Source organism: Nocardia sp. NPDC004711, from assembly GCF_053601595.1.
On record NZ_JBSGCB010000018.1, the window covers coordinates 56301 to 112091 of the forward strand.

The following is a 55791-nucleotide window of genomic DNA, read 5'->3' on the forward strand; positions in this document are numbered from 1 at the left end:
GCCGACTGTGGTCGGGCGCGGCCTCGGCCGGGGCCGCGCCGGACCGGTCGCCCACCAGGGCGCCGATGCCGAGCGCGGCTCCGAACAAGACGACCAGTCCGCCGCCGAAGGCGGCGAACCTCAGTCGATCGTTCACACCGCCACCTCGTAACCCGCTTCATCGACGGCGGCGACCACATCGGCGTCGGCGAGCGCGGCGCCGGACTCGACGGTGACCAGGCCGGTGGCGAGATCCACATCCACGCTGGTGACACCGTCGATCTTGCCGATCTCCTGCTGCACCGAACCGACGCAGTGGCCGCAGGTCATGCCGGTGACGGTGTAGATGCTGGTGGCCATGGTGGTCTCCTTCGCTCGCTATTCATACGGTGAGGGGGTATCCCCGACATCCAGAAACATACCCCCCATGGGTACCCTGCGCAAGTATTCGAACGGGAAATCTGTCGACTAGGCTGTGCGCGTGCTCTCAGTTGTGCCCAGCCCCCTCGTCGTGCGCGCGCCCGCGAAGGTGAATCTGCACCTCGGGGTGGGCGACCTGCGCGAGGACGGCTACCACGACCTCACCACGGTGTTCCAGGCGTTATCGCTCAGCGACGACGTGCAGATCTCGCCGTCCTCGGCGCTACGCGTCAAGGTTGTCGGTGAGGGGGCCGACGAGGTTCCCACCGATCGCGGCAATCTGGTCTGGCAGGCCGCCGTCAAGCTGGCCGATATGGCCGGACGCGCCCCGCTGGTGGAATTCGCCATCACCAAGGGCATTCCGGTGGCGGGCGGCATGGCCGGCGGTAGCGCCGACGCCGCGGCGGCCCTGGTCGGTCTGAACGACCTGTGGGAACTCGGCCTCGCGCGCACCGAATTGTCCGATATCGCAGCCGAACTCGGCAGCGACGTCCCCTTCTCCCTGCACGGCGGCACCGCCCTCGGCCGCGGCCGCGGCGAGGAACTACTGCCGGTGTTGTCCCGCAACACCTTTCACTGGGTGCTGGCCCTGGCCAAGGACGGCTTGTCCACCCCGGCCGTCTTCCGCGAACTCGACCGTCTGCGCGAAGCCGGTGACCCGCCGCGACTCGGCAGCCCGGAGGAGCTGTTGCAGGCGCTGGCCTCCGGCGAGGCCAAACAGCTCGCGCCGCTGCTCGGCAACGACCTCCAGGCCGCGGCGCTCTCGCTGAAACCCGAACTGCGCCGCACCCTGCGCGCGGGCGTCACCGCCGGAGCCCTCGCGGGCATCGTCTCCGGCTCCGGCCCGACCTGCGCCTTCCTGTGCGAGGGCGAGGAGGCCGCGGTCACCGTCGCCGCCGAACTCGCGGGCGCCGGAGTCAGCCGCAGCGTCCGTACCGCCCACGGCCCGGTCCCGGGCGCCCGCCGCATCACCGATTCCCCGGACGCCGCCAAGCGCTGACATCGGGGTGGTCCCGGTCGCTCGGTAGGCTTGCCCAGGGCAAGCATCGACGACACAGAGGATTCATGGCCAATCTGATCAACCTGGAAGCGGTCTCCAAGAGCTTCGGTATCAAGCCGCTGCTCGACAAAATCTCTCTCGGGGTTCAGGAGGGGGAGCGGATCGGTGTCGTCGGTCTCAACGGCGGTGGCAAGACCACGCTGCTGGAAGTGCTGACCGGAATCGAGGAGCCCGACTCGGGGCGCGTCAGCCGTCGCGGTGATCTGCGCATGGCCGTCGTCACCCAGCGCGGCATGCTGCCCGAGGGCGCGACCGTCGGCGAGGTCGTGCTCGCGGGCCTGGCCGAGGATCAGCGCACCGACGGTGTCGCCGAACACGAATGGGCCGCCAATCCGCGCATCCGGTCCGTGGTCGAGGGCATCGGCATCGCCGACCTCGGCATGGACACCCCCGTGGCCAACCTCTCCGGCGGCGAGCGCCGCCGCACCGCCCTGGCCGCCGCCCTGGTCCGCGACCTCGACCTGCTGGTCCTCGACGAGCCCACCAACCACCTCGATGTCGAGGGCGTGCAGTGGCTGGCCGAGCACCTGCTGAACCGCCGCAGCGCGCTGGTGGTCGTCACCCACGACCGCTGGTTCCTCGACACCGTCGCCACCCGCACCTGGGAGGTGCAGGGCGGCCGGGTCGAGACCTACGAGGGCGGCTACAACGACTGGATCTTCGCCCGTGCCGAACGTGTCCGCCAGGCCGACGCCAGCGAGGCCCGCCGCCAGAACCTGGCCCGCAAGGAACTCGCGTGGCTGCGCCGCGGCGCGCCCGCCCGGACCTCCAAGCCGCGCTACCGCATCGAGGCCGCCGAGGCCCTGATCGCGAATGTGCCGCCGCCGCGCGACACCGTCGAGCTGGCCTCCTTCGCGCGAAAGCGCCTGGGCCGCGTGGTGATCGAGCTCGAGGACGCCACCCTCGCCACCCCGGACGGCCGGGAACTGGTGACCGATCTGACCTGGCGGCTCGCCCCGGGCGAACGCGTCGGCCTGGTCGGCGTGAACGGGTCGGGCAAGACCACGCTGCTGCGCGCGCTCGCCGGCGACGCGGACCCGAAGTCCGGCAAGCGGATCCAGGGCCAGACCGTCAAGATCGGCTGGCTGCGTCAGGAACTCGACGACCTGCCGCTGAACATGCGCTTGCTGGAGGCGGTCCAGGACGTGGCGCAGCGCATGATGCTGGGTGACAAGGAGATCAGCGCCGGCCAGCTGGCCGAGCGGCTCGGCTTCACCCCGGCCAAGCAGCGCACCCCGGTCGGCGACCTGTCCGGTGGCGAACGCCGCCGCCTGCAGCTGACCCGCATCCTCATGGCCGAGCCCAATGTGCTGCTGCTCGACGAGCCCACCAACGACCTCGACATCGACACCCTCCAGCAGCTCGAGGACATGCTCGACGGCTGGGCGGGCACCCTGGTGGTGATCTCCCACGACCGCTACCTGATCGAGCGCATCTGCGACTCCACCTGGGCGCTGTTCGGCGACGGCAAGCTCACCAACCTGCCCGGCGGCATCGAGGAGTATCTGCGCAAGCGCGCCGGCCTCACCGCGGGCAAGACGGCCGCTCCGGTCAGGGCCGCGTCCCCGGCCGGCGCGAATTCCGCCGCCCCGGCGACGGATTCGGCCGCCTACCGCGCGGCCCGCAAGGAGCTGGCCAAGCTGGAACGCGCCCTGGAAAAACTCACCGACCGCGAGGACAAGCTGCACGCGGCCCTGGCCGAGGCGGCCACCGAGCCGGACAAGCTGGTCACGCTCGGCGCGGAACTCAAGCAGGTACAAGCGGAAAAGGAAGCCACAGAAGAGCGCTGGCTCGAGTTGGCCGACAATGGCTAGCCCGCCTCCCCGAGCCTTCAGCGGGCTGCGGTAGTCGTTATCCGCCACGCATCCGTGCCGGCGGTTGGGGGGGAAACCGATTTTGGACGTACCCGGTGAGTTACCCCAACCGTCACGAAATCAGTTGTCGCCCTGGCATACGCGTTGCGCGGGGCGCAACCGGAGCTTTACCCGTGCTGTTCGAGCACCTGCGGGTCCAGGGACGGGACTGGGAGGCAGGTGCGGGTGAATCCAGCGCCGAACGAGGTCAATTCGATCGTCCGGTACATCACCTTGGTGCCGAAGCTGGCTCGCTTGAGCAGCCGGCGTACCTCCGGCATGGCCTCGAGCAACTGGTAGCGGTTCGGATTGCCCAGTGCCTCGCGGGTGATGTCGATCAGGCCCAGCCGGTCCAGATTCGTCAGGTATTCATCGATCCGGTTCGGATACCGCAGCGCCGCATCCTCGCCCAGCAGGTTGAAAACGCCACGGTAGGCGGTTCGCCCGGTCTTCACCTCCACCGCGGGCTGCGGCCCGTCCAGGTACAGGTGCCGCACCACGCGCGCCTCGTCGGGCGCGAGCTCGCCCAGGATGCGGGCGTAGGCGGTGTGATGGTGGTTGTCGTCCTCGGTGTGGAAATCGGCGGAGCGGCGCAGCAATTCGGCGCCGCGGGCGCGCAGCACGCTGGCGGGACTGGACTCGGGGGCGATCTCGGCGGCCTCGGGCGCGGTCACGCCCAGCGCCTGCCGGACCGAATGCCGCACCTGCGCACCGGCATCGGAGAGGATCTCGCGCGGCGGCTGCCCGGCCATGCTGCCGCGCAGCACCACCGAGGTCACGCCCAGCGCGGTCTGCAGGCTCCAGAAGCTCGCCTCGACCGCGGCCGACATCGCCACTCGCACCACCCCGGTGGCGGCGCGCACCGGCCCGGCCGCGCCCCGGCGCTCGATCGTGTCGATCGGCACCGGCAGCGGCGCGGCCTGGCGAACAGCGATGTCGGTGCCGGTATCGGCGGGATCGTCCTCGCCCGAACCTGATTCGGCGCGCCCACCGGTGGACGGGTCGGTCATATCCATGAGGTGGCCACTCCTGTTCCGAAGATCAGGAGGTGAGCGTAACCGGCGAACAGGCCCAGCGCGCCGCCATGGACGAACAAAAGCCATTCGTCCTGTTTGATGGCCGAACGCAGCATGTCCACGAACTCCGGCGGGGGCAGCGCCGACATTTGTTTGGCGATGTACTCCTGTACCTGCTTGCCCTGCTGCACATTGAAGGCCGGGTCGGCGAAGGCGATCGGCGCGATGGTCATCGCCTCGGAGGTGAAGGTGTCCTGCAGCGAGTCGTACTCGCGGCTGCCCAGCGCGAACTTGACCACCGATCGGGCCGGTCCGAGCGCCCGGTCGGCCGCCGGCTTGAGGGTGTCCTGGAGCATCTGCATGGTGCGGTCGGCACGCGGACCGTTGAGCAGCTCGTCACCGATATTGGCGACCGTCATGATCTCGCTGGCCACCAGGGCCGCGTACCCCTCGGTGATCTCCGGCTGCCGCTTGATGAGCAGGCCCTGCTGCCACGGGCACCACCACTTCGGGTAGGCCGGTTCGAAGATCAGGTTGATGCCGATCCAGTTCACCACCCAGCCGATGATCACCCCGCCGACCGGCAGCACCACCAGCGACGACCAGCCGGTGAAGTGCAGGATGGCGACCAGCACCAGACCCATGGGCGCACCGAAGTAGAAGCCGAAGTTCTGCATGAATCGCAGTTCCTTGGCGCCCAGCACCTGGAACACGGAGTTCAGCATCTGCGGCCGCGCCTGGAAGTAGCGAATGGTCATCGACTTGACGTCCAGCAGCTGATCGATGTTCTTGCCGAGTTCATCGGTGAGTTCCCGGAGAATATCGGGCAACTGTTCGCGCACGCGGCTGTGCACCATCTCACGCAGACCGGTCGGCAGGTTGTACCAGAGCTGCGGGTGTTCGCGCTTCAGGATGTCCTCGACAATGTCGCGAATCTGAAGGTCCGCAATTTCAACAAAATGTTCAGCGAGCTTGTCGGGTTCCAGTTCCCGATAGAAATCCGCGACGCTGCCGAGTTTCGCCAGCCCTTTGTCCACCGCGATGCTGGCCATCTTGTCCGCCCGCGACGGCACGATCCCCTGCCAGCCGATCCGGCCGTCGTACTGCAGCAACGGCAGCACCTGAATGCGCTTGGGCAGCAATGGAAACAACGCCGCCAGCCCCGGCAGCCGGAATCCGTGGAACCGGATCGGCTTGAACAGCATGAGCACACCGGTCCAGTTGGTGATATAGCCGATCACACCCGTGAACAACGGGATGGTGATCAATTCCAAGAGGATGGTCGGACGCACCCCAAAAACACTTTCCAGCACGACACCCTCCTGCCGACCCGCAACGCACCGCCGTTGGCGTTGACAACCCCTCGGCGGTTCGGACCTTACTGGTTCTTTAGGAATCGAGTCCAGCGGGGAGTGTCTGAGTCGGAGATCTCAGTCACACTGGCCGGGCTCGATGTTCCTCTCTCTCGATAGGAACACGAGAATGGCACGGACCACATCCATATCGCGCGCTGTGCGGTCGTGTTGGGGGTCATGTGCGTCGTTCTGCGGCGGACGTGGACTGGGGTAACCTTCGTCTGGCTCGCGGGTTCAACGTGCCCGAAGGTCCGTCGGGGGCAATAATCTGTGGACGATTGTGTTCACCTGGCGATATTCGGAGATGGACGTGGCGGAAGACAGGATCCCGGGGCAGGACGTGGCCCGTCCGGGACCCCGTGCCGTGGAACGCAGTTCGGATGTGGAGAAGCGGCAGATCAGCAATGAGGCCCGGCTGATCCGCGGCGCCTTCCGGGCCGCCGGCCTGGCGGTCGGCACCGCGGTGCGGGGGACCGAGTGGGCGGTCGGCACCAGCTTCGAGATCACCAAACAGCTGACCCAGGCCGCGCTGGACGGCGAGTCGTCGGCCGATATCGCCGAGCGCACGGGGGCGGCGCTGCGGTCCATCGCGCGTAGCGCGCTCGGTGTCACCGAGGGTTCGGTGCGCGAGATCGTCAGTTACGTACCGACTCCCATGGGCGCGCCGCAGCAGGCCATCACCAACGGCCTGGTGCGCTCGGTCACCAACGAGGACCTGCGCCGGCGCGGCGACGCGCTGCTGGCCCGGTCTGCCGACGTCTATTTCACCGAGGACGTGCACCCGGCCTACGACCGGATCCTCGATCAGCTCGCCCCCGACGAGGCCCGGATTCTGCGCTTCATGGCGCTGCAGGGTCCGCAGCCGTCGGTGGACGTCCGTACCAACCGGCCGCTGGGCATCGGTTCCGAACTGGTCGCAGGGGACCTGACCTCGGTTCCGGAGCAGTCCGGCGTCCGCTACGCGGACCGGGCCCGGCACTACCTGATCAATCTGAACCGCCTCGGCCTCACCATGACCTCGGAAGATCCGGTCGTTTTGTCGCGATACATGGTGCTCGAGGTGCAGCCCGTCGTGGAGCAGGCGCTGAAGAAGGCCGGTCGCGTGCCCAAGATCGTGCGAAAGAGTCTGCGACTGACCGAGTTCGGCGAGGATTTCTGCAACACCTGCTTCAGCATCAACGGCTGAGTCGGTATCCGGCTGATAGCGATCTGGTACAAATCCGTGCCGATCCCTGAAGGTTTCCTACACCTGATGGGATGGTTGAAGGTATGGATTCCGATGCCGTCGCGGCGATCAGCCGGCTGAAGTTCCGTTACCTGCGCGCGCTCGACACGAAGGCGTGGGAGGAGTTCGCCGACACGATGATTCCGGAGGCCACCGCCACCTACAGCGAGTACCTCCAGTTCGAATCGCGCGACGCCTTCCTGGCCTTCATGCGCAACACCCTGGGCCCGCACGTCATCACCGAACACCGCTGCGACCACCCGGAAATCGACGTTCACGGCGACGAGGCGACCGGCACCTGGTACCTGGCCGACACCGTCCTCATCCCGGGGCACAACATGCTGCTCCGCGGCGCGGCGTTCTATACGGACCGCTACGTCCGCTGCGACGACGGGCAGTGGCGCATCGCGCACACCGGATACGAGCGCACCTATGAGGTGGTGCTGTCGCTGTCGGATCTGCCCAGCCTGCGCCTGACCTCGAGCCGCTGGGGGCTGATCGCCCGCGAACCCGCGGAATCGCCGCGCACCGAACCCAGCTCGGACGGGACGGCCACGATGGGCTGACGGCATCGGGTCGCTGCTCACCACAGCGAACGTGTCACTTCCCGGCGCCGAATGCGTTGTGCGTCAGTGCAGCTGGTTCTGCGCGGTTTCCAAGCCCACGCGCAGCAGCAGTTCGACCGCGTCGGCGGTCTGCTCGACGATCACCGGAACCTCTTTGCGTTCCGGCGCGGAGAAGGGCTTGAGGACGTAGTCCGCGGGATCCTGGCGGCCCGGCGGGCGGCCGATGCCGAAGCGGACGCGCAGATAGTCCTTGGTGGTGAGGGCCTGCGAGATGGAGCGCAGCCCATTGTGCCCGCCCTCGCCGCCACCGCGCTTGAGACGGATGGCGCCGAAGGGGAGGTCGAGCTCGTCGTGGACGACGATCACCTCGGTGGCGGGCACGGAGAAGAATTTGGCCAGCGCCGCGACGGGCCGCCCGGACAGGTTCATGTAGGTGCGCGGCTTGGCCAGCAGCACCTTGCGCCCGTCCAGGCGGGCCTCGAGCAGATCCGCGCCGGACTTCTTGTGCACGGTGAAACGGCCGCCGACGCGCTCCGCGAGCACATCGGCGACCAGGAAACCGACATTGTGCCGGGTGCGCTCGTATTCGGATCCGGGATTACCCAGACCGACCACCAGCGCGGGCCCGGCCGTTGCCTCGGTCATCGAGAACCGTTGTGGGAGTAGGGAGTTACTCCGCGGCTTCCTCGGAAGCGGCGGCCTCTTCCTCGGCGGCGGCGGCCGGGGCGGCGATGATGTTGACGATCAGGGCCTCGGCGTCACCGGCCAGGGTGACACCCTTCGGCAGCTCGATCTGGCCGGCGGTGATCTGGGTGCCGGCCTCGGCGCCCTCGATCGAGACCTCGATGGACTCGGGGATGTTCAGCGCCTCGGCCTCGATGGACAGGGTGGTGGCGTCCTGGGTGACCAGGGTGCCGGAGGCGGCATCGCCGACCAGGGCGACGAGCACGTCGGCGGTGACCTTCTCGCCGCGGCGCACGATCAGCAGGTCGGCGTGCTCGATGTAGCGGCGGATCGGGTGGACGACGACCGACTTGGTCAGCGCCAGCTGCTTCTTGCCGTTGATGTCGAGGTTCAGGACGGCGTTGGTGCCGTGCTCACGCAGGATGGCAGCGAACGCCTGGGCGTTCACCGACAGGTGCTGCGGCTCCTCGTTGTGGCCGTAGAGCACGGCCGGGACATTGCCGTCGCGGCGGGTACGGCGGGCAGCGCCCTTACCGAACTCGGTGCGTACGGTGGCTTCGAGAAGGTTGGCGTCGGACATGACTGTCTACTCCCTACGGCTCGTCCGGCTGTAATGTCAGCGTGTCGCCAGGCGACGGGGGCCGCCCTGGCTGAGGTTGGTCTGCTCGTCGGCGAAGACCAACATGGACGGCCGTATAGGCCGAGCCGCGTCGATCACGGTGGGCAATTGGGTGCCGCACCCTCGCCGAGACAACCTGACGACTCTAACACGCGGCCGGAACGGCTCTGCGCCACCCCCTCGATGGCCGGGTGCGGGGCGTGCGTTCCCAGGAATTGCACAGGAATATTTCCACTCTTGTTTCCCGCAATCTGACACACTACCATTTCGCATCACTCCGCCTCGCGGGGAATGCTTTGCGCCGTAGGGAAATGCGCCCCCATTTCCGGTGCCGGGCAATTCGAACGACACGCTGAGTAGCGTGTCTTCCGAGTAAGGATCAGTTTGATGAAGAACATCCGCCGGTTCGGTCTGAGTGCCGTGGGCATCGCCGCCGTCTCCGCCACCGTCGCCCTCACCGCCCCGGTCGCCGCGGCCGATTCGAATGCCAACTGCCCCCCGTCCACCCCGGGCGGAACCAGCACCGGCAGCAGCTCGGCCACCCTGGGCCCGCTCGTCAACAACATTCTGAGCAGCCTGGGCGCCCACGGCACTTCGACGGCCAGCGGCACCGCTACCTCGGTCGGCTGACGAAAACCGGACTGAACCGGCGGTCGGTTATCTGTTTGCCTCGCTGTCGTGACCGGTTCGGGTGGTCGTCATCGCTTTCCGCGGTAATACCGGTTCCGGTAGCGGAGACGCCACTCCGGTGCTAGGCAATTTGATCGGCACGCTGAGTAGCTTGTCTTCGAAGTAAGGAAACAGATACATGAAGAACATCCGCCGGTTCGGTCTGAGTGCCGCGGGCATCGCCGCCGTCTCCGCCACCGTCGCCCTCGCCGCCCCGTTCGCCGCCGCGGACACCTCCAGCAACGGTATGACCGTGGTCGGCAGCAACTTCCAGACCGGCACGGCGTACACCATCAACATCATCACCGGCGTTCCCGGCGTCACCGCCAACGTGTACGACACCAACGCCTCCAACACCACGGTGTCGGTCGGCTCGGCGACCTCCTCGGGCTCCACCCAGGCGTCCGTGCAGTGGACCCCGGCCACCTCGGGCTCGCATCACCTGTGGGTGGTACTGAGCGGCGGCTCCCAGTCGGTGCCGACCTCCGGCCCGGTGGATGTCACCGTCTCCGACCCCTCGACGACCACCACCACCACGACGGGAACTGGTAGCGCGGGCTCGCTGATCCCGCTGATCAGCAACCTCCTGAGCAGCCTCGGCGCCTCCTCCCCGGTGAGCTGACGTTCTGGCTGGCGGCCGGTTGCCCGGAACCCGCGCGGGGGTCCGAGCAACCGGCCGTTCTGTTTTCCCGGGCCGTCTCGATATCCGCGGCCCTATCGATTACGCGGCGTCGGCGACCTGCTACGCGGCCTTGAACGTGGCCGCGTAGCAATCGACGTACGGGCGGCCGGAGCGGCGCACGATATCCGCCATCAGCTCGTCGGTGGCCCGGCGCACGGCCGGCGGATCGGCGGGCGGGATATAGCGCGGGTGGCCGAAGGAGATGCCTACCTTGGCCGGGCGCAGCAAACGCCGATTGCGCGGATTGACCCGATCGGTGCCGGACAGTACGACCGGTATGACGGGAGCGCCGGTCTCCATGGCGACGCGGACCGCGCCGGTGCGTCCCCGGTAGACGCGGCCATCGGGTGAGCGGGTCCCTTCCGGGTGAATGCCCCAGATACCGCCCGACCTGAGAATGCGGACCGCGGCGGCCAGTGAATCCGATCCCGCGGTGCCGCCGCTGCGATCCACCGGCACCTGGCCGGTGGCATTCATGACGAAGCGTTTGATGCGGCCGCGGAAGCCGCTCCCGGTGAAGTACTCCTGCTTGGCGATGAAGGTGACCCTGCGGCGCAGTACCAGGCACAGGTAGAACGAGTCCACCACGGCCAGATGGTTCGCCGCGATGATCACCGGTCCGTCCTTCGGGACATGGTGCAGCCCTTCGATCTTCGGTCGCCCGAGGAGTCGCAGCACCGGCCCCACCAATACCTGCTTCAGTAGCCAGTACCACATGGAATGCCTCCCGAATCGCGGCCGTAGACAATGTCTACTCACTGTTCCTACCGGACCGGAGTAGACACTGTCTACCCCTATCGGGAGAATGTGACGCATGACTTCGCTGGAGCCGCTGCGGGAACGCCTGGTGACCGCGGGTGTCGCCTTGCTCGAGGAGGTCGGCTCCGCCGAGCTCGGCCTCCGTGCCATCGCCCGTGAGGCGGGGGTCTCGCACGGCGCCCCCCGGCGGTATTTCCCCACCCACAGTGCCCTGCTGGCCGCCATCGCCGCGCGTGGCTACGCCGACCTGCGGACCGAAATCGATGCGGTGCAGGGTGATACGGCGCCGGCGCGGGTGCGGCGCACCTGCCTGGCCTACATCGGTTTCGCGGCCGCGCGGCCGGAGATGTTCACCCTCATGTTCCGCCACGACCTGCTGGAGGGCGCGGGCGAGAACCTGCGGGCGAACACGACCCTGCCCATGTTCGCGAGCTGGCGGGCACTGGTCGCCGAGTGCGTGCGCGACGGCGCGGACGAGCGGGCCCTGAGCCTGTGGACCCAGCTGCACGGCATCGCGGTGGTGGTCGCGAATCGCAGTATCGAGGCGATCGCGCCGGGGGCCGATATCGATGCGCTGGTCGCGCAGGCTGTCGCCCGGCACCTCGCAGGGCAAACCGGCGAATAGCGCGCCGGACCCGGACGGCGCTGGACCGGCCGGTCGGGCAGAGGGGCCGGTCACGTACCCTGGGGCGGTTGCCTCGTCTGCACAAAAAGGAGTCCCCCGTGAGTTCCCCGACTGCCCCCTCAGCTACCGCCGGTCGGCTGGCCGACGAGGCGGCGCGGCGGCGCACCTTCGCGGTGATCTCCCACCCTGACGCGGGTAAGTCGACGCTCACCGAGGCGCTGGCGCTGCACGCCAAGATGATCTCCGAGGCGGGCGCGATCCACGGCAAGGCCGGCCGCCGGTCCACCGTCTCCGACTGGATGGAGATGGAGAAGGCGCGCGGTATCTCCGTCAGCTCAACGGCCCTGCAGTTCGAGTACGGCGACTGCGTCATCAACCTGGTGGACACCCCCGGCCACTCCGACTTCTCGGAGGACACCTACCGCGTGCTCACCGCGGTGGACGCGGCGGTCATGCTCATCGATGCCGCCAAGGGCCTGGAACCGCAGACGCTCAAGCTCTTTCAGGTCGCGCGCGATCGCGGCATCCCGGTCATCACCGTCATCAACAAGTGGGACCGCCCGGGCCAGGCGCCGCTGGAACTGCTGGACGAGATCGTCGAGCGCATCGGTCTGACCCCCACCCCGCTGTTCCTCCCGGTCGGCATCGCCGGCGACTTCCGCGGCCTGCTGCGCCGCGGCGAGGAGGGCACGCCCACCGAGTACATCCACTTCACCCGCACCGCGGGCGGCGCGACCATCGCCCCCGAGGAGCACTTCACGCCCGAGCAGGCCGCCGCGCGCGAGGGCGATGTGTGGACCACGGCCGCCGAGGAGAGCGAACTGCTCTCGGCCGCGGGGCAGGACCACGATCAGGAACTGTTCCTGGCCGGGCACACCTCGCCGGTCATCTATGCCTCCGCCATGCTGAATTTCGGTGTGCGCCAGCTGCTCGACACCCTGGTCGAGCTCGCGCCGCCGCCGCGCGGCCGCAAGGACATCAAGGGCAATCCGCGCGATACCACCGCGCCGTTCAGCGCTGTCATCTTCAAGGTGCAGGCGGGCATGGACACCGCGCACCGCGACCGGCTGGCGTTCATGCGCATCGTCTCCGGTGAGTTCGAGCGCGGCATGGTGGTGACCCACGCGCAGACCGGGCGGCCCTTCGCCACCAAGTACGCGCTGACGGTGTTCGGCCGCGAACGCACCACCGTCGACACTGCCTACCCGGGTGACGTGGTCGGTCTGGTCAACGCCACCGCGCTGGCTCCCGGGCACACCCTGTTCGTGGACAAGAAGGTCGAGTTCCCGCCGATCCCGTCCTTCGCGCCGGAGCACTTCGCGACGCTGCGGGCCCAGACCGCGGGCAAATACAAGCAGTTCCGCAAGGCCATCGACCAGCTCGACTCCGAGGGCGTGGTGCAGGTGCTGCGCAATGACGCGCGCGGTGACCAGTCGCCGGTGCTGGCCGCGGTCGGTCCCATGCAGTTCGAAGTCGTCACGGCCCGAATGCAATCCGAGTTCAATGTCGAGACCCAGCTCGATCACCTGCCGTACCAGCTGGCCCGGCGCACCGACGCGGAATCGGCGGAGGAACTGAACCGTCAGCGCGGTGTCGAGGTCTTCACCCGCACCGACGGCGCGCTGCTCGCGCTGTTCAGCGACAAGTGGCGGTTGCAGTACATCACCAAGGAGATGCCGAAGCTGACCCTCGAACTGCTGGTCGCCGGGACGGAATAGCCGGTGCCGCGACCCACCCCCGGACCGGCTCAGCCGAGGTGGGTGGCGGTGGCCGAGCGCCGGAGCTTGCCGGAGGAGGTCTTGGGCAGCGCGCCCGGGCCGAGAACGGTCACGCTGCGGGGCCGGACCCCGACCTCGGAGAAGACCGCGTGCACGATGTCGTGCTCGATGCGGTGGACCTCCTCGGGATTCTGGTGATCGTTGGATTCGACCACGACGGCGAAGCTTTCGCGTTTCTGCCCGGCGTCGAGGCGCACGGCCACCGCATTGCCGGGGCGAACCCCCGTGACGCGCAGGGCCGCTCGCTCGACGTCGGTGGGGAAGATATTGCGGCCCGCCATGATGATGACGTCCTTGATGCGGCCGCACACCACCACCAGCCCGTCGTCGGTGAAGTAGCCGAGGTCGCCGGTGTCGAGCCAGCCCTGCGGGTCCTGCGCGGCGCGGAAGCCGTCCACCGTCAGGTAGCCGGATGTGACTGCGGGGCCGCGTAATTCGATGATGCCGACGCTGCGCACCGGGAGGGGCCGGCGCTCGGCGTCCACGATCCGGCCCTCGAGGTTGTCGACCAGGTAGCCGAGGGTCGGCAGGCGGCGCACGCCGCCGTGATGGTGTTCCGGATCGCGGATGGGGACGGCTTTGCCGAGGGCTTCCAGCAGGTCGGCGTCGACGACGTCGAGGACCTGGCCGAGGCCCGGATCGGGGATGGAGACCGCGAGGGTGGTCTCGGCCATGCCGTAGACGGGGGTGAGGGCCATGGGGTTGAGGCCGAAGCGTTTTCCGGCCTCGGCGAGGGCGTCCATGGTGTCGGCCTCGACGGGTTCCGCGCCGTTCCACATGTAGCGGACGCTGCTCAGATCGACCGATCCGTCGGCCGCGTTGCGTAGTCGGCGGGCCAGCAGCGAATACGCGAAATTCGGTGCGGCGGTGACTGTTCCGCGATACTTCGAGATCAACTCGGCCCACAGGATGGGGCGGGTCAGGAAGTCCAGCGGGGTCACGCACACCACTTCGGCGCCGAATTGCATGGGCACGCTGAGGAATCCGACCATGCCCATGTCGTGGAAGAGCGGCAGCCAGCTGATCATCACGTCGTCGTCGAGCTGGAATTTCACCCGATCGAACATGGCGTGGGCGTTGACGAAGAAGTTGCCGTGCGTGATCTGCACCGCCTTGGGCGACCCGGTGGATCCGGATGTCAACTGCTGCAGGGCGATATCGTCCTCGCCGGTCGGCACCGGCTCGATCGGCTCACCCGTGCGCATGGCCGCGATGGTCACCACCGCGATACCGCGTTCGCGCAGTAGCGGTTCCGCGATCTCGAACGGCGCGCCCAGAATGACGACCCGCGCCTGGATCATGCCCAGCACGGTCTCGGTGTCGTGCGCCCACACCTGCAGATCGGTGCGCGGGGTCGGCTGGTGCAGCATGGTGATCGAGGCGCCGCGCATCCACACCGCCTGGCAGGCGGGCGCGATGTCCACCGGCATGCCGGCCAGCACGCCCACCGCGTCGCCCGGCCCGATCCCGGCGGCGGCCAGGCCGCCGGCCATCCGGCGGGCGATGTCATGGATCCGGCCCCAGTCGTGCCGTACCGGCGCATCCGGTTCACCGGTCACCAGCCCTCTCCGGGAAACGCGGGCGGTGGCATACATTTCGTCGGTGAATCGGCTCACGATCGACTCCTCAAACGCCGAACCAGCACCTCAAATAATCCCGCGCCCGGTGCGGGCTGTGAACCGTTTCGGAGTTTTGGGCGGCGGTCAGACGAAGGTCCTGACCGCCCCGACGAAGCGATCCAGGTCCTGATAGTCGACGAAGCAGTGCGGGGAGGCACGGACCACCGAGTTCAGTTCTCTGGCGGTCATATCGAGCAGTGTGGAGCCGCGGTGGCTGACCGTCACCGTGATGGCCTCGGCGGCCAGCCGATCGCGCACCTGGACCGGTTCCAGGCCGTCGACGGTGAAGGACACGATGCCCGCGTGCTGGATGCCCCGGTCGCGCACCTCGACGCCGGGAATCTCCTGCAGGGCCTTGCGCAGGTACTCGGCGCGTTCGGCGATCGCCGCGTACACCTGCGCCGGACCCAGGTCGAGCAGGTAGCGCACGGCCGCGCCCAGCGCGAGGCGGCTCGCGACCGAGCATTCCCAGAATTCGAAGCGACCGGCGTCCGGGGAGAGCACGTAGTCGTCGGGGGCGATCCACTCGGCGCTGTGCAGGTCGAGCCGGCCGGGCTCGAGACTCAGCGCCAGGTCGGGCCGCACATACAGAAATCCGGTGCCACGCGGGCCGCGCAGCCACTTGCGGCCGGTGGCGGACAGCGCGTCCACGTCGAGTTCGGCGATATCGAGCGGCAGCTGACCGGCCGACTGGCACGCGTCCAGCAGCGCCAGCGCACCCACCCGGTGCGCGATGCGGGCGGCCTCGGCGACCGGGTTCACCAGGCCGCCATTGGTCGGAACATGCACCAGCGACACCAATTTCACGCGCTCGTCGATCATGGCGTCCAGAGCGTCGAGGTCGAGCTGGCCGCTGCCGTCGCTGGGAATGGCCTCCACGACCGCGCCGGTCTGCCGGGCGCGCTGCAGGGCCGCGATGGCATTGCTGCCGTAGTCCACGCCGGAGATCAGGATCCGGTCGCCGGGGCTCAGCGGGACCGAGTAGAAGAAGTCGCTCCAGGAGCGGCTCGCGCTGTCGCTGAGGGCCAGCGCGGCCGGGTCGGCATTGATCAGTTCGGCAATGGCCGTCTTGACGCCGTGCAGGTCGTCGATGCGCTCGTTGGCGGCGCGGTAGCCGCCGATCTCGGCTTCGCGCCGCAGGTGGTCGATGGCGGTGTCGACGACGATCCGCGGGGGGAGTGAGGACCCGGCGCTGTCGAGAAAGACCTGATTCCGGCACCCCGGCGTGTCGGCGCGCAGACGGGCGATGTCCAGTGTGGCGTTGTCTCTCACAGGTTCGACCCTATCGACCGCGTCAGCGGGCCGTGGTGAGCCGAGGCCCCGGATCCATGCCCGCCATCCGCTGGAACGGGCCGCGGATGCCCATCGTGAGCTGGAGGAACGCCGCAAGGCCGGGGCCATCGTGCGCTCGGTGCGGCCCTGATAGCAGGATCCGGGAATCGGTTGTTCCTCTGCAGGCGTTCTCCATTTCGTCAGATTTCTTGTCACCGTCGCTCGCTACTCTTGTTTGGGTCGCCGTGCGATCCCCAGCGGCGACCGCATCAGACGGAGGTTGGCAATGGCTGTCACAGCGTCACCGACCGATGTGCTGCACAGTGGCCTGGCCGAATCGGAGCCGGGCGGCGAATTCACGTCACGCGCCGCCGCCGAGGCTTATGTCGGAAAAGTCTGTTTCAAACAGGGCCCACCGCTGCTCATCGGCGCCGAACTGGAGTGGCTCACCGCGCAAGGTGAACTTTCGGCGACCAATTCGCGTCCGGACCCGAGGGTCCTCGCGGACGCTCTCGGACCGTATGCGCCACGGTCCATTTCCCCCGATTCCCCGGCCGTTCCGTTGCCGGGAGGCAGCCGGGTCACCCTCGAACCCGGCGGTCAGATCGAACTGTCCAGTGCCCCGTTCGGCTCCGCAGCCGAACTGTGCGAGCGCTTGCGGGCAGACTCGATACGCTTGCGGGAGCTGCTCGAATCCCGCGAAATCCGAACTATTTCCGCTGCCGCCGATGCCACTCGGCGGCCGCTTCGTGTGCTGCAGCTGCCGCGCTACCGGGCCATGGAGCGGTCCTTCGCCGGCATCGGCCCGTTCGGTGCGCTCATGATGTGCAATACCGCCGCCACCCAGGTGAGCGTCGACGCGGGCGCGAATCCCGCCGAGATCGCCGCCCGCTGGCAGGTCCTGTACGCCGTAGGTCCTGCCCTGCTGGCCGCTTTCGCCTGCTCACCGGGGCTGCACACCGCCCCGCCCGGCGACTGGGCCTCGCAGCGCATGCGGGCCTGGCAGCGGCTCGATCAGCTCCGCACCCGGCCGCCCGTGCACGACTGGGCCGACCCGATCACCGGGTACGCGCGCTGGGCGCTGGACGTGCCGCTGCTGTGCGTGCGGTCGCTGGACCCGCAGGCCGGTGACTGGTCGGCCCCGCCGGGGGCCACGTTCGCCGACTGGCTGTGCGGGGCGCTGGACGAGGAGATCGGCCGTCGCCCGGACCGGGCGGATCTGGACTATCACCTCACCACCCTGTTCCCGCCGGTCCGCGCGGCCGGGCACCTCGAGGTCCGCTACCTCGACACACAGCCGGGCGATGGGTGGTCGGTGCCGGTACATGCCATCGACGCGCTGCTGTCCGATCCCGGAACCATCACGGAGGCAACGGCTCTGGCCGCCTCCACCGCGGATCTCTGGTCCGAATCCGCCCGCCGCGGGCTGGCCGACGCGGAGCTGCGGGCAGCCGCGGTCGCCCTGCTCGACCTGGCCACCGCGCGTGCCGCCACTCCCGAGGCGGCCAAGGAATTGGCTGCCGCCGCCGACCGATGTCGCAGCGGCCGCACCCCGACAGAATCGGAAGTTCTCTCATGACTGTTCAGCATCTGCCGGGATCGGATCGGGCGGCGACCGAGGCGTTGCGCGGACGGATCGCGGACGCGCTCGAGCGGGCGCGCCGGCGGACCATCGGACTGACCGAGTGCGTCGACGAGGCCGAACTGGTCGCGCAGCACTCGCAGCTGATGAGCCCGCTGGTCTGGGATCTCGCGCACATCGGCAACCAGGAGGAACTCTGGCTGGTGCGCGATGTGGGCGGACGGGAACCCGTGCGGCAGGACATCGATCACCTCTACGACGCCTTCCGGCACGCGCGGGCGGACCGGCCCGCGCTGCCGCTGCTGGATCCGGCGCAGGCCCGCGACTATGTCGGCACCGTGCGGGACAAGGTGTGGGATGTGCTGGACCGCAGCCCCTTACGCGGCAATGACCTGGTCCACGACGGCTTCGCCTTCGGCATGATCGCCCAGCACGAGCAGCAGCACGACGAGACCATGCTCGCCACCCACCAACTGCGGACCGGTGAAGCTGTGCTGTCCGCCCCGCCCACCCCCGCCGCGCGGGTGGCGGTCACCGGTGAAGTCGTCGTTCCCGCAGGCGAATTCATCATGGGCACCGACTCCGATCCCTGGGCCCTGGACAACGAGCGGCCCGCGCACCCGGTGCACGTCGACGCCTTCGCCATCGACGCCGCGCCCATCACCAACGAGCAGTATCTGGCCTTCGTCGACGACGGCGGCTACGAGCGGCCCGAGTTGTGGTCCGAGCGGGGCTGGGCGCACCGCGTGCAGGCCGGGCTGACCGCGCCCCAGTTCTGGGAGCAGGACGCCGGAGGGCGTTGGTGGCGTAGGGTTTTCGGCACCATGCAGCCGCTGCGCGCCCACCAGCCGGTGGTGCACGTCTGCTGGTTCGAGGCCGAGGCCTACGCGAACTGGGCGGGCAAGCGCCTGCCCACCGAGGCGGAATGGGAGAAGTCCGCCCGCTTCGATCCGGCCACCGGCCGCTCTCGCCGATACCCTTGGGGCGATATCGATCCCAGCGATGCCCTGGCGAATCTCGGCCAGCACCACCTGGAACCGGCCGATGTCGGTGCCTACCCCGCAGGCGCGTCCCCGGCCGGTGTCCATCAGCTGATCGGCGACGTCTGGGAGTGGACCGCTTCGGGTTTCGAGGCCTACCCGGGCTTCCGCGCCTTCCCGTACCGGGAATACTCCGAGGTCTTCTTCGGCGGCGACTACCGCGTCCTGCGCGGTGGTTCCTTCGGTGCCGACCAGGTCGCCTCCCGTGGCACCTTCCGCAACTGGGATCACCCGATCCGCCGCCAGATCTTCGCCGGCCTCCGCCTCGCCCGGGACCTGAGATCGGACGAGCGCTGATGTGCCGTCACCTCGCCTACCTGGGACCACCCACCCCGGTAGGGGTGCTCCTGACCCGGGGCCCGAATTCCCTGCGCACCCAATCCTGGGCTCCGCGCGACATGCGCGGCGGGGGCACCATCAACGCCGACGGTTTCGGCGTCGCCTGGTGGCACCACCCCGATGCCGCCGCTCCCGACCACGGACCCGGCGTCATCTGGCACGGCGGCACGGCCGCGGATATCCGGGCTGCAGCGGAATCCGTCGGCGCTCAGGCGGATCAGGCCGGATCCGATGCCGCGGGGGCGGATCCGGTGGTCAGCCGGTATCGCAATGCGGCACCGATCTGGACCGATCCGGCGGTCGACGAGGTGTTGCCGCAGATCCGGTCCGGAGCAGTCCTGGCCGCGATCCGTTCCGCCACAGTGGGAATGCCCGTGGAGCGAGCGGCCTGCGCCCCGTTCACCCACGGCCGCTGGGCTTTCAGCCACAACGGCGCGATCCCCGACTGGCGGCGGGCGCTGAGTGCGGTTGCCGCCGAATTCGATTCGCCACCGCTGTTGGAGGCAGAGTCCCTGACCGACTCCGCCGCCCTGTGGGTGATCCTGCGCGGACTGCTCGACGGTGGTGGCGACACCACTGCGGGCGTCGAGCATTCGGGCATCGGCGAATCGCGCAGTTTCGGCGCGACGGTGACGACCCGGTCGGCGATCAGTGTCACCTCGGCTTCCAGTGCGGCGCCGGAGGTTCGGACCTGGGGGTCGGCCACGACCTCGGACGGCTCGGCCGGCGCGGCGTTCCATGGTGCGCGGGCGAGAGATCCGGGGGAGGTACTGCGGCTGGTGATGACGGCGGTGCTGGCGCGGTCGCCCCGCGCGCGGTTGAACTTGCTGATGGGGGATGGGGCGGGAATTTGGGGGACGACGTGGCATCACTCTTTGTCGGTGTTGGAGACCGACGGGTTCGTGTTGGTGGCCTCGGAACCGTTCGATGACGATCCGCGGTGGCGGCCGATTGCCGATCGGCAGCTGCTGAGCGTGCGGGACGGGCGGGTGTCGGTGGAACCACTGGATATCGAGATCGGAAAGGCTGGCTCATGACTGCGGCTACGCTGGAAATTCATCTGACCGACGAGGATTTGACGACCGCGCTGCGTGCGGACGTGCGACAGGGGCTGACCGCGGAACCGAAGTGGTTGCCGCCCAAGTGGTTCTACGACGCGCGCGGCAGCGAGCTGTTCGAGAAGATCACCGAGCTGCCCGAGTACTACCCGACCCGCACCGAGCGGGCCCTGCTGGAACGGGTGGTCGGCGAGATCGCGCGGACCGCGCAGGCCGAGGTGCTGGTCGAGCTCGGCGCGGGCTCGGCTGCCAAGACCCGGCTGTTGCTCAACGCGCTGAAGGCCGAGGGGCCGCTGAAGAGCTATGTGCCGCAGGATGTCTCGGTCGCGGCGCTGCGGATGGCGGCGGACGAGGTGGCCGCGGAGTTCCCCGGCCTGGGCGTGCACGGCGTGGTCAGCGATTTCACCGCCACCCTCGACAACCTGCCCGGCGGCGGCCGCCGCATGGTCGCCTTCCTGGGCGGCACCATCGGCAATCTGATCCCCGCCGAGCGCGCCGAATTCCTCGGCGGCATCCGGGATGTCCTGGAACCGGGCGAGCAGCTGCTGCTCGGCGCGGGCCTGGTCATCGACCCGGCGGTCCTGGTCCCCGCCTACGACGATGCCGCGGGTGTCACCGCGGAATTCAATCGCAATGTGCTGCATGTCCTGAACACCCGGCTGGGCGCGAACTTCGACCCGGAGAAGTTCAGGCACGTCGCGATCTGGGACGCCGAGCGGGAGTGGATCGAAATGCGCCTCGAGGCCACCGAGGCCATGGCCGTCCACATCCCGGAGCTCGACCTGACCGTCGATTTCGCGGCGGGCGAGCAGCTGCGGACCGAGATCTCCGCCAAGTTCCGCCGCGAGGTCCTCGAAAGCGAGCTGGAAACAGCCGGTTTCACCACCGAGCGGGTGTGGACCGATCCCGCCGAGCGGTTCGCCCTGGTGCTCGCCGAGCGCAGGTAGGCACAGTGCGCGCGGAGCGCGGGTAGGTGTGCGGGCGGTGGCGGCTACTTCTGCGCCGTCACCGCCGCCAGCCACTCGATGAGCGGCCGCATCTCCTCCCACGCCGCCCGGACCTCCCGGGCGGCGCGCGGGGTGCTCAGCCATTTGGGTGCGCCGAAATCCCTGCCGGCGGTGAGGGATTTGTGCCGCAGCAGCTCGATGCGCGGGTGATCGATGTCGTAGCCCTTGGGTTTGGTCGCCAGCCTGTCCCCGCCGATCTGGTATCCGGCCGAGACGAGCTGTGCGATCAGCCCTTCCAGCTCCGTCCCGCGCACCTCGTCGTCGATGGCGGCCCGCAACGCGGTCAGCTGGGCGCTCTCGGCGGCGTACATGCCGCCCCCCACCCGCAGTCCGGCCGCGCTGATCTGGACGTACCAGCCGGAGTACTGCGCGCTGTACACCACCGCGCCCTGATGGTTCTTGTAGGGCGACTTGTCCTTGGCGAAGCGCACATCCCGGTACGGCCGGAAGATCTTGGCCTCGCCGAAGTCCGGTTCCAGCTCGGCGACAAGCGCTTTCATCGGATCCCGGACGGACTCCTCCCATACCTGCTTGTGGGCGTTCCAGAAGGTCTTGCTGTTGTCGGCTTCCAGATCCTCGTAGAAGTCGAGTCCGGCGAACGGGAATCCGGTGAATGCGGTCATGTCAATTAGTGTTCGGCATGACCCCGGAGCCGTAGATCGCGACCCCGATGATGATGCCCAGCACCAGCGCCACCCCGGAGGCGACCGCGGCCCACTTGCCCAGCGGCTCGCCCTTGCTGTGCCCGATCACGCCGAGCACGATGCCCGCGATGCCGAACAGCGGCGGACAGAAGATGAGCGCGATGACCGCACAGACGAATCCGATGATCGAGAAGGTCTGCGGCCCGCTGCGCGGCGGCGGCGCACCGAAATTCGCGCCACCGGGATACGGCTGATACGGCTGCCCGTAGGGCTGCTGACCGTACGGCTGCTGCTGACCGTAGGGCTCCTGACCGGGTCCGAACTGCTGCGGGTACGGCGGCTGCGCACCCTGGGGGTAAGAAGGCTGCGAACCCTGAGGGTAGGGAGCGTTCGGGTAGGGCGGAAACCCGCCGCCCGGGTAGGCGGCCGGTGGCTGATCGCCCTGTGGCGGGTATCCGTACACCCCGCCCGCCGGGTACTGCGGCTGGGCCGGTGGAGTCTCGGACTGTGCGGCCGGATTGAACTGTGTGGTGTCGGCCTGACCGGGAGGCGGGGGAGTGCCCGGGATGTACCGGAAGGTGATGTCGTCCGCGGGCTGTTCGTCGGTGGGCCATGCTTCCGAGACGTTTTCTGGCGTCTCCGCCGCTGGCGTGTCGGATTCCTTCTTGAACATGTCGGCCGGTCCGGTGCCGGATTCGTCCGACGGCTTGCCGGGCTCGTGCGGCGGCGTGCTCATCGCGCCCTCCTCGATCGTGGTGTGCGTCTTCAGGGATATCCCTCTGCGGGACGTGCTACGCAACAGTCCTAATCGCCGAGTTCCTCCACGATGTCCATGGCGGCGACCTCCGCGGGCCGGTCGTCCTCGGCCACGAACTCTTCGCGCTGCCGCCGGCGGCTCCACTCCTGGTCGAGTTCGGCTCCGATGCCGAGCCTGCCGGTGTCGGCGCTCTCGCGATCGCGGATGACGAGGTCCTCGGGCGGATCGGTGATGAACCGCGTGTACTCGCGGATCTCGTCCTCCTGATCGTCGTCGCCCAGGTCGTAGTCGAGGTTGTCGACGTCGCTGTCGAAGACCTGATCGGTGTCGAAGATCTCGTCCATCAGGCGGGCATCGTCCTCGTCGGGCCGGCCGGCCATTCGGCACCACCTCTCCGCGCAGTCAGCGCACCAGTAGCAACCCTGAGTTCGATCCAACGCTACCGCTTACCTTCAGAAACGGACATCCATTGCCATCCCCATTTCGCACAGAAGCGCCCCTCCCGGAAGTGGGAGGGGCGCTCGTTGAAGCGATTGTGATGGCCGCCCCGGTGGGTTCGGGGCAGAGCCCCGGTTGCCGTTGGGGTTCAGGGGCGGAGCCCCTGAGAGGCTACGAGAGTTCCGGTTATGCGTTCCCGTTGAAAAGGCCGGTGACGGAACCGTTTTCGAAGACCTCGCGGATGGTCTGCGCCAGCAGCGGGGCGATCGACAGCACGGTCAGCGTCGGGAACTTCTTGGCCTCGTCGATCGGCAGGGTGTTGGTCACCACGACCTCCTTGGCCCCGCAGTTGGCGAGACGCTCGGCGGCCGGGTCGGACAGGATGCCGTGGGTGGCGGCGATGACCACGTCGCCCGCACCGGCTGCCTTGAGCACCTTGACCGCGCCGGCGATGGTGCCACCGGTGTCGATCATGTCGTCGATCAGGATGCAGGTGCGGCCCTCGACCTCACCGACCACGCGGTTGGAGACGGTCTGGTTGGGGACCAGCGGGTCGCGGGTCTTGTGGATGAACGCCATCGGCGCGTCCGCCAGCGAGTTGGCCCACTTCTCGGCGACCTTCACGCGGCCGGCGTCGGGGGAGACGACCGTGATGTTGGACAGGTCGTAGTTGTTGCGGATGTGCTCGGCCAGCTGCACCTGCGCGTGCATGTGATCGACCGGGCCGTCGAAGAAGCCCTGGATCTGATCGGTGTGCAGGTCGATGGTGATGATGCGGTCCGCGCCCGCGGTCTTGAGCAGGTCCGCGATCAGGCGGGCCGAGATGGGCTCGCGGCCGCGGTGCTTCTTGTCCTGACGGGCGTAGGGGTAGAAGGGCAGCACCGAGGTGATGCGCTTGGCCGAACCGCGCTTGAGCGCGTCGATCATGATCAGGTGCTCCATGACCCACTGGTTCAGCGGGGCCGGGAAGCTCTGCAGCACGAAAGCGTCGGAGCCGCGCACCGATTCCTCGAACCGGACGAAGGTCTCACCGTTCGCGAAGTCGCGCGCGGTCTGGGGAGTGACGTGAACGTTGAGTTCCTTGGCCACCGCCTCGGCGAGCTCAGGATGAGCGCGCCCCGAGAACAGCATCAGATTCTTCTGGTTATCGGTAGAGAACGCGGTCACTGACGTTCGCCATCCTTTTGCTCGTTGGATATCTCGGTGGTTCCCGGCGGATCCGGGAGAGCCGCGAGCGCCGCTTCGGCCGCGCGGGCTGCATCGGTGCCGGGGCGATTGCGCTGCACCCAGCCTTCAATGTTGCGTTGTGCTCCACCCGACACCGCGAGCGCTCCCGGGGGAACGCTTCTGCGCAGTACAGTACCCGCCGCCGAATACGCGCCGTCACCCACGGTGACCGGCGCGACGAACATGGTGTCGCTGCCCGTGCGCACGTGCGAGCCGACCGTGGTGTGGTGCTTCTTGACCCCGTCGTAATTGACGAAAACGCTGGACGCGCCGATATTGCTGTATTCGCCGATGGTGGCGTCGCCGACATAGGTGAGGTGCGGGACCTTGGAGTGCGCACCGATGGTGGCGTTCTTGGTCTCGACGAAGCCGCCGATCTTGCCCTCCGCGCCGAGCGAGGTGCCGGGCCGCAGATAGGCGAAGGGGCCGACGCTCGCGCCCGGGCCGATGCTCGACTTCTCGCCGTGCGTGCGCACCACCTTGGCGCCGTCGCCGACGGTCACGTCGGTGAGCGTGCAGTCCGGTCCGATCTCGGCGTCCTCGCCGATCACGGTGTCGCCCAACAGTTGTACGCCCGGCCGGATGACGGTGTCACGGCCGATCACCACGTTCCCGTCGATCCAGGTGCTGGCCGGATCGATGATGGTGACCCCGGCGCGCATGTGTCGTTCCAGGATGTAGCGGTTGAGGGTGCGGGCCGCGCCGGCCAGCTGCACCCGGTCGTTCACGCCGGTGACCTTGGCGGAATCGATCAGCCGCGCGCCGTGCACCGGATGTCCGGCCTCCCGGGCCAGCTTGAGCACGTCGGTGAGGTACAGCTCGTGGCGGGCGTTGGCGGTATCGATGCGCGAGATCATGATTCGCAGCACGGCCGCGTCGAAGACGTAGACGCCGGAGTTGACCTCGGTGAGGGCCGCCTGCGCCGGGCTGGCGTCGGCGTGCTCGACGATCTCCAGCACGTGACCCTGCGCGTCGCGCACGATGCGGCCGTAGCCGTTCGGGTCCTCGGGCTCGAAAGTCAGTACGGTGACTGCGGATCCGTCGGAGTAGCTGCGGTGCTCGTCGAGCAGTGCGTGCAGGGTGTGCCCGTCCAGCAGTGGCACGTCGGCGTAGGTGACGAGGACGTCGCCGTCGAAGTTCTCCGGTAGCGCGGTGAGCGCGCACTGCACGGCGTGCCCGGTACCGCGCTGTTCCTCCTGCACCGCCAGGGTGATCTGGCGGCCCAGTTCGGCACCCACCTTGCCGACCGCGTCGCCGACCTGTTCGCGATCGTGACCGATCACGGTGATGAGCGCCGTCGGGTCGATCTCGTGCGCGGCATGCAGCGCGTGGGCGAGCATGCTCCGACCGGCGAGCGGGTGCAACACCTTGGGTGTCTTGGACCGCATTCGGGTTCCGGCTCCGGCGGCGAGAACGACGACGGCGGTCTGCTGTGGCATGGATCTCCCTCGGCTGCCGGTCATCGTGTGCTGAGTCAGGTTGTGCTGGGCCACAGTGGGTCAGCACCCACAGCGTGGTCAGCGATTTTGTGCGGGGCCCACCATATCGACCCTGCTCGTGAGCTCCGCCGCCAGGACTCGAACCTGGACAAACTGAACCAAAATCAGTTGTGCTGCCATTACACCACGGCGGATTGACGCTTCATGCGGGTCTGATCCTCGCATGAAGTACGCCTCTACGTCGAACTGTGCTCCCCCGCCTCTCCGTGTTTCTTGCCGACGAGTCACGTGCGGGGCCGGTTCGCGTCATGGACCGGCGGTTACGACGCAACGGACTCACTCAGTACCCCAGGAGTTACCCCGATCGAGACAAATCAGTTGTTACGTTGGCGAATACGGACGGCGAGTGACCCCTGGCCGCATTCTCCTGGAGAGTCTGGAACAGTTATGAGCGGTCTGATTGCGGAGTAGGGAGGCGGTAGCGATGACGGGCGGTGAGGGCAGTCGGCCCGCGCGGGCGCGCATGACCGGCACTCAGCGCCGCCAGCAGCTCATCGAGATCGGCCGGGCGCTGTTCGCGGAGCGAGGGTACGACGCCACCTCGATCGAGGAGATCGCGGCGCGGGCCCAGGTGTCGAAACCGGTGGTGTACGAGCACTTCGGCGGCAAGGAGGGGCTCTACGCCGTGGTGGTCGACCGGGAGATGTCGACGCTGCTGGAGATGATCACCTCCTCGCTCACCCAGAACCGTTCGCGGGTGCGGCTGGAGCAGGTGGCGCTGGCGTTGCTCACCTATATGGAGGAGCGGACCGACGGCTTCCGGATCCTTATGCGGGATCAGCCGGTGTCGGCCGCGGAGGGCACCTACTCGAGTCTGCTGAACGAGGCCGTGAATCAGGTGGCGCACATTCTGGCCGGGGATTTCGAGCGCCGCGGGCTGGACCCGACGCTGGCGACGCTGTACGGGCAGGCGCTGGTGGGAATGGTTGCGACGGCGGCGACCTGGTGGCTGGACGAGCGCCAGCCATCCAAGGAAGTGGTGGCCGCGCATCTGGTGAACCTGTGCTGGAACGGCCTCACGCATCTGGAGGCGGAACCCCAGCTGGCGTCGGAATGGCCGAGCGGCAAGGGGTTATAGAACCCGGCGGTTTGAATTCAGGTCTGATATGTCTGTCCTAGCGGGGCGGAACTGGACAGTTAACCAGCGAATTGCGAAGGAGGACGGGTCGAATGCTCGAATCGACTGGCAGCACGCAGCCGGGTGGTACGGTTCACCCATCCTTCGAGTGCTGTTCGAACTGTGATGTCGGTCAACTTCGGGATATCGGTCTACTTCAGGATGGCTGGTTTGATGACAGGCGGCTCTGATGGCTAGGCAGGCGCGTGCGGAGATCACTCGCGATTCCGTCCTCGCGGGCGCGGCCGATGTCTTTCTGCGACTGGGCTACGCGAACGCGTCCCTGTCCGAGATCATCGCGCAGTCGAATGTGACCAAGGGCGCGTTGTATTTTCACTTCGGATCCAAGGAAGAACTGGCGCGCGCGGTCGTCGATCAGGGCAACGAGCGACTGGTCAGCGCATGCCAGGGATTCTTCGATCCGCGGGTGCCGGCGCTGGAGGCGTGCATCGGGATCACCTATGTGGTCGCCGACCTCACCATGAACGACCCGATGGTGGGCGCGATGCTCAAACTGACCCACCAGATCGGCGACTACCGCGGCGCGACCGGCGACAATATCGCCAAGACCTGGGGTGAGACGCACCGTTTGCTCGCCGAACGCGCGATCACCCAGGGGGATCTCAAACCCGACCTGGATCCCGACACCATCGGCATGCTGCTGCAGGAGATGACCACCGGCGTCCATATCGTCGCGGTCAGCACCGAGTCCATCGATCAGATGGCGACCCGCATGGAGCGGGCCTGGTACTTCCTGCTGCCGAGCATCGTGCCCGAGGAGAAGGTCGCCTACTTCCGTGAATTCGCGGCTCGGCGCCTGCGTCGTTACGTGCAGTGAGACTGTGCACGGTGCAGTGAGACGGTGCACCGTGCAGTGCGGTGAGCGCCGTGCGGTGCGTGTGAGCAGGCAGCGAGCCGTGCTGCGGCGCAGCGGGTTTCGCGAATCGGCTACTTGAGCCCCGCCTGCCACTTGGTGAGCGCCTTGCTGAGCAGGCGGTTGGCCTCGTCGGCGTGGTAGTCGTTGACGTTGGCGTTGTAGTCGAAGTACCAGATCTTGCCGCCCGACCGGCAGACATAGTGCAGGCCGCGTGCCTGGCCGCCGCCGGCCGCCGTGGCGTCCATCTGGTAGCCGATGATCTCGTCGCCCACCGCCGGAATGTTCGAGATCTTCGTGTACACGATCTGCATGCCGTCGTAGATCACCGTCGGGCAGTTGTCGGAGGCGTCCTTCTCCTCGTCGAATTCGGTCTTGATCTCGGTGGGGGTGCGGAACGCGACCGTCGTCGTCACCGCGGCCCCGCCGTAGCCGCCCTTCTGACCGAAGGCGGAGGTGGCCTTCGCCGTCGGTTTGGTCGCGGGCGGGGCGGCCTCCTTCTTCAGCTTCGCGGTGCAGTCCGGAGTCTCACCCGAGACCCGGGCCTCATCGGTGCCGTCGTTGGTCTGCTGCTCCTTCTTGGTGTCCTCGGTCCACCCGACCGGCAGGTCGTCGACCGCCAGCACCATCGCCGCCGGATCGCTCGTGCCCGCTCCGGTTTTGGTGGTGGTGGCCGCGCTCGACGTCTCCGGGGACTGGGCCTGTGTGCCGCCCGAGTCATCCGACCGGGTCGCCACCACGGCGATCACCGCACCCACGACCAGCACCGCGACTCCGGCCAGCGCCAGCAGCATCATCCGATTCCGGTTGCGCCCCACCGGTTGTGTGATCACCGGCGCTGGTGCGCCGAACTGACCCGCTGTGGCGAAGGGCTGCTGCTGCGCGAATTGCCCTTGCGGCATACCGAACTGACCCTGCGGGGAGCTGAACTGGCTCTGCGGCGCGCCGAACCCCGGTGGCGGGAACCCGTGCTGCGGTACGCCGTGACCCGGTCCCGGGGCGAAGTGCTGGGGCTGTCCGAACTGCTGCTGTGGTTGCCCGAATTGCTGCTGCGACGGGAAGTGGCCCTGTGGCGGAAACTGCGTCTGAGCCGGTTGTCCGTGCCACTGCTGGGTGGGTGCCCACTGGCTGTCCGGCTGCGGTGGATTGCTGTGCTGATCCGGTTGCCCGCCGGAGGGTGGCGCGGGTGGCGGTGTGGTCATGCTGTCCCCTGGACCCGGGCGTTCTGGTCACAGCGGGTCGAGCCCCGGACCTCCTCCCCGCGGGGACCATTGTTATCACAGGGCCCCGACGCCGGTAGGCCGGCGAAATCGGCGGCAGCGCCCGGCACGGCTACTTGCCCTCGAGTTTTCGCCGGCCGCCCGCGCGGTTGTTGGCGATGATCTGCCGGAACATGGCGAGAAGGGCTGGAGCATTGAGGGTTTCGCCCTCCGCCACGGCGATCATGCGGGCGGTCTTGTTGTCGTGGCCACCGGTGATGATGCCCTCGGGATCGGGCACGATGGCCCCGTCGTAGAGGAAGATGTCGACGGCCTTCTTGGTGGCGAGCAGCGCGCAGATATTGCCGTCGAGCACGAAGTAGGGCCGGACCGTGCGTTTGATGGTCTCCTCGACCGCCGGGTCGGCCGCGTGCACCAGGTCGCGGACCTGGCCGCAGATGGCCTGTTGCCAGCCGGGCAGGGCGTCGATGTAGACGTCCACCCGCGGATCGTTCGCCTGGGACATTCCGCCATCCAAGCACGGCCGGGGCGCTCGGGGGCCGAGAAGCGTCTGCGTGGTGAAGCTGTCACAGCGGGTGACTAGACTCAGTTGGCTGTCTGGAACGCTGATCTGCGCCGAGGAGTCTGCCCCATGACCACCCAACGTCCACCTCTGGCGGGACTGGCTGCGGTGGCCGGTGCCGATGCCGCGCTGGAGCAGGTCGCGAGCCTGATCGGCCGGGAGTCGGCGATGCTGGTCGCGCCGTCGGCGGTGCGGCCGTTCGTCGCGTCGACCATTGCCGGGCACCGCCCGCTGCTGGTGGTGACGGCCACCGGGCGGGAGGCCGACGATCTGGCCGTCGAGCTGACGGAGATACTGGGCGACACGGTGGCACTGTTCCCGTCCTGGGAGACGCTGCCGCACGAGCGACTCTCGCCGGGCGCGGACACCGTGGGCCGGCGGCTGCAGGTGCTGCGCCGGCTGGCGCATCCGGAGGACCCGGGGTTCGCGGGTCCGCTGCGGGTGGTGGTCACCACGGTGCGCTCGCTCATGCAGCCGATGGCGGCGGGCCTCGGGGAGATCGAGCCCATCGTGCTGCGCCGCGGCGCCGAGTTCGACTTCGACCAATTGCTCACGCGGCTGGTGGAATTCGCCTACGAGCGGGTCGACATGGTCGGCAAGCGCGGCGAGTTCGCGGTGCGCGGCGGCATTCTGGACGTCTTCCCGCCGACCGCGGATCATCCGGTGCGCGTGGAGTTCTGGGGCGACGAGGTCTCCGAGGTGCGCGCCTTCTCGGTGCAGGACCAGCGCTCGATCCACGAGGTGCCGATCGAGCTGGTGGTCGCGCCGCCGTGCCGGGAGCTGCTGCTCACCGACGCCCTGCGGGAACGCGCCGCCCGGGTGGCCGCCGAGAATCCGGCCGATGCCGCGCTGGTGGAGATGCTGGAGAAGATCTCCCAGGGTGTCCCGGTGGAGGGCATGGAGGCGCTGCTGCCGGTGCTGCAGCCCGGCGAGCTGCAACTGCTGGTGGACGCGCTGCCCGCGGAAACCCATGTGCTGCTGTGCGATCCGGAGAAGGTCCGCACCCGCGCCGCCGACCTGGTGCGCACCGGGCAGGAGTTCCTGGAGGCGTCGTGGACGGCGGCCTCCTTCGGCGGGGCCGCCCCGCTGGGCGCGCACGGGCTGGATTTGGCCGCCTCGAGTTACCGGGGGCTGGATGTGGTGCACGCCGATGCCGAGCGGCGCGGCCTGCCCTGGTGGACGCTGAGCCCGCTGGCCGCCGACGATCCGAACGAGATCGCGCTGCCGGTGCTGGCCGCCGCCTCGGCGCGCGGTTCGGAGGAGCTGGTCGCCACCATCTTCGCCTCGCTGCGCGCGCATGTCGCGACCGGTGGCCGCGCGGTCATCGTGGTGGCCGGACACGGTACGGCGCAACGCATTCTGGAACGGCTCGCCGATGCCGAGGTGCCCGCGGCGGCGCTGGAGGCCGGTGCCGAGCCGGTGCGCGGACTGGTCGGCGTGCTGTGCGGGTCGCTGCACGACGGCGTCGTGTTCGACGACGCCAAGCTGGTGGTGATCGCGGAATCCGATCTCACCGGCAACCGGGTCACCGCGCCCGGCGAGGGCAAGAAGCTGCCCGCGCGGCGGCGCAACCAGGTCGATCCATTGGCGCTGACCGCCGGCGACATGGTGGTGCACGACCAGCACGGCATCGGCCGCTTCGTGGAGATGATCGAGCGGACCGTCGGCGGCGCGCGCCGCGAGTACCTGGTCATCGAGTACGCGCCCAGCAAGCGCGGCCAGCCGGGGGACCGGTTGTTCGTGCCGATGGACTCGCTGGATCAGCTGTCGCGCTATGTCGGCGGCGAGATGCCGTCGCTGTCCAAACTGGGCGGTTCCGACTGGGCCAATACGAAGCGCAAGGCGCGCAAGGCGGTTCGCGAGATCGCCACCGAGCTGGTGCAGCTCTATGCCGCCCGGCAGGCCGCGCCCGGCCACGCCTTCGGCGTGGACACGCCGTGGCAGCAGGAGATGGAGGACGCCTTCGCGTTCACCGAGACCGTCGATCAGCTCTCGGCCATCGCCGAGGTGAAGTCCGATATGGAGAAGGCGGTCCCGATGGACCGCGTCATCTGCGGTGACGTCGGCTACGGCAAGACCGAGATCGCGGTGCGCGCGGCCTTCAAGGCGGTGCAGGACGGCAAGCAGGTGGCCGTGCTGGTGCCCACCACGCTGCTGGCGCAACAGCATCTGCAGACCTTCACCGAGCGGATGGCCGGTTTCCCGGTGGTGGTGAAGGGCTTGTCCCGCTTCACCGATGCGGCCGAATCGCGGGAAATCCTGGAGGGCATGACCACCAAGGATGTCGACATCGTGGTGGGTACCCATCGTCTGCTGCAGACCGGGGTGCGCTGGAAGGACCTGGGCCTGGTCGTCATCGACGAGGAGCAGCGGTTCGGCGTCGAGCACAAGGAGCACATCAAGGCGCTGCGCACCCACGTGGACGTCCTGACCATGTCCGCCACGCCGATTCCGCGCACGCTGGAGATGTCCCTCGCCGGCATTCGCGAGATGTCGACCATCCTGACCCCGCCCGAGGAGCGGCATCCGGTGCTCACCTACGTGGGCGGCTACAACGACAAGCAGGTGGCCGCGGCCATCCGCCGTGAGCTGCTGCGCGACGGCCAGGTGTTCTACGTGCACAACCGGGTGTCGTCGATCGACAAGGCGGCCAAGCGGATTCGCGATCTGGTGCCGGAGGCGCGAGTGGTGGTCGCGCACGGGCAGATGAACGAGGACATGCTCGAGAAGACCGTGCAGGGCTTCTGGGAGCGGGAATTCGATGTGCTGGTGTGCACCACCATCATCGAGACCGGTCTCGACATCTCCAATGCCAATACCCTGATCGTGGAACGCGCCGACGCCCTGGGCCTTTCGCAGCTGCACCAGCTGCGCGGGCGGGTCGGCCGCTCGCGGGAACGCGGCTACGCCTACTTCCTGTACCCGCCGGAGAAGCCGCTCACCGAGACCGCCTACGACCGGCTCGCGACCATCTCGCAGAACTCGGATCTGGGCGCGGGGATGGCGGTGGCCATGAAGGACCTCGAGATTCGTGGCGCGGGCAATGTGCTGGGCGCCGAGCAGTCCGGCCATGTCGCGGGTGTCGGCTTCGACCTGTACGTGCGCCTGGTCGGCGAGGCGGTGGAGGCCTACCGGGCCGCCGCCGACGGCCGCCCGATCTCGGTGGACGAGGACGTCAAGGAGGTCCGCATCGACCTGCCGGTGGACGCCCACATTCCACCCGACTACATCGCCTCCGACCGCCTGCGCCTGGAGGCGTACCGCAAACTCGCCGCAGCCCAGGACGATTCGGCGCTCTCGGCCGTGGTCGAGGAACTGGTGGACCGCTACGGCCCGCTCCCCGTGGAGGTCGGCCGCCTGGTCTCGGTCGCCAAGCTGCGCCTGCTGGCTCGCGAGTACGCCATCGCCGAGATCGGCGTCACCGGAACCACTCTGAAGGTGTCGCCGCTGCAGCTCCCGGATTCCAAGCAGCTGCGGCTGAAGCGGCTGTACCCCAACGCCACCTACCGCCCGGCGACCGGCATCGTCCAGCTGCCGCTGCCGCGCGTCGAGGACAGCGTCGGTGCGGCCCGCGTCCGCGACGTGCAGGTGCTCCAGTTCGTCGCGGACCTGCTGCTCGCCCTGGACGGAAAGGCCCCGGGCGCAGTGGATGTCAAGGTCGCGGCGGAGGTGCTGGCCCCCCGATGAGTTGTCCGACCAACGCAAGCCTGCCACGAGTGTTCCCAGGGCGGGCCGTCGCGCCGATGGCGTCGTGCGTCCGGCCCGCGGCTGCGGTGGCGTGATGAGTACCGGGAACGGCGCGGGAGCGGAGTCGGTCCGGCGGGGCGAGTCGGTCCGGCCGGGCTCGGAACAGCCCAGCGCGGGAGGCGGTTTCGGGCGTGGCGAGGCGGGGCGCGAGGCGATGGCGGCCGAATCCGCGGCGGATACCGCGCGCATGATCGCGGCGCTGGGCGAGGCGGTCGAGGTGATGGACCGGCTGTGGAACTTCGGCGGGTGGGAGGTGACGCAGACGCATGATTCCCTGCGGCCGTACCTGCTGGAGGAGACGTACGAGCTTCTGGACGCCATTCAGGCCGAAGACGCGGAGACCATCAAGGAGGAGCTGGGGGATCTGCTGCTGCAGGTGCTGTTCCACTCCCGGATCGCCGAGGCCGCAGGGGAATTCACCGTCGCCGACGTCGCCGCGGCCCTGGTGTCCAAGCTGGTGCACCGCAGTCCGCATCTGATCGGCGAGCATGGTCCCGGCGAATACGGCATCGATCCGGCCGCGGCGGTCGCCGACAAGATCGCGGCGCAGGAAAGGGCTTGGGAGGAGCGCAAATCCGCCGAGAAGGCGCGGCGCTCCTGCCTGGACGGCATTGCCATGGCGCAGCCCGCGCTGGCGCTGGCGGAGAAGGTTCGCTCGCGAGGTATCAAGGCGGGTTTACCCGAGGAGCTGATTCCCGGCGCTCTGCGTGTCGTGGAGCTCGGCGGGCCGGACAGTGCCGAAGAGCGGTTGCGCAAGGCCACTCTCGCGTTCGCTACCGCCATCCGCGCCGCCGAGGATGCCGCGGAAATCGACCGGGGCGAGCGGCGCGCGCTGGCCGCCGCGGACTGGCATCGGTACTGGCCGCGCGGCTGAACGGAATCCGGCGTCGCGGACGGATCGGGCATCGCGGTCGCGATGCCGGGCGATAACGGCGGTGTTGCCTTCGGCTCGTTTCGGCTAGCGTCAGAGGGGTGCATGCTTCGGGGCGCGAATCGATTACCGAGTACTACCCGCCACGAACGGGTGCGATCATCGCGCTGGTCTTCTTCCTATCGATGACCGCGCTACCCGGTTTCGTGGTGTTCGACGGCAGTCAGCAGCTGGTCATGCGGGTGCTCGGCGGATTGGCCATGGCGTTGTTCGGTTTCGGGGTGTACGCCATGCTCGAGGATCTGCTTCGCCCGCAGCCGACCCTGCTGGTCACCGACCAGGGCTTCACCTATCGCGGGTTTCCGCATGTGGCGTGGGCGGAGGTGGAGCGGGTGCGGCTGGGCATCGGGCGGCTGCGCAAGGGCGGTCGCGCGGAGATGTTCGCCGAGGTGGTGCTGCGCGATCCGGCCGAATTCCGTGACCGCGTACAGGCACTCGGCGATGTGACCATGCGCCGCAATCCGGACCGCCGGCTGTTCATCGTGGCCGAGCGGCTGCCGGTGCCGGTGCCGATGGTGGTTGATGTGATGCGGGAGCATCATCCCGGCCTGTCGGTGCGTGCCGTCGAGGACGCGCCCGCGGGCGCGCCGCCGGCCGCGCCCCGCTCAGCCGATCGCGACATGGTGGAGAGCGCGCTCGTGAGCGCCCTCACCGAAGCGCTCCCCGTCGGCTGGAATGTCGCGGTCCTGTGGTTCTCCCTGGTCGGCGACGACGGCCACGCCGGCATCCAGCTGGAACTGACCGACCCCGACGCCGATCACACCGACGAGCTCCAGCCTTCCGAGGAGATCCTCACGCTCCTCAACCGGCTCAAGGAAGTCTGCTACGACCAGATGACCGGCACTTGGCTCAGCGGCCAGGTCGTCCTCCGCGCCGCCTCCACCAAGGCCGAATTCACCTTGTCCTTCAAGGAAATTCCCGACTGGCTCCCCATCCCCGAACCCGATGAATGCCGCCGCGAACTCGCCACCTACCCCCGCGCCGGCGACGAAATCCCCACCTGGCTCCGCCAGCGCATCTCCTGATCGCGCGGACCGCTCAGGGCCGGACGTTCTCGACCACGTCGGTGATCACCGAATAGGTGCTCAATACGTTGCTCTCGATCGGCGCGTGGTCGGGCCAGTCGTGTGCCGCCCGAAACGCATCCGACTCCAGATACCCGATATACGCGGCCTCATCGGCGAATTCGAGCATCGACACATAGCCGCGCCCGACCTCCCGGGCGCGCATCAGCCGCGCCCCCACCAGTCCCGGCACCGCCGACAGCGTCCCCCGCATGCTCGCCCCGAAGTTCCGTTCGAACACCTCCCGATCCGCGTCCGCCACGAACAACTCATTGACGACGACAAACATGACTACTCCTCGAGATTCAGCGCGCGACCGATGAATCGCACGGTGGTGGACAGCACCCGATCGAGACCATCCCCCGCGTCGATCCGATCGATGGCCCGTCCCAACGCGCCATCGATCAGCTCCGCGGTCAACTCCGGTTCCGGATCTCCCCGCTCGGCGAGCGCCTGCCGCAACGGTTCGGCCATTTCATGATGCGTACGCGAAATCCGCTCCCGTGCACTCTCATTCGTGAGCCCCGCCCCGCCGAGGACCGCGATCCGATGCGCCCCCGCCCCCGCCAACTCCACCGTGGTCCGCACATAGGCGATGACGCGCGCATCCGCCCCTTCGGCGGCCGCAACGGCCTCACGCACGATCCGCGCCCAGCCGGCGAACGAGTCCACCACGATCCGCGCGAGAATCTCCTCCCCAGACCGGAAGTACTTGTAGACACTGCTCCTGGCCAGCCCCGCCGCCGCCCCCACCGCCGCCGGCGTCACCGCCCCAACCCCCTTGCTCAGCAACAATTCCCGAGCCGCCGCGAGCAGCACCTGCTCCTGATTGGCCCGATGCTCCGCCACAGTCGGCGCGTCGATCCTCGGCACCTCGACCTCCCATCTTGGCGACACTGTGTCCCCAAGATAGCAGCCATGGCGACACGTTGTCGCCGCGACCCGGCCGGCAACCATGAGCTAGCACAAATCCCTACCTGGCTCCGCCAATGCATCTCGTGACCGCGGATCGACCGGGCCCCGTCGGCGTTCGAATCAGGTAGCTGTCTGCCGGTACGGGTCGTCCAGCACAACCGGGGTGCTCGCGACTTCCACCACATTCGTCGGTGGCACGTCTACTCTTCGGCGAGGTAGCGCTCGACGGTTTCGACCTTGGCTTTCATGGAGTCGGTGACGCCCGGGCGAATGTCGGCTTTCAGGACGAGGCTGCAGCGTGGGGCGACTGCCATGACGGCGTCGGTGGCCTGTTTGACGACGGCCATGACCTCGTCCCATTCACCCTCGATGGTGGTGAACATGGCATTGGTCTCGTTGGGGAGGCCGCTGGCGCGGACGATCCGGACCGCTTCGGCGACGGCGCGGCCGACGTTCTCGCCGACGCCGAGCGGGGTCACGGAGAAGGCGATGATCAAACGTTCACGCCGTAGTCGCGGGCGATGCCGGCCAGGCCGGAGGCGTAGCCCTGGCCGATGGCGCGGAACTTCCACTCGGGGCCGTGGCGGTAGAGCTCGCCGAAGACCATGGCGGTTTCGGTGGACGCGTCTTCGGTGAGGTCGAAACGCGCCAGTTCGGAACTGGTCACGGCGTCGATCACGCGGATGTAGGCGTTGCGGACCTGGCCGAAGGACTGACGGCGGACGTCGGCCTCGTGGATGGAGACCGGGAAGAAGATATTGGTGATGGTCGGCGGCATGGCGGCCAGATCGACATTGATCACCTCGTCGTCACCGTCGCCCGCCCCGGTGAGATTGTCGCCGGTGTGCTCGATGGTGCCTTCGGGGGAGCGCAGGTTGTTGTAGAAGATGAAGTGCGCGTCGGAGAGCACGCGCTGATTGGATCCGCAGGCCAGTGCGCTGGCGTCCAGGTCGTAATCGGCGCCGGTGGTGGTGCGCACGTCCCAGCCCAGCGCCACCGCGACCTTGGTCAGGTTGGGGGCCTGTTTGGACAGCGAAACGTTTCCGCCCTTGGCCAAGCTGACAGACACACGGTCTCCTTCGATACTCAGTTGCGGTCGGCCGCCATCGCTTTGAGCGTCGCGACTCGTTTCTCCAGATAGCGTAGTTCGCTGTCGTCGAGGACGGTGCGCTGAATTCCCGTGGCGACCGAGAATGCTGATTGCCGGTGGTCGTCGATCACCTCGACGGTCAATTCCACCGCCACATAGTCGTCCGCGTCCGGCATGGGATCGGCGATCACCTTGGCGGTGCCGCGGGCGCACAGCGCCACATCGCCGCCGCCCAGAATCAGCAGCGCGATCTCGGGACGTTCCCGCAGCCGCGCCAGCGAGCCGCGATCGAACTTGAGGCTGAGCAGGATTCGGCGATCACCGGCGCGCACCGGCCAGGAGACCGGGATGGCGTGCGGCGCGGGATCGGTGGTGACGAGAACCGCGATGGTGTCCTGCGGCCATTCGGGCAGGGCGTCCAGTTCGGGGTGGTCGGTCGGATGTGCTGTCGTCTCGGTGTCGTCCGGTTCCGTCACTGTCGAGGGCTCCTGACGTTCCCGCGCTCCGGCTACCATCCGCGTCACCTCACCATCGGCTCCGCACAGCGGGCTGGACTGTGCTGCCGCAAGTGTATGCCGTTGCCGCGCTGGCCCGCTGGCGTCCGATCGGGGCCCGCGGCGTGCCGGTTCCGCGAGGTTCGTCCGTTACGACTGTGAAAACACCGCCGGACCTGCGTGGAAACAGATTGACGAGAAGCGATAACGGTTGCATCATTCGTTACAGTCCCTCGACTGAACGAGGTCATGCGAGTAACCGGCCGATGACTGCCCGGTGAATATCGTCCGCCCATCCGGGTGTCGACGAACGCAGCAGCTTTTCCCAACCGGCGCGGCAGGCGCCATGTGAACGAGTGAGGTGAGTGCGAATGGGATTCCGGCCGTATCAGCGACGACCGTGGAATACACCTCGCACCGCCCTGTCCGCTCCGTTCTTCTGACTGCCCAACAGGTTTCACGACGCTGCCGGTACCGGGTCCGCCCGGCGTCCGGTCGCGCCGGTCCGGGGCTGCAGATGTGAGGTGTACAGCGCGAAGAGAGCGGAGATGGTGATGGCGGATCTGGGTTCGGGGCAGCAGCCGGAAATGGTGGAGATGGTGGGGCGCGCGACCGCGGCGAATCTGGTGGTATCGGATGCGGTCATCGACGATCTGCGTTACCTGCGTGGCGAACTGGCCGCCGCGGATGTGCCGTTCGTGCTGGTGCGCGACACCGACCATCGGCTGGTACTGGCCGTGGACAGCGGTCACCGGTCGGCCCTGAGACGGGTGCTGGGGGCCGCGATGGTCGCGGGCTTCTCCTGCAACGAGAAGCCGCACAATGTCTTCCGCCTCGGCCGCGACCTGGACCCGGCCCATCACGTGGAGCTCGAGCTGTGGGAGTACCACGGCGACACCGTCGAGTGCCCGCGCCCGAATGCCCTGACCCGCATGGTCTTCGACGTCGCCGACGTGGAACCCGCCACCGTGCTGCTCTACGACGCCAGCTGGCCCACCCTGGCGGGCATGTTCACCCCCAACCCGACCGATGTCGGCTTCGACATCGACCTGGTCTTCTCGTGGGTGGACGGCACCGACCCCGAATTCCGCGCCCGCCGTGCCGGAATGATGGCGCAGGTGGTGGTCGGCGAGGGCGACGAGGCGGACGCCCGCATCCGCCAGATCGACGAACTGCGCTACGCCCTGCGCTCGGTGCACAAGAACGCGCCGTGGATCCGGCGCATCTTCATCGCCACCGATTCCCGGATTCCGGACTGGCTGGCCGACGACCCGAAGGTCACCATTGTCCGTGCGGTGGACCATTTCTCGGATATCAGCGGCCTGCCGGTGTTCAATTCCCATGCGATCGAATGCCAACTGCAGCACATCGAGGGCTTGTCGGAGCACTTCCTCTACTCCAACGACGACATGTTCTTCGCCCGACCCGTGCGCCCGTCCATGTTCTTCACTCCCGCGGGCATCAGCCGCTATATCGAAGCGGGCACCCGAATCGGCCCGGGCGCCAACAACGAACGCCGCAGCGGTTTCGAGAACGCGGCCCGCGTCAACCGCGCCCTGCTGACCCAGCGTTTCGGCCACGTCATCACCCGCCACCTCGAGCACACGCCGGTTCCCTTGCGCCGCAGTGTGCTCCTGGAGATGGAGCAGGTCTTCGCCGAGGATTTCGCGCGTACCCGAGCCAGCCGCTTCCGGGCCGCCACCGACATCTCGGTGACGAATTCCCTGTACCACTACTACGCCCTGCTCACGGGCCGCGCGGTCCCGCAGGAGGCCGCCAAGATGCGCTATGTGGACACCACCATGTACACGGGCCTGGCCCTGCTCGACGGCCTGGCCAAACGCCGCAACGTAGATTTCTTCTGCCTCAACGACGGCAGTTTCCCGGAGGTCCCGGAGGCCGAACGGGTCCGCGCAGTCTCGGAATTCCTGGAAACCTACTTCCCGGATCCGGCCCCCTGGGAAAAGCCGGATGCGACCGTCGGCACCATGACGGCCTTCGAGTCCGGCGCGGCCTGACCCGTCCGGGACGACGACTGTCGACCGTCCGGTGAGCGTTGCCGGTCCGGGCCCGGGTTCGGCGCGCACCCACACGGCGAACCCGGGCGGTCGCTCAGAGTGCGTACGGATTGAAGGTGCAGACCAGGTTCGGATGGCCGGCCGGGTCCAGCGCGTGCAGGGCGATGGACGCGGCCCGTGGGGAGTACATCATCGACAGGTGGTCGGACAGGTCGATACCGCAGTTGTCCTGCAGGGTCACATTGTTCACCGTCGCGCCGGGGCCGGCGGTCAGGAAGGTGGCGTTGTACGGGGTCGAGATCTCGTCGTGGGTGGTGGCGACGCTGGTGTAGTGCACGCCGGGGACGGTGTCGCCGGTGGCGTCGAGGGTCGAGTAGAAGCTGGATCCGGTCACCTGCTCGATCAAGCCCTGACCGACCAGCAGCTGGCTGAATCCCAGTGCGTTGAAACCCATGTCCGTCAGATGCCGGCCCAGGGTGGCGATGCCGTCGAGGGTGGTGCCGTGATGGGTGGCGCCGAAGGTGATCAACTGGTCGACCTTCCCGGCGCCGCCGTCGAACTTCAGGTATTGGTCGGCGACCGTGCCGCCCTGGGAGTGTCCGATGATGTCGACCTGGTGTGCGCCGGTCGAGGTGAGCACCTTGTCGACGAAGGTGGCGACCTCCTTGGCTGAATCCTCCATGGGCGCAATGCCATTGACGCCCGGCACCAGCGCGCCCAGACCACCCTGCTGCAGCAGACCCTCCTGGCCGAAGTTCAGCGCGTACACGCAGAATCCGGCCGCCTTGATCTTGGGCGACAAATAGGCGAACCCGTCATAGGCGTTCATCCATGATCCGTGCAGCAGCACCACCGGCTCGGGGTGCGCCGCACTGGGTTTGCAGTTCCAGTCGTTGGCGCCGGCAGGGGCCATGTTCTCATTGGCGAGTGAGAAGGTGAACGCGGCGACGGCGTCCGTCATTTCGGGACCGTTGCCGGTCGGGATGGTGGAGTGCGGCGTACTGGAGATGCCGGTGTCCGCGAGTGCCTTGCCGGCGGTGGTCACGCCGGTGTTGATGGCGTCGACGAGGTCCTGGATCGTGGGCTGGGTAGCGGCCTGGGCGTTCACGCTGTGCGTACCGGCCATCACGGCCGCGCCCATGATCGCGGCGGCGATGCGCACGCGCATCCGCTTGCTCGTGGTCATCTGGATGTCCTTCCTGCAGGTGCCGGGCTTCACTGCCCGAACCTGGATGCCGAAGGTAGAGCTGCGGCCGCGTCCGTTCGTCCCGGTTGCCGGGGATTCCACGTTCCAACAACGGCGCGAGTAGGTCGGTGTGAGGACGTCCAACCCCGAGATGGGTGTGTCCTCGCTCCACGCGAGACCGCCACCGCAAGAGCGCCGGCCGTCGAGTGGTGGCGTTGATATGCGCCAATAGTGTTCGGTTGGAATCTGATTGGTGCCGCCGCCCACTCTCGGCAGCATGAAAAAGAAATTCCTCGCCGCCACCGTCCTCGCCGCCGCCTCGACCGCCACCATCCTCGGCGCCGGCCCCGCCTCCGCGGACGACGTGCACCAGATCTACTTCGCCTACGGCGCCGACAACGGCTACGTCAGCGGCCGCCTGACCGGCTTCGGCCACGACACCTACCAGGTCGACGCCCGCGGCGGCCAGGTCATGGTGGTCGACGCCACCCCCTACTGGTCGGACGCGACGGTCACCATCACCGGCCCCACCGGCACCCTGTCCTACCAGCACCAGTGGACCTCGGTCACCCTGCCGGTCAACGGTTCCTACCGGCTCACGGTGTCCTCGCCCAGCCACAGCACCGTCGACTACGGCCTCAGCGTCAAGATCGACTGAATACCCGCACCATGATCCTGTGGAGCGCGCTGTCAGCGCGCTCCACATCGGCGTGTGATGCCCCCGGGTACCGCCACGGCCTTCGATTTCAGTCCGGCCGCCGGCACCTCGAGTCACGCTTTGCGCACCGATTTTGTCACTCTCGACAAGCGGTTGAACTTCTCGAAATACCGTGTGTCATCGAGACTTCCGGATGTCAGGTGGGCCGGGGCGAAGCACTCGCCATTGCAGAGAGTGACTCGCCCGGTCGAACTGATCCCGGTGATGATGCAGTCGGCGTCGTCCCTTCCGGTCATCCGGAACCGGACGGGCGCACCTACTTTCACCCAATCGGGCAGTCTGATCATGGTCACCGCCCCTCGTGCTCGCGCTCGTCGCGCAACCGCACGAGGTGTCGGCGCAGCGCGCAGCCGGCCTTCTCGCACGCCTCACTATGGGCCTGCAAGAGGGCTTCGATCTCTCGATCGGAGAACACCGCCCAGGGTGAGGGCTGCGCATGCCAGGACGGATGGGCGCGCAGCGACGCCGCCCGGTCGTGCCCGGGTGGATCGGCAGGCGCGATATAGGGATTGGTCATCGTCGACTCCGGGTCGTCTGACGGGAAGAAGGCACGTTGTCACCACGCGCGGTGTCTGCCACGCACGCGGTGGCGGTTATGTAGCGGCACGCGGGCAAATCTGCCCGCAACCAGCGCCGCGTGGCCCGGTGCAGCCGTACGGGCATCACCGAATCCCCACCGTGCGACAGCCAGAAGTGCAGTTCCCGTAGCGGTAATCAGAAGTAAAAACCAAATGTCCCAAACCATTACGCCAGCTCCTCGCTGAATGCGCTTGCGGATCTTGGGTTTCGATGCCCTGCGGTCCATGTGCCGCCCCGGCTTGTGAAAATGTTGTTCAAATCACACGTTACGCCTAGTTGTTACAATCAGCAAGCCTTGAAGCGGCACTTCGGATCTGGCCGGTGCTATACGGTGTTGGCGGTTTCTTCGCAGGAAGGATCGAGATGACTGGTACGTCTCCAACGGTCGCCAACTGGGAGTTGATGCTGCGCATCAGGAACCGGGCTGACGATCGCGGAGTGAAGACAAGCACGATCGCGAAGGCGCTCGATGTCAGCCAGCAGTACTGGTCCGCACTCACCCGGGGGCGAGGCACGCTCGCCGAGGACAAGCTGAAGGACCTCATGGGTCTGCTCGAGTTCGACGTCGACGAACGAGCAGAGTTGTTGGCGCTACGCGACATTGCGAAGGGGCGCCATCCGTTCGCCGAGTATTCCGCCCTGTTCAACGAACAGCTCATGCGCTACTACGGACTGGAGGCCGGTGCGCAGAGTATCCGCAGCTTCGAGAACATCGTGATACCCGGTCTGCTCCAGATCGAGGACTACACGCGCGTTCTCATGAAGGCCCGGGTAACCACCGGTAGGCCAACCGAGGTCGAACCACGTGTCAGCGCGCGGCTCCGTCGGCAGCGGCTACTCGAAGGTCCCGATCCGCTCGAACTATCCGTGGTGATGGGGCAGGCGGCCCTGATGTACAAGGTCGGCAACGACGACATCCGTAGCAGGCAACTGCAGCACCTGATAGAGATGGCAGAGAGGCATTCGGGCACTCTCGACATCCGCGTCATTCCGTACGAGGCGGGCGGCGCTATCGCGAGTCTCAACTCCGCGACCTTTCACCTGTTGGACTTCAAGAGTGCGCGCCTTCCCACGCTGGGCTGGATCGAAGCCGCTGCCTACTTCGAGATCGTCGATGATCCGAAGCGAGTCACCGCACTCGAGTACCTCTTCGAGCAGATCCAATCGATCGCACTCGACCATCAGCGCTCGCTCGAGCTGATCAAGGAGATTGCCCGCCAGAACTAAGGTGAAAACCGTGAGTGCCGAATTCTTCAAGTCCACCTTCAGCGGCGGGGACGGTACCTGCGTCGAGGTCGCCCACGGCGCTGACCGTGTACTGCTCCGCGACAGCAAGTACACAGGCCCGTCTCACGATCAACCGACGCTCGCGATCGCCCCAGAACTCTGGCCCGCCTTTCTGGATCTCGTGCTGAGTGGCAACTCCGGCCGAATCGGTGAACACCTGTCCGTCACCCTCTCCGCCGCTGGCGGTGCGACGCTGACCAACCCCCAAGGCGCCACCCTCGACTACAACCCCGCCGAATGGTCCGCCTTCGCCAAGGGTGTCGCCAACGCCGAATTTGGTCGCTGACAACATGTTTCGTAGACGCGTCGGCTCGGATGTGCTCTGATCGCCGGATGGCTCGCGGGTTCGTATCGCGGCGGCTGACGTGGTCAATTACTGGTACGACGAAAATCCATGCTGCACAGGGCAGCCGGGGTCGTCGGTCGTGCGGAGCGGCGCGGTGCGCAACAGTAGCGCCGCGAGCGCATTCTTCTGTCAGTACGAAACCGGCTGTCCTTCAAGAGAAGTCGATCTTCCCTCATCACCCGCCGAAATGGCCGTACTGAGTGCCGCCGTGCCCTCGAACAGTGCCCGGGACCGGTTCTCGATGCTCTTGTCCCGCGCGGCCAGCCCGGCCATCACCGCGTCCCACCGCCGCGCACCCCGGAACTGCGGCATCAACTCCTGCAACTGCGGAATCCGGTACCCCGCGGCCCGCAGCTGATGCACGATCCGGGCATCCCGCACCTCGGCCGGCGCGTACCTGCGCGCACCCCGGCTGTCCCCACGTCCCGGCACAACCAGTCCCATCGCGTCCCAGTGCCGCAGCGTGGAGGCCCGCACTCCCAGTGCCCCCGCCAACTCGGTCACGCCCATCTCGTCCGAGGACCGCGCATCCGTGATGGGTTCTTCGGCGATCAACCTGGCTGCGGCCCTTGCGATTTCGAGTTCCCGCCGCTCGCCGTCGAGCCGCCCGTGCACCGCATCCAGTAACGCGAGCATCTCGGGGCCGGCTCCGGCCTGCGCGGCCCGCATGATCTGCTTGGCCGCTCCCGGCCCCGCGCCCGCCGCCAGACTCCGGTACGCCCGCACGGACCACAGATGGGCTTCGCCGTACATCCGGTAGCCGGCGTCCGTGCGGATCGCCGGCGGCAGCACGCCCTCGTTCTCCAGGTTGCGGACCTGCTGCACCGAGCACCCCGCAAGCCGCGCCACATCCACGGTCCGCAATCGTCCCGAGTTGCGACTTCGCAACTCCCCACCTCCCTATATCCAGGGAAAAGTCCACACAAGCACTTCAATGTAACGCTGTAACTCATGACCATCGAAGACCTGGCCATATACATCGAATCCCTCGGAGGCGTCCTCACCCTCCACCCGGCCCCCGGCGACGGCACCCCCGAAATCGCCTGGGGCGATTACTTCTTCTACTACGCCCCCGACGGCGTCACCCCCACCACGGTCCAGCCCTTCGCCACTCTCGTCACGAAGGACTACCCCGACGACACCACCTCTCAGCTCGACCGCCCCGACACGTTCCGACTGAACATCAACACATCAAGGGCCGAGTTCATCGAGTGGACAGGCCACACTCCCCGCGAATCCGGCTCCCTCGACCTGACCACCACCGACACCCTGATCCCCCACCCTGTCTACGCCTCAGCCGCCTGGCTAGCCGTCGTCAACCCCGGCCCCCGAACCGAGGCCCCAATCCGAACCCTCCTCCGAAACGCCCACAATCGAGCCCGCACCCGCTACGACCGCCACACCGAACCCAACTGACAGCCGCGCATCGGCACCCTCTCGCGGCGGCAGACGAACAACCTCGGCAGCCACCCAGAGGGGACATCGGCGCGCGACAGCCCCGCCGCCCGCAATGAGTTTGGGACCACCTTGTGGCACGAGTGCCAGGCCGTCCATCTCGGCCCGCTCAGACCACGCCTGTGGCAAGCAGGGGCGCTGCGGGCAGATCGAACGAAACCGAGGATGGACGGCCTTTACGCGAGATCGGATCAGAGGCAGGTGGCGGGGCTGTTGCACGGCCGATCAGCACTGCCGGTGAGGAGGTTGAGGAGGTTGATCACGGCACTGCCGCTGTCCGGTGTGTAGATCGGCTGCGCGACGGCTGGCTGGTTCGCGGGCGCTGCGAGTTCCAGGGGAACCCCGTCGACCGACGTGGGAGAGGCGGCGGCGACCGCGGAGCCCGCCGCGATCGCGGCGGCGGCAACCGTGGCCACCAGGCCGGTACGGAGAGCTGAGCGAACGGTAGTCATCGTGTGGAAACCCATCTGTTGGAATGGAAAGCCCTCGCAACTGTTCCAAGATCGCTGTCCCGCAGACAGCCACGGGTTCTGGTGCCCCGATCAGACGGGGCACGACGTGCTTCGAATTCATGGCGCTTCAGCACGCGCGCCCAATGGACGATGCCCGAGTCCTGAACGGCGAGCTCGAAGGTCCGCGTCGGGAGATACGAATGCAGCCGCATTCCCAGACTTCCGATCACCCGGATCAGCCGATCCTCACCAGCACCGAGTTGGTCGAGCACAGCCTGTGACAGGGCGTCGACCGAGACCGCCTGGGCGGCACCGAGATCGATTCCGGCTTGGCGGCCACGCGTCGCCGGAAACAAAGGTTCCCATCCTCACGGATGGAATCGGGCCTCCGTCGTCGAGCAGCCATGTCCGATCCGCCTACCTCCGCGTTCCACAGAGACACACATCATTTCGACCGCGATCATGTCGGCTGCACCGCTGTGCGCTGAGGCGCCGAGCTCTTGAGTTGTTCGACGGCCGTGTCGATGACATTGCCGATGTGGGAGTCGGCTCCTGTTGCGAGTTGCAGCAAGGTTGCGCCGTGGATACCGGCTACCAGTGAATGGGCGATCGCGTCGGCGTCGACGTGTGCACCAATGAGTCCCTCGGCCTGCATCTGATGGATCCCGGCCCGAATACGGCTTTGGAGTCGTCCGGCAGTCTCCGCGATCAATGCGCGGGCCCCGGAGCCTTGGCTCGTCTGGCCAGGAGCGGTGCTGTTCGCGGTTGGAATCGTGGCGATGTTGGCGGTGAGATTTCGTGCACAGCATCGGATGCGGCCGAAAATCGAACGGCCGGAGGAACTCACCGACCGAACTCGTGCGCAGCGAGAGCGGATGCGCAAGCAGCGCAACGGGCAGTGACGTGGTTCGAGGACACAGTTCTCGTCGACTGTGGTTGCCGGGACATCCAGCCGCGAACTCCGCATCGAAATGCCACACCGCATAACGACGGCCATGGTCGACAACGACACCATCGCGGCGCCCTCCTGACACACCGCCCGTACCGGAGGCCCGGACACCAACCGCGCGGGCGAACCAGCCCGACATGATCACGCGCCGTCGACCTTCGGTCCACCGGATGGCCCGTCGAACGGCGCACTATGCGGCATTACCTGCACTGACGACGTTCGGTCGGCGGGCTCAGATGGCACCTGCCAGTTGATCTTCCACGCACTCGCGCTGGCCGGTTCGGTCAACGCGGTATGCGGTGCGGGCTCAGGCGGTCATCGTAGAGCCGCCAAGTGTCTCTCATCCTTTTGCCCAGGCCCAGGCCGTTAAGCGCCAGTCGGTGCCGACCTTGTCCAGTGCCGCAGTGAAGACCGCGCCGGTTTGCGTGACCTGCTCGCCCTGAAGGGTGTACGAGAAGGTGGCCGGAACGACGACATACCCGAAGTCGCCGGTGACATCGACATGCCGCGGCTCACCGAGATCGATGCGGTAGCCGGAAGCCCCGACGTGTTCAGCTTCGGCAAGCGCGGCCCGCCACCAGTCCGCTGCGGCTGTCGGCCCCTGCCACACATGTGGCGACATTCCGTCCAGAATCTGCATCGGGTCAGCGCACGCCGCTGCCATCGCCTTCTCGTCACCGTTGTTGAAAGCGTCGACGTACTGGCGCACCACCGCCATCGGATCGTTGGAGCTGGGCACGGCAGGTCTCCTCTCTCGTGGTGACTTCACTCATTGACCGCTGAGAGTGATTCGTAGCTGCCGTGCTGATGGCCGTACATCAATACAGTCGCTGTCGCGACGATGTCACAAGTGCCCCCGACACCCCAGACGGGCGCCTACCGAAACGCCAGGATGCGAAACGCTGGCAACCAGCCAGACACCCAGCGCGATCAGCGGCATGACGGTGCATTGACTGCGGTCACCGCTATCGAGGAAGGGCCGAGACCTGTCCTCGATAGCGGCGTCCTGGCCGACTGCTCCTATCGTCTGCCGGCCTGACGGGCTGGCCCTACTTCAGGTGTCGGGCGAAGAACCCGTTCCCCTCTTCCCCCGCGTGCTGCGGGACGCCGAGGTGCCCGCCCATGTTGGCGTTCAGCGTCTTCTCCTTGGAGCCGAAGGCGTCGAACAGGTCCAGCGACATCTGCCGGTGGTGTCCTTCGTCGTCCCATTGCAGCAGGACGTGCAGCGGGATGGTGACCTGCCGGGCCTCCTCGATGATGGTGCGGGGCACGTAGCTCCCGGCGAATAGAACGGCGGCCGAGATGCGCGGCTCGACCGCTGCCAGCCGGGTGCCGATCGAGATCACCCCGCCTGCATACCCGACCGGGCCGCCGATCTCGGGCAGTGCGAGAAGGGCGTCCAGGGTGGCCTGCCATTCCGGGACAGCCTGGTCGACCAGCGGGAGGATGAGCCGGTCGACGATGTCGTCGGTGACCGGCTCGCCGGCCTGCAGCGCCCGCTGTAGATCGGCGCGGGCCTGATCGGTGGCAGCGGAACGGGGCCGCTCGCCGCTGCCGGGGAGCTCGATGGCAGCCGCGGCGTAGCCTTCCGCCCCGGCGTGCCGGGCCCGGGCCAGCAGTCGCGGGTATGCCTTGCGCAGCCCGAGGGGAGGGGGGCCGAGCAGGATCAGCGGGACCGGTGCGGATACGGACGCGGGCGTCCACAGGATGCCGGGGATCTCGCCGAGGGTGAATTCACGCTCGAGGACACCGTCGTCGAGGCGCTTTTCGGAAGTGAAGTGCATGGTCGTGTCTTCTTTCGGGAGTGCTGCTGAACGGCGCTCCCGGACGACCTATCGCCCGACCGTGACCCCTGAGGGGAGCACCCATGTCGATACTGCGTTCACGGGTACCACCTCCTCGGCCTCTTGCACGGTCTCCGGAAAGCTAGCAGTGGTCGCTGTAGTCCGCCAACAGGTTTTTCGGTGGCTCCGCGACCGGATGAATCGTTCGGAATGCACGCAATTCGGCATTACGGTGCAGTGCCGACGGCCGTGCGTTACCCGAGATGGTCTCTGCCCGTTGATCTTCGAGGTCGCCGCGTGGCCGATCCGAGCCGCGCGCTACGCGGCAGGAGCGTGCGCTGCCATGCGGGCACGGACGGCCAGCCCAACCGTTCTAAACATGCACTACAGCTGAGGAATTGGCGCGAAATCGCTGTTCTACAGCGGATTGTGCGGGGTTGCACCGGTCGAACGGAACTAGGCATGTGTAGACACTGGCTGGCCTCGGATCGGCAACAGCCGGTTGATCTTCCGCGGTGCCGCGCTGACCGATTCGGTCAGCGCGACCAGCGGCAGAATAGTGCGTTCGGCAGATCAGGCTTCGAATCGCCGCGGGCCTGGATGTGTCCCTGGCTATTCGGCGGAAGACCACTGGTGCGACATCCCGCCATCAGCCCACAGCTGCACTTCTTTCCCAGCGCGATCAGGATCTACCAGACGGTGAGTCCGGCTCGCCCGCCGCCTTCCGTGCCTGTTGTGCGAGTGCGGTGAGGGCGTTCAAGTGTTCGTGATAGGCCGTGCGGCCGCGGTCGGTCAATGCGAGCCATGTCTTGGGCCGCCGCCCGACATATCCCTTCGTGATCGTGATATATCCGGCGGCCTCGAGGACGGTCATCGCCTTCGACAACGTGGACTTGTTCATCTCGCACAGGTCGGTGATCATGCCGAACTCGGCCTCGCGGCATCCGTCCAGAAACGCAACCACTTTCAGGCGCGGCAGCGAACCCAGCAGCTCGCTCAGCTCCGTCACGACGCGGCCCGTGGTTGGGTCAGCTGGAACCACATCCATGCGCCCATGATCACAGCGGACGCGATAGTCATCCATCCGGGCATGGCACCGAGCAGGGTGACGCCGACAAATGGCGGAAGCCAGCCCAAAGCCACTCGCTTCCATCGCTGCACCGGTTGCTCGGCCAGAGACCGGGGAACGACACCACCGTTGCGCCATTCTCGAAGCACCCACGCCACGAAGGCACCGAATGCAACCGTCACAACGATTCCGGCAACCCCACGAACGGTGATCGCGCGATCGATGGGCATGGCGACCGCGTCGCCGATCAGGAAGAACGAGCAGAAACACAGCAGCGCCCCCGCCGTTGGCACCCAGCGGGGCCGGGCCGGCGCGCTGCGCGCTCGACGAGTGGTGGCCGAGGCGATGTCGAGTGCGTCCTGTGGTGTCAATGCGTCGCTCACTATCGCAGCATAATCAACTAGTTTCCATCCGCCAACTAGTGTCTCGACTTTTCTCGGGACAGGTATCCGGCGCCAGCGCGGCCACGAAACCGAACCACCGCAAGGCCGCAAGCCCATTCGATCCCGAACCGGCCTGCTGCACAGCGGACTTCGTGAAAAGGCCGGGCCTCCACTGAACGGTGAAGCGGTGCCTGCCCACCTGCGACCAGCGCGACTCGACCAGCACGATCAGCGGCATGAGCGTGTGTTGGGAAGCTATTCGCTGGCGGTTGGGTCGGCTTGTGCGTCGTTGACGGTGTTGGCGTAATCGATCTCGGCCATATGGTCCTCGGCCCAGGTGCGCAAAGCCGCCAAGGGGATCTCCAGGGACAAGCCAAGTTCGGTGAGCCGGTAGTGCACGCGGGGTGGCACTGTCGGCTCCACTCGACGGGTGACCAGACCGTCGCGGGCCAGGTTGTGCAGGGTCACCGACAGCATCTTCTGGGATACACCGGGCACTCGCCGCCGCAGCTCGGCGAAGCGCACCTCACCCGGGGCGGCCTGCGCGAGGACCTTGACCACCATCGACGTCCATTTGGTGCCGATGCGGTCCAGCAATTGCCTTGTCGGGCATTGGGAATCGAACAGATCACCGCGAACCGGCGTCTTCGCGTGCGCTGATCGAGTAGTCACCTGGACCTCACCACCTGTAGCCGAAGTGCCTTCTTGGCAGCCTAACTGAGGTTACCTACCGTTTCCTGGTAACCAACGGTAACCGCAAGGAGGTCCCATGACCCACACGCCACCGCTGCAAACCGCCCCTATCGAGCTGCGCCGGATCGAGACCAACGGCATCCGCGCCAACGTCGCCATCGCCGGCTCCGGCCCCGCAGTCGTTCTGCTGCACGGCTTTCCCCACACCTGGCGACTCTGGAGCGAGATCATCGGCCCGCTGTCCGAGCACTACCGGATCATCGCCCCGGACCTGCGTGGGTTCGGCGCCACCAGCCGTGCATCGGACGGCTACGACGCCGGCACGCTGGCCGCCGATACGGCGGGGATCCTCGATGCCCTCGGCGAACCCACCGCGGCCGTGGTCGCGATCGATGCCGGCACCCCGGTCGCGGTCCTGCTCGCCCTGCGCCACCCCGACCGGGTGCGACGGCTGGTGGTCATGGAAGCCTTGCTGGGCACGCTCCCCGGCGCCGAGGACTTTCTCACCGCGGGTCCGCCGTGGTGGTTCGGCTTTCACGCCGTCCCCGGTCTCGCCGAAACGGTTCTGCCCGGCCACGAGACACAGTATGTCGAATGGTTTCTCACCACCGGCACCCGTGGCCGAGGTGTGCGGGCCGATATCCGCGACGCGTTCGTCGATGCCTACACCGGTGAAGACGCCCTACGTTGCGCCTTCTCCTACTACCGGGCACTGCCGACCAGCGCACGACAGATCGATCGCGCCGTGGCAGCCGACCGACTCACCACACCCACCCTGGCGATCGGTGCCCACCCGGTCGGCGACGCACTCGAGCGGCAACTTCGCCCTATCGCCGATACCCTTGCGGGACACATCATTCCGGATTGTGGCCACATCATCCCGCTGGACCGTCCGCAAGAACTGCTCAACCTCATAACCCCCTTCCTCGCCGCCGACCAACCTGCCTGACCACGCATCCGCAAAGCCCCCCACGAGGCCATCCCCGGGTACAACACTCCATCCGGCATTCGGTGGTTGCGGAGGTTCCACCGGCCTCGGATCGGCACGGCCGGTTGAGCTTCCGATCCCCCGCGCCGGCCGGTTCGGTCAGCACGGTATGCCGCCAGCGGATGCTCGGCTCTCGCTCAGCAGCGGCCCAGATCCCTTGGCTTCCGTCAGTTGGGACCGGTCAGCGCCATACCGGCGCCGACTCCGATGATCATCAGCCCGCCGGTGCTGCTGACAGTTTCGAGGCGACGTGGAGAACGCGCGAACCATGACCGCGCCGTTGCTGCCAACAGTGCCCAACATCCGTCCGAAAGCGCCTGGATAGCAAGGAATATGACACCCAGAATCAGCAACTGTGCGGGCAGAGCCGCCCGGCTCGGTACCGCAAACTGCGGAAGGACGGCACCGAAGAACACGATCGTCTTGGGGTTGGTAGCACCGACGATGAATCCCTGCCCGAACACGCGACTGCCGCCGATGCTCGGGACCTTCGACCGCAAGGCTGCCGCCAGCTTCTTCCGCTGCCGGATCGTCGAGACGCCCAAGTAAATCAGATAGGCGGCCCCAACAACTTTCATGATCAGAAACAACATTGCTGAGGCCATCAACACCGCGCCCAGGCCGAACGACACTGCGACCAGCGGTACGAACGATCCAGTGACGCCACCCGCGACCGAGAGGACCGCGGACCGGTGCCCCAGAGTCAGCGCTCGGCCGATGGCGAACAGCACGTTCGGGCCTGGAATGACGATGAGGATCGAGGCGGCGAAGGCGAAGGCCGCGGCGTGTGAAAGCGGGACCATCTCGCGGAGCGTAGCCGTTGTCGACCGCGCTCTGTGCCGGATTCGTGTGAGGCTGAATATGGTTGTCGGACTGGATGATCAGGCCCAGTCCCAACGTTCTCACCTGGGGCCGGGTCTGCCGCGGGCGACATCTGAACATCCGGAAATCGGCTCGTTGCGGACGTTCCGCGCCGCACCAGGTCCCGACCGCCGGCGCCCCGCGCCGGCTGGTTCGGTCAGCGCGAGTAGCAGGCATTTTCGGATGTTCTGGTGCTGCTGCTGTGAGGGGGAGCCTTCAGGTGGTCGATGCTGTGCCTGCCGTGGAGATCAAGAGCGCCCGACCGAGTCGGGCCTTGCGCTGCTGCTGCTTGTGAGCAGCGCCAACCGGGGAGACGCTTCGGTGGATTGGTACAACGAAATCCTTTGTATCCCTTATTGATTGCACATGTTGATCTTAGGAACACGTTCTAGTTTCGAGGTCATGGATACAGCCTTTGAAACCACGAAACGTGAAGTGGCCACGGACACGGGCGTTCTGCGCTACCACGAGGCCGGCGACGGGCCGCCGCTGTTGATGCTGCACGGTTCCGGGATCGGCGTGACCGGCTGGCGGAACTACCGCGGCAGCCTGGCAGCGTTCGCACAGCAGTATCACTGCTACGTTCTGGAGTTCCCCGGATTCGGCGTCAGTGACCCGGTTCCGGGCAATCCGGTGTGGACCGCGATGGATTCGGTGCTCCGCTTCATGGACGCGCTGGGTATCGAATCCGCCGCCGTCATCGGGAATTCGCTGGGCGCGGTGGTCGGGCTGAACCTGGCGATCCGCCACCCGGGCCGCGTCGACAAGCTCGTCTGCATCGGGGGGGTGGGGCCGAACCTGTTCACCCAGCCCCTCAGCGAAGGGTCGCAGATCCTGCAGGATTTCACGGAGCAGCCGACGCGGGAGAACCTGATCCGCTGGATACGGTGCATGTCCTACAGTCCGGAGCTCGTCACCGAAGAGTTGATCGAGGAGCGCTGGCAGACCGCGCTGGATCCGGATGCGCTGGCATCGATCAAATCCATGTACGGCGCAGCGGCTTTCGAGGCGCGTCGGCGAGCGCTGGCCGATACTGAGACGCCACCGTACTGGGCGATGATGCACAAGGTCGTGTGTCCGACCCTGCTCGCCTGGGGACGCGATGATCGCCAGACTCCACTCGATATGGCCTTGCTGCCGATGCGCAGCATCCCGAACGCCGAACTGCACGTGTTCCCGAATTGTGGGCACTGGATCATGCTCGAGGCGAAGGACGCGTTCGAACGCATCACCCTCGAGTTCCTGCAACGCTAGATGATCTATTCCGAGGTTCGGTGTTGCGCGATTGCGCCGCGCAACACCGAGCCGCGGAATTCGTGCGCACCAACACCGACCCACCGCAACTATGCGCGCCGAATCAACCACACATCACATAATCGGCCGTTGCGGACGTTCGGCCGACGTCAGATGGGCATGGCCGGTTGAGATCTTCCGCCGCCTACGCTGGCCGGTCCGGTTAGCGCGGCGTGCACGATGTTCGGACATCGTCGGTGTTTACCGTCTCGACGCGGATCCAACTCGTGCCCACCGTCCTCGCCCTGGTTCTGGTAGGTGCCAGACGGTTTCAGGCCTGGAGTTGCTGGGCTACCCAATTCGCGGTGTCGGGGCTTGATCGCAGGCTGGAGTGCCCGACTGGGGCGGCGCCTGGGAACAGGTCCTCGTAGAAGTTCATGTTCACGCCCGGTTCGGTGAGATTCGTGCAAACCGTGGCCGGTGTCGCGAGTTCGTCGTTGCGGGTCGACAGCACCGAGTAACGGACGCCGGGCTGAGCGACCTGGCCATTGAAGACGGCCTGGTAAACCGGCGAGGAGGGCATCATCTGGACGAGGTTGGCCTTGTCGGGGGCGATGACCGCGAGGACGGTGCCCAGAAACGGCAGGCCGGAGGCCACCTGGGCCGGGCTGATGGGTGGGTTCTTGATGCCGTATGCGCCAAGGAATCCGGAACCGTCACAGCCCCGGATTTCCGGAGTGAGAAACACCGCATGCGCGACGGAGGAGGCGCCGCCGAGGACTTTGAGGAAGTAGTTGCTGACGATCGTTCCGGCCGAATGCGCGACGATGTCGACCTGATCGGCCCCGGTGGTCTGACGCACCTCGGCCACAAAGTCCGCGACTTGCTGTGCGGCGCTGGGAATATCGCCGGTCCAGCGGTTGCCGTTGATGATCCCGCCCTGGAACAAGAACGCGCAGTACCCGGCCCCACGCAAGGTGGTCAGCATGGTATTCCATTGCGCCGCGGTATCGGCAGTGGTTCCGTCCCCGCCCGGCAACACCACGACCGGCCTGGGGTGCGCGGAGTCCGGAGTGCAGTCGATGGGCGGTTCGATCGTGTTGCCCGCAGGGATGACCGCCGACCCGGAACCGGTGTCCGGCGCGGCGACAGCGGGCCCCGCCGCCATCATTGCGACCGTGCCCGCACCGATAAGCGCGGTCGTGAACTTCGCGGCGATTCTCATATTTTCGACAGCCCTTCGACATCATCTTCGTGATCGACCCCCCGACCGCGTGCGAATCCCGCACCAGCAAAGGACGATACAACGGCTGCGGCAATCCAACACCTGTAGGAGGCGGTCGGCGAATGCCACAAGTTGTGCCACGCCTGACCCACCTTGAGCGCATGACGCTGAACAGGGATGCGGCATGTGTGTGCGTTGATATTGCGGTGAGAGGCGGTGTCGCCTATCTCGCCGATGGTGTGAGCACGATTCTCCCGAACACCTCGCCAGCTTCCATTTTCTGGTGCGCCAGCACAGCTTGTTCCAGGGAAAGCGTCTCGTGCACAACCGCTTCCAGCTCGCCGCGTGCCGCGGCGGCGAACAGTTCGGCGGTCGCGGCGCGTCGGTCGGGTGCGGGCACGGTGTCGGCGCTGAAGGTCGCGAACGACAGCGACTTCCTGAAGGCCGCGACTATCTCCGCGCCGAAGTCCGCCGGTGGCATGCCCGCCATCACGCCGACGGCCACCATCCGACCGTTCGGCTCGAGCCTGGCGAAGAACGACGGCAGATCCGCGCCGGCGACGATGTCGATGATGACGTCGTAGCCTGCGGGAGCGTCCTCCGCACCCTGGCCGGCGCGGTCGAGTACGTGGGTCGCGCCGAGCTTGCGCAGGCGCTCGCCGCGCTCGGCCGATGAGGTCGTGACCGCGACCGCACCGGCGCCGCCACGAGCCGCGAGCTGGACCGCCATGACTCCGATGCCGCCGGCCGCGCCACGTACCAGCACCGACTCGCCGCGC

General features: G+C 67.3%; 58 protein-coding genes and 1 tRNA gene (2 of these 59 running past the window's edge). 24 read left to right on the top strand and 35 right to left on the bottom strand.

What is annotated here, in order from left to right; all coding sequences use genetic code 11:
* Together ACWEKS_RS19755 and ACWEKS_RS19760 are read right to left on the bottom strand one after the other, a co-directional pair.
* Positions 1–136, bottom strand: partial view of a hypothetical protein gene (locus ACWEKS_RS19755; RefSeq protein WP_452341427.1) — the 5' end (the start) only. It extends 764 nt beyond the left edge of the window; the window shows 136 of its 900 coding nt (coding positions 1–136); it begins with the start codon at positions 134–136; its stop codon lies off the left edge, out of view.
* Complete coding sequence (locus tag ACWEKS_RS19760; RefSeq protein ID WP_452341428.1) at positions 133–339, bottom strand: heavy-metal-associated domain-containing protein; 207 nt, start codon at positions 337–339, stop codon at positions 133–135. Before ACWEKS_RS19760 ends, ACWEKS_RS19755 begins: the two co-directional genes overlap by 4 nt.
* Positions 340–460: 121 nt before the next feature.
* Here ACWEKS_RS19760 and ACWEKS_RS19765 point away from each other — a divergent pair, with 121 nt between their 5' ends.
* Complete coding sequence (locus tag ACWEKS_RS19765; protein ID WP_452341429.1) at positions 461–1399, top strand: 4-(cytidine 5'-diphospho)-2-C-methyl-D-erythritol kinase; 939 nt, start codon at positions 461–463, stop codon at positions 1397–1399.
* Between the two features lie 65 nt (positions 1400–1464).
* Positions 1465–3273, top strand: a complete 1809-nt coding sequence (locus ACWEKS_RS19770) for an ABC-F family ATP-binding cassette domain-containing protein (protein WP_452341430.1) — start codon at positions 1465–1467, stop codon at positions 3271–3273.
* 167 nt (positions 3274–3440) lie between these two features.
* Here the strand turns inward: ACWEKS_RS19770 and ACWEKS_RS19775 are convergent, their stop codons facing one another.
* Together ACWEKS_RS19775 and ACWEKS_RS19780 are read right to left on the bottom strand one after the other, a co-directional pair.
* A complete protein-coding gene (locus tag ACWEKS_RS19775; RefSeq protein WP_452341431.1) occupies positions 3441–4328 on the bottom strand; it encodes an Abi-alpha family protein in 888 nt (295 codons plus the stop codon).
* Complete coding sequence (locus ACWEKS_RS19780) at positions 4319–5641, bottom strand: hypothetical protein (RefSeq protein WP_452341432.1); 1323 nt, start codon at positions 5639–5641, stop codon at positions 4319–4321. Before ACWEKS_RS19780 ends, ACWEKS_RS19775 begins: the two co-directional genes overlap by 10 nt.
* A 346-nt stretch (positions 5642–5987) precedes the next feature.
* Here ACWEKS_RS19780 and ACWEKS_RS19785 point away from each other — a divergent pair, with 346 nt between their 5' ends.
* Complete coding sequence (locus tag ACWEKS_RS19785; protein WP_452341433.1) at positions 5988–6869, top strand: Abi-alpha family protein; 882 nt, start codon at positions 5988–5990, stop codon at positions 6867–6869.
* An 83-nt stretch (positions 6870–6952) separates the two neighbouring features.
* Positions 6953–7474 carry a nuclear transport factor 2 family protein gene (locus ACWEKS_RS19790; protein ID WP_452341434.1) on the top strand — a complete coding sequence of 174 codons (522 nt, stop codon included), beginning with the start codon at positions 6953–6955 and terminating at the stop codon, positions 7472–7474.
* A 63-nt stretch (positions 7475–7537) separates the two neighbouring features.
* Here ACWEKS_RS19790 and pth read toward each other — a convergent pair whose 3' ends face one another.
* Together pth and ACWEKS_RS19800 are read right to left on the bottom strand one after the other, a co-directional pair.
* On the bottom strand, positions 7538–8119 hold the full coding sequence (gene pth / locus ACWEKS_RS19795; RefSeq protein ID WP_354836056.1) for an aminoacyl-tRNA hydrolase: 582 nt from the start codon (positions 8117–8119) through the stop codon (positions 7538–7540).
* A gap of 25 nt (positions 8120–8144) precedes the next feature.
* Entirely contained in the window at positions 8145–8738 is a 594-nt protein-coding gene (locus ACWEKS_RS19800; protein WP_452341435.1) for a 50S ribosomal protein L25/general stress protein Ctc, read from the bottom strand.
* A gap of 426 nt (positions 8739–9164) precedes the next feature.
* On the opposite strand from ACWEKS_RS19800, the gene ACWEKS_RS19805 reads away from it, so the two are divergent.
* Positions 9165–9407 (top strand): hypothetical protein, encoded by a 243-nt coding sequence (locus ACWEKS_RS19805; RefSeq protein WP_452341436.1) that lies wholly within the window; start codon positions 9165–9167, stop codon positions 9405–9407.
* Between the two features lie 178 nt (positions 9408–9585).
* Positions 9586–10068: a hypothetical protein gene (locus tag ACWEKS_RS19810; RefSeq protein WP_452341437.1), complete on the top strand. Its 483-nt coding sequence runs from the start codon at positions 9586–9588 to the stop codon at positions 10066–10068.
* Between the two features lie 120 nt (positions 10069–10188).
* Here the strand turns inward: ACWEKS_RS19810 and ACWEKS_RS19815 are convergent, their stop codons facing one another.
* A complete protein-coding gene (locus ACWEKS_RS19815) occupies positions 10189–10845 on the bottom strand; it encodes a lysophospholipid acyltransferase family protein (RefSeq protein ID WP_452341438.1) in 657 nt (218 codons plus the stop codon).
* A 97-nt stretch (positions 10846–10942) separates the two neighbouring features.
* Here ACWEKS_RS19815 and ACWEKS_RS19820 point away from each other — a divergent pair, with 97 nt between their 5' ends.
* Together ACWEKS_RS19820 and ACWEKS_RS19825 are read left to right on the top strand one after the other, a co-directional pair.
* Positions 10943–11512 carry a TetR/AcrR family transcriptional regulator gene (locus ACWEKS_RS19820; protein ID WP_452341439.1) on the top strand — a complete coding sequence of 190 codons (570 nt, stop codon included), beginning with the start codon at positions 10943–10945 and terminating at the stop codon, positions 11510–11512.
* A 98-nt stretch (positions 11513–11610) separates the two neighbouring features.
* Positions 11611–13230, top strand: coding sequence for a peptide chain release factor 3 (locus ACWEKS_RS19825; RefSeq protein ID WP_452341440.1), 1620 nt, complete (start codon positions 11611–11613; stop codon positions 13228–13230).
* A 29-nt stretch (positions 13231–13259) separates the two neighbouring features.
* On the opposite strand, the gene ACWEKS_RS19830 is transcribed toward ACWEKS_RS19825, so the two are convergent.
* The gene (locus ACWEKS_RS19830; RefSeq protein ID WP_452341441.1) at positions 13260–14906 is read right to left on the bottom strand and encodes a fatty acyl-AMP ligase; all 1647 of its coding nucleotides are present in this window, start codon (positions 14904–14906) and stop codon (positions 13260–13262) included.
* Positions 14907–14993: 87 nt separating this feature from the next.
* Complete coding sequence (locus ACWEKS_RS19835; protein WP_452341442.1) at positions 14994–16181, bottom strand: aminotransferase class V-fold PLP-dependent enzyme; 1188 nt, start codon at positions 16179–16181, stop codon at positions 14994–14996.
* A gap of 286 nt (positions 16182–16467) precedes the next feature.
* Between ACWEKS_RS19835 and egtA the strand changes: the two genes are divergently transcribed.
* Genes egtA through egtD form a run of 4 tightly spaced genes read left to right on the top strand, consistent with a single transcriptional unit; the run spans position 16468 to position 21147 of the window.
* Entirely contained in the window at positions 16468–17760 is a 1293-nt protein-coding gene (gene egtA / locus ACWEKS_RS19840; protein WP_452341443.1) for an ergothioneine biosynthesis glutamate--cysteine ligase EgtA, read from the top strand.
* A complete protein-coding gene (gene egtB / locus ACWEKS_RS19845; RefSeq protein ID WP_452341444.1) occupies positions 17757–19100 on the top strand; it encodes an ergothioneine biosynthesis protein EgtB in 1344 nt (447 codons plus the stop codon). The genes egtA and egtB overlap by 4 nt, the downstream gene beginning before the upstream one ends.
* Positions 19100–20179, top strand: coding sequence for an ergothioneine biosynthesis protein EgtC (locus ACWEKS_RS19850; RefSeq protein ID WP_452341445.1), 1080 nt, complete (start codon positions 19100–19102; stop codon positions 20177–20179). Before egtB ends, ACWEKS_RS19850 begins: the two co-directional genes overlap by 1 nt.
* Positions 20176–21147, top strand: coding sequence for an L-histidine N(alpha)-methyltransferase (egtD, locus tag ACWEKS_RS19855; RefSeq protein ID WP_452341446.1), 972 nt, complete (start codon positions 20176–20178; stop codon positions 21145–21147). Before ACWEKS_RS19850 ends, egtD begins: the two co-directional genes overlap by 4 nt.
* Positions 21148–21191: 44 nt before the next feature.
* On the opposite strand, the gene ACWEKS_RS19860 is transcribed toward egtD, so the two are convergent.
* The 6 genes from ACWEKS_RS19860 to ACWEKS_RS19885 all read right to left on the bottom strand — a co-directional run bounded on the left by ACWEKS_RS19860 (position 21192) and on the right by ACWEKS_RS19885 (position 25906).
* Complete coding sequence (locus tag ACWEKS_RS19860) at positions 21192–21830, bottom strand: DUF2461 domain-containing protein (protein WP_452341447.1); 639 nt, start codon at positions 21828–21830, stop codon at positions 21192–21194.
* 1 nt (position 21831) lies between these two features.
* Positions 21832–22587 (bottom strand): hypothetical protein, encoded by a 756-nt coding sequence (locus tag ACWEKS_RS19865; RefSeq protein ID WP_452341448.1) that lies wholly within the window; start codon positions 22585–22587, stop codon positions 21832–21834.
* 68 nt (positions 22588–22655) lie between these two features.
* Positions 22656–22988 carry a hypothetical protein gene (locus ACWEKS_RS19870; protein WP_364623051.1) on the bottom strand — a complete coding sequence of 111 codons (333 nt, stop codon included), beginning with the start codon at positions 22986–22988 and terminating at the stop codon, positions 22656–22658.
* 244 nt (positions 22989–23232) lie between these two features.
* The gene (locus ACWEKS_RS19875; RefSeq protein ID WP_452341449.1) at positions 23233–24213 is read right to left on the bottom strand and encodes a ribose-phosphate diphosphokinase; all 981 of its coding nucleotides are present in this window, start codon (positions 24211–24213) and stop codon (positions 23233–23235) included.
* Positions 24210–25712, bottom strand: coding sequence for a bifunctional UDP-N-acetylglucosamine diphosphorylase/glucosamine-1-phosphate N-acetyltransferase GlmU (gene glmU / locus ACWEKS_RS19880; protein WP_452341450.1), 1503 nt, complete (start codon positions 25710–25712; stop codon positions 24210–24212). Before glmU ends, ACWEKS_RS19875 begins: the two co-directional genes overlap by 4 nt.
* A 123-nt stretch (positions 25713–25835) precedes the next feature.
* A tRNA-Gln gene (locus ACWEKS_RS19885) sits at positions 25836–25906 on the bottom strand.
* A gap of 329 nt (positions 25907–26235) precedes the next feature.
* Here ACWEKS_RS19885 and ACWEKS_RS19890 point away from each other — a divergent pair.
* On the top strand, positions 26236–26850 hold the full coding sequence (locus ACWEKS_RS19890) for a TetR/AcrR family transcriptional regulator (RefSeq protein ID WP_354836545.1): 615 nt from the start codon (positions 26236–26238) through the stop codon (positions 26848–26850).
* Positions 26851–27079: 229 nt separating this feature from the next.
* Positions 27080–27727 (top strand): TetR family transcriptional regulator, encoded by a 648-nt coding sequence (locus ACWEKS_RS19895; RefSeq protein ID WP_379387467.1) that lies wholly within the window; start codon positions 27080–27082, stop codon positions 27725–27727.
* Positions 27728–27837: 110 nt separating this feature from the next.
* On the opposite strand, the gene ACWEKS_RS19900 is transcribed toward ACWEKS_RS19895, so the two are convergent.
* Positions 27838–28965 carry a hypothetical protein gene (locus ACWEKS_RS19900; protein ID WP_452341451.1) on the bottom strand — a complete coding sequence of 376 codons (1128 nt, stop codon included), beginning with the start codon at positions 28963–28965 and terminating at the stop codon, positions 27838–27840.
* Positions 28966–29095: 130 nt separating this feature from the next.
* The gene (locus ACWEKS_RS19905; protein ID WP_452341452.1) at positions 29096–29488 is read right to left on the bottom strand and encodes a DUF1801 domain-containing protein; all 393 of its coding nucleotides are present in this window, start codon (positions 29486–29488) and stop codon (positions 29096–29098) included.
* Between the two features lie 126 nt (positions 29489–29614).
* Between ACWEKS_RS19905 and mfd the strand changes: the two genes are divergently transcribed.
* From mfd to ACWEKS_RS19920, 3 genes are all read left to right on the top strand, one after another.
* Positions 29615–33232: a transcription-repair coupling factor gene (mfd, locus tag ACWEKS_RS19910; protein WP_452341453.1), complete on the top strand. Its 3618-nt coding sequence runs from the start codon at positions 29615–29617 to the stop codon at positions 33230–33232.
* A 214-nt stretch (positions 33233–33446) separates the two neighbouring features.
* The gene (locus ACWEKS_RS19915) at positions 33447–34166 is read left to right on the top strand and encodes a MazG family protein (RefSeq protein ID WP_452341540.1); all 720 of its coding nucleotides are present in this window, start codon (positions 33447–33449) and stop codon (positions 34164–34166) included.
* Positions 34167–34264: 98 nt separating this feature from the next.
* Entirely contained in the window at positions 34265–35248 is a 984-nt protein-coding gene (locus ACWEKS_RS19920) for a hypothetical protein (protein ID WP_452341454.1), read from the top strand.
* A gap of 13 nt (positions 35249–35261) precedes the next feature.
* Here ACWEKS_RS19920 and ACWEKS_RS19925 read toward each other — a convergent pair whose 3' ends face one another.
* The 5 genes from ACWEKS_RS19925 to ACWEKS_RS19945 form a co-directional block, all read right to left on the bottom strand.
* Positions 35262–35576 carry an antibiotic biosynthesis monooxygenase family protein gene (locus ACWEKS_RS19925; protein WP_379397585.1) on the bottom strand — a complete coding sequence of 105 codons (315 nt, stop codon included), beginning with the start codon at positions 35574–35576 and terminating at the stop codon, positions 35262–35264.
* Between the two features lie 2 nt (positions 35577–35578).
* Positions 35579–36160 carry a TetR/AcrR family transcriptional regulator gene (locus ACWEKS_RS19930; RefSeq protein WP_452341455.1) on the bottom strand — a complete coding sequence of 194 codons (582 nt, stop codon included), beginning with the start codon at positions 36158–36160 and terminating at the stop codon, positions 35579–35581.
* 242 nt (positions 36161–36402) lie between these two features.
* Complete coding sequence (locus ACWEKS_RS19935) at positions 36403–36699, bottom strand: MTH1187 family thiamine-binding protein (RefSeq protein WP_452341456.1); 297 nt, start codon at positions 36697–36699, stop codon at positions 36403–36405.
* Entirely contained in the window at positions 36696–37271 is a 576-nt protein-coding gene (locus ACWEKS_RS19940) for a TerD family protein (RefSeq protein WP_354833161.1), read from the bottom strand. Before ACWEKS_RS19940 ends, ACWEKS_RS19935 begins: the two co-directional genes overlap by 4 nt.
* A gap of 17 nt (positions 37272–37288) precedes the next feature.
* Positions 37289–37768, bottom strand: a complete 480-nt coding sequence (locus ACWEKS_RS19945; RefSeq protein ID WP_452341457.1) for a hypothetical protein — start codon at positions 37766–37768, stop codon at positions 37289–37291.
* A gap of 605 nt (positions 37769–38373) precedes the next feature.
* Between ACWEKS_RS19945 and ACWEKS_RS19950 the strand changes: the two genes are divergently transcribed.
* Positions 38374–39804 (top strand): stealth family protein, encoded by a 1431-nt coding sequence (locus ACWEKS_RS19950; RefSeq protein WP_452341541.1) that lies wholly within the window; start codon positions 38374–38376, stop codon positions 39802–39804.
* Between the two features lie 94 nt (positions 39805–39898).
* Here ACWEKS_RS19950 and ACWEKS_RS19955 read toward each other — a convergent pair whose 3' ends face one another.
* Positions 39899–40990 (bottom strand): esterase/lipase family protein, encoded by a 1092-nt coding sequence (locus ACWEKS_RS19955; RefSeq protein WP_452341458.1) that lies wholly within the window; start codon positions 40988–40990, stop codon positions 39899–39901.
* 277 nt (positions 40991–41267) lie between these two features.
* Here ACWEKS_RS19955 and ACWEKS_RS19960 point away from each other — a divergent pair, with 277 nt between their 5' ends.
* Positions 41268–41648 carry a hypothetical protein gene (locus ACWEKS_RS19960; RefSeq protein WP_452341459.1) on the top strand — a complete coding sequence of 127 codons (381 nt, stop codon included), beginning with the start codon at positions 41268–41270 and terminating at the stop codon, positions 41646–41648.
* A 349-nt stretch (positions 41649–41997) separates the two neighbouring features.
* Here the strand turns inward: ACWEKS_RS19960 and ACWEKS_RS19965 are convergent, their stop codons facing one another.
* Positions 41998–42225, bottom strand: coding sequence for a hypothetical protein (locus ACWEKS_RS19965; protein ID WP_452341460.1), 228 nt, complete (start codon positions 42223–42225; stop codon positions 41998–42000).
* A gap of 425 nt (positions 42226–42650) precedes the next feature.
* On the opposite strand from ACWEKS_RS19965, the gene ACWEKS_RS19970 reads away from it, so the two are divergent.
* Both ACWEKS_RS19970 and ACWEKS_RS19975 read left to right on the top strand, forming a co-directional pair.
* A complete protein-coding gene (locus ACWEKS_RS19970; RefSeq protein ID WP_452341461.1) occupies positions 42651–43514 on the top strand; it encodes a Scr1 family TA system antitoxin-like transcriptional regulator in 864 nt (287 codons plus the stop codon).
* Between the two features lie 10 nt (positions 43515–43524).
* Positions 43525–43860: a DUF397 domain-containing protein gene (locus tag ACWEKS_RS19975; RefSeq protein ID WP_452341462.1), complete on the top strand. Its 336-nt coding sequence runs from the start codon at positions 43525–43527 to the stop codon at positions 43858–43860.
* Between the two features lie 189 nt (positions 43861–44049).
* Here the strand turns inward: ACWEKS_RS19975 and ACWEKS_RS19980 are convergent, their stop codons facing one another.
* Positions 44050–44808, bottom strand: a complete 759-nt coding sequence (locus ACWEKS_RS19980; RefSeq protein WP_452341463.1) for a MerR family transcriptional regulator — start codon at positions 44806–44808, stop codon at positions 44050–44052.
* Positions 44809–44871: 63 nt separating this feature from the next.
* On the opposite strand from ACWEKS_RS19980, the gene ACWEKS_RS19985 reads away from it, so the two are divergent.
* Positions 44872–45336 carry a DUF6194 family protein gene (locus tag ACWEKS_RS19985; protein WP_452341464.1) on the top strand — a complete coding sequence of 155 codons (465 nt, stop codon included), beginning with the start codon at positions 44872–44874 and terminating at the stop codon, positions 45334–45336.
* Positions 45337–45566: 230 nt separating this feature from the next.
* Here ACWEKS_RS19985 and ACWEKS_RS19990 read toward each other — a convergent pair whose 3' ends face one another.
* From ACWEKS_RS19990 to ACWEKS_RS20020, 7 genes are all read right to left on the bottom strand, one after another.
* Entirely contained in the window at positions 45567–45827 is a 261-nt protein-coding gene (locus ACWEKS_RS19990) for a hypothetical protein (RefSeq protein WP_452341465.1), read from the bottom strand.
* 460 nt (positions 45828–46287) lie between these two features.
* Entirely contained in the window at positions 46288–46674 is a 387-nt protein-coding gene (locus ACWEKS_RS19995) for a hypothetical protein (protein WP_452341466.1), read from the bottom strand.
* 442 nt (positions 46675–47116) lie between these two features.
* Positions 47117–47515, bottom strand: coding sequence for a nuclear transport factor 2 family protein (locus ACWEKS_RS20000; RefSeq protein ID WP_452341467.1), 399 nt, complete (start codon positions 47513–47515; stop codon positions 47117–47119).
* 310 nt (positions 47516–47825) lie between these two features.
* Positions 47826–48560, bottom strand: a complete 735-nt coding sequence (locus ACWEKS_RS20005) for an alpha/beta hydrolase (protein ID WP_452341468.1) — start codon at positions 48558–48560, stop codon at positions 47826–47828.
* 682 nt (positions 48561–49242) lie between these two features.
* Positions 49243–49569 (bottom strand): transcriptional regulator, encoded by a 327-nt coding sequence (locus tag ACWEKS_RS20010; RefSeq protein WP_379442798.1) that lies wholly within the window; start codon positions 49567–49569, stop codon positions 49243–49245.
* Positions 49566–50012, bottom strand: a complete 447-nt coding sequence (locus ACWEKS_RS20015) for a hypothetical protein (protein WP_452341469.1) — start codon at positions 50010–50012, stop codon at positions 49566–49568. Before ACWEKS_RS20015 ends, ACWEKS_RS20010 begins: the two co-directional genes overlap by 4 nt.
* Positions 50013–50267: 255 nt before the next feature.
* Positions 50268–50684: a winged helix-turn-helix transcriptional regulator gene (locus ACWEKS_RS20020; protein WP_452341470.1), complete on the bottom strand. Its 417-nt coding sequence runs from the start codon at positions 50682–50684 to the stop codon at positions 50268–50270.
* 97 nt (positions 50685–50781) lie between these two features.
* Here ACWEKS_RS20020 and ACWEKS_RS20025 point away from each other — a divergent pair, with 97 nt between their 5' ends.
* Positions 50782–51654, top strand: a complete 873-nt coding sequence (locus ACWEKS_RS20025) for an alpha/beta fold hydrolase (RefSeq protein WP_452341471.1) — start codon at positions 50782–50784, stop codon at positions 51652–51654.
* 206 nt (positions 51655–51860) lie between these two features.
* Here the strand turns inward: ACWEKS_RS20025 and ACWEKS_RS20030 are convergent, their stop codons facing one another.
* Positions 51861–52496: a LysE family translocator gene (locus tag ACWEKS_RS20030; protein ID WP_452341472.1), complete on the bottom strand. Its 636-nt coding sequence runs from the start codon at positions 52494–52496 to the stop codon at positions 51861–51863.
* A 460-nt stretch (positions 52497–52956) separates the two neighbouring features.
* On the opposite strand from ACWEKS_RS20030, the gene ACWEKS_RS20035 reads away from it, so the two are divergent.
* Positions 52957–53808 (top strand): alpha/beta fold hydrolase, encoded by an 852-nt coding sequence (locus ACWEKS_RS20035; RefSeq protein WP_452341473.1) that lies wholly within the window; start codon positions 52957–52959, stop codon positions 53806–53808.
* Between the two features lie 310 nt (positions 53809–54118).
* Here the strand turns inward: ACWEKS_RS20035 and ACWEKS_RS20040 are convergent, their stop codons facing one another.
* Positions 54119–55012 (bottom strand): esterase/lipase family protein, encoded by an 894-nt coding sequence (locus ACWEKS_RS20040; protein WP_452341474.1) that lies wholly within the window; start codon positions 55010–55012, stop codon positions 54119–54121.
* Positions 55013–55235: 223 nt separating this feature from the next.
* On the bottom strand, positions 55236–55791 hold the 3' portion of the coding sequence (locus ACWEKS_RS20045; RefSeq protein ID WP_452341475.1) for a zinc-binding dehydrogenase. It continues 416 nt past the right edge of the window; the window shows 556 of its 972 coding nt (coding positions 417–972); its start codon lies beyond the right edge, outside the window; its stop codon occupies positions 55236–55238.

Excerpts from the sequence above, each read along its gene's own strand:
- ACWEKS_RS19760 (WP_452341428.1), bottom strand. The coding sequence starts at position 339 with ATGGCCACCAGCATCTACACCGTCACCGGCATGACCTGCGGCCACTGC.
- ACWEKS_RS19770 (WP_452341430.1), top strand. The coding sequence starts at position 1,465 with ATGGCCAATCTGATCAACCTGGAAGCGGTCTCCAAGAGCTTCGGTATC.
- ACWEKS_RS19775 (WP_452341431.1), bottom strand. The coding sequence starts at position 4,328 with ATGGATATGACCGACCCGTCCACCGGTGGGCGCGCCGAATCAGGTTCG.
- ACWEKS_RS19785 (WP_452341433.1), top strand. The coding sequence starts at position 5,988 with ATGGACGTGGCGGAAGACAGGATCCCGGGGCAGGACGTGGCCCGTCCG.
- ACWEKS_RS19790 (WP_452341434.1), top strand. The coding sequence starts at position 6,953 with ATGGATTCCGATGCCGTCGCGGCGATCAGCCGGCTGAAGTTCCGTTAC.
- pth (WP_354836056.1), bottom strand. The coding sequence starts at position 8,119 with ATGACCGAGGCAACGGCCGGGCCCGCGCTGGTGGTCGGTCTGGGTAAT.
- ACWEKS_RS19800 (WP_452341435.1), bottom strand. The coding sequence starts at position 8,738 with ATGTCCGACGCCAACCTTCTCGAAGCCACCGTACGCACCGAGTTCGGT.
- ACWEKS_RS19805 (WP_452341436.1), top strand. The coding sequence starts at position 9,165 with ATGAAGAACATCCGCCGGTTCGGTCTGAGTGCCGTGGGCATCGCCGCC.
- ACWEKS_RS19810 (WP_452341437.1), top strand. The coding sequence starts at position 9,586 with ATGAAGAACATCCGCCGGTTCGGTCTGAGTGCCGCGGGCATCGCCGCC.
- ACWEKS_RS19815 (WP_452341438.1), bottom strand. The coding sequence starts at position 10,845 with ATGTGGTACTGGCTACTGAAGCAGGTATTGGTGGGGCCGGTGCTGCGA.
- ACWEKS_RS19820 (WP_452341439.1), top strand. The coding sequence starts at position 10,943 with ATGACTTCGCTGGAGCCGCTGCGGGAACGCCTGGTGACCGCGGGTGTC.
- egtA (WP_452341443.1), top strand. The coding sequence starts at position 16,468 with ATGGCTGTCACAGCGTCACCGACCGATGTGCTGCACAGTGGCCTGGCC.
- egtB (WP_452341444.1), top strand. The coding sequence starts at position 17,757 with ATGACTGTTCAGCATCTGCCGGGATCGGATCGGGCGGCGACCGAGGCG.
- ACWEKS_RS19850 (WP_452341445.1), top strand. The coding sequence starts at position 19,100 with ATGTGCCGTCACCTCGCCTACCTGGGACCACCCACCCCGGTAGGGGTG.
- egtD (WP_452341446.1), top strand. The coding sequence starts at position 20,176 with ATGACTGCGGCTACGCTGGAAATTCATCTGACCGACGAGGATTTGACG.
- ACWEKS_RS19860 (WP_452341447.1), bottom strand. The coding sequence starts at position 21,830 with ATGACCGCATTCACCGGATTCCCGTTCGCCGGACTCGACTTCTACGAG.
- ACWEKS_RS19865 (WP_452341448.1), bottom strand. The coding sequence starts at position 22,587 with ATGAGCACGCCGCCGCACGAGCCCGGCAAGCCGTCGGACGAATCCGGC.
- ACWEKS_RS19870 (WP_364623051.1), bottom strand. The coding sequence starts at position 22,988 with ATGGCCGGCCGGCCCGACGAGGACGATGCCCGCCTGATGGACGAGATC.
- glmU (WP_452341450.1), bottom strand. The coding sequence starts at position 25,712 with ATGCCACAGCAGACCGCCGTCGTCGTTCTCGCCGCCGGAGCCGGAACC.
- ACWEKS_RS19890 (WP_354836545.1), top strand. The coding sequence starts at position 26,236 with ATGACCGGCACTCAGCGCCGCCAGCAGCTCATCGAGATCGGCCGGGCG.
- ACWEKS_RS19895 (WP_379387467.1), top strand. The coding sequence starts at position 27,080 with ATGGCTAGGCAGGCGCGTGCGGAGATCACTCGCGATTCCGTCCTCGCG.
- ACWEKS_RS19900 (WP_452341451.1), bottom strand. The coding sequence starts at position 28,965 with ATGACCACACCGCCACCCGCGCCACCCTCCGGCGGGCAACCGGATCAG.
- ACWEKS_RS19905 (WP_452341452.1), bottom strand. The coding sequence starts at position 29,488 with ATGTCCCAGGCGAACGATCCGCGGGTGGACGTCTACATCGACGCCCTG.
- mfd (WP_452341453.1), top strand. The coding sequence starts at position 29,615 with ATGACCACCCAACGTCCACCTCTGGCGGGACTGGCTGCGGTGGCCGGT.
- ACWEKS_RS19915 (WP_452341540.1), top strand. The coding sequence starts at position 33,447 with ATGGCGGCCGAATCCGCGGCGGATACCGCGCGCATGATCGCGGCGCTG.
- ACWEKS_RS19925 (WP_379397585.1), bottom strand. The coding sequence starts at position 35,576 with ATGTTTGTCGTCGTCAATGAGTTGTTCGTGGCGGACGCGGATCGGGAG.
- ACWEKS_RS19950 (WP_452341541.1), top strand. The coding sequence starts at position 38,374 with ATGGTGGAGATGGTGGGGCGCGCGACCGCGGCGAATCTGGTGGTATCG.
- ACWEKS_RS19955 (WP_452341458.1), bottom strand. The coding sequence starts at position 40,990 with ATGACCACGAGCAAGCGGATGCGCGTGCGCATCGCCGCCGCGATCATG.
- ACWEKS_RS19960 (WP_452341459.1), top strand. The coding sequence starts at position 41,268 with ATGAAAAAGAAATTCCTCGCCGCCACCGTCCTCGCCGCCGCCTCGACC.
- ACWEKS_RS19965 (WP_452341460.1), bottom strand. The coding sequence starts at position 42,225 with ATGACCAATCCCTATATCGCGCCTGCCGATCCACCCGGGCACGACCGG.
- ACWEKS_RS19970 (WP_452341461.1), top strand. The coding sequence starts at position 42,651 with ATGACTGGTACGTCTCCAACGGTCGCCAACTGGGAGTTGATGCTGCGC.
- ACWEKS_RS19985 (WP_452341464.1), top strand. The coding sequence starts at position 44,872 with ATGACCATCGAAGACCTGGCCATATACATCGAATCCCTCGGAGGCGTC.
- ACWEKS_RS19990 (WP_452341465.1), bottom strand. The coding sequence starts at position 45,827 with ATGACTACCGTTCGCTCAGCTCTCCGTACCGGCCTGGTGGCCACGGTT.
- ACWEKS_RS20005 (WP_452341468.1), bottom strand. The coding sequence starts at position 48,560 with ATGCACTTCACTTCCGAAAAGCGCCTCGACGACGGTGTCCTCGAGCGT.
- ACWEKS_RS20025 (WP_452341471.1), top strand. The coding sequence starts at position 50,782 with ATGACCCACACGCCACCGCTGCAAACCGCCCCTATCGAGCTGCGCCGG.
- ACWEKS_RS20030 (WP_452341472.1), bottom strand. The coding sequence starts at position 52,496 with ATGGTCCCGCTTTCACACGCCGCGGCCTTCGCCTTCGCCGCCTCGATC.
- ACWEKS_RS20035 (WP_452341473.1), top strand. The coding sequence starts at position 52,957 with ATGGATACAGCCTTTGAAACCACGAAACGTGAAGTGGCCACGGACACG.
- ACWEKS_RS20040 (WP_452341474.1), bottom strand. The coding sequence starts at position 55,012 with ATGAGAATCGCCGCGAAGTTCACGACCGCGCTTATCGGTGCGGGCACG.